The sequence below is a fragment of the Stenotrophomonas sp. DR822 genome (assembly GCF_019793815.1).
GTDB lineage: Bacteria > Pseudomonadota > Gammaproteobacteria > Xanthomonadales > Xanthomonadaceae > Stenotrophomonas > Stenotrophomonas indicatrix.
Window position 1 is genome coordinate 227124 of sequence record NZ_CP081826.1, and the last position, 56741, is coordinate 283864.

The following is a 56741-nucleotide window of genomic DNA, read 5'->3' on the forward strand; positions in this document are numbered from 1 at the left end:
ATCCGCCGGGGCTTCGGTGCGCAGCGAGCGGCGCACCTGCAGTTCGCTGCGCAGCTCGGACCACTCGCGGCGCACGTCGTCCAGCATCGGCACCTGCGGGTAGTGCAGCAGCGATCGCGACCCGGTGTCGAGGTCGCGCACCAGGGCACGCAATCCCTCCAAAGGCGAGGACTCAGCTGCCATTGCCGTTCTTCTCGCCCGGCGCAGCAGCCTTGGGCTTGGGAATCGGCGCGATCTCCACACGGCGGTTGCGCGCGCGGCCATCTTCGCTGGCATTGGAGCTGACCGGCTGCTCGCTGCCGAACGCCGCGGCGAACACCGCATCGGCCGGTACGCCGTCGGCGATCAGGGTACGGGTCACCGTCAGCGACCGCTGTGCGGACAGCTCCCAGTTGTCGGCGAAGCGGCGGTTGCCTTCCCGCACCGGTGCGTCATCGGTGAAACCGCTGACCATCAGGATCTCTTCGCGCGTGCCGAGATAGGCCGCCAGCGGCGCGGCCAGGCTGCGCAGCAGTTCCTGGCCTTCCGGCTGCAGCTGGTCCGAGTTCAGCGCGAACAGCACGCTGCCGCTGATGCCGATGCGGCCATTCACCAGCGTCACCCGGCCGGCGGCGAGCGGGCCGGCCAGCGCCTGCTCCAGCGTCTGCAGGCGCTTGGCTTCGGCCTGGCGCTGCTTGACCTCCTGGTCCAGGCGCTGCGACAGCTCCAGCTGCACGGCGACCACGCCGACCAGGATCAGCACGAACGCGCCCAGCAGCACTGACATCAGATCGCCGAATGCCGCCCAGATCGGGGCGTGTGAGCCGCCGTCGACCTCCAGCTCGTCGCTCATGCGCTGCCGACCTTGCCGCGGCGCGCGGCCAGCTGCTGCAGTTCTTCCATCACCTGCTTCTGCGACAGCAGGCTGAGGTCGACCACCTCGCGCGCCTGCGCCACGTAATACGCCAACTGCTCATCGCTGCGCGCCAGCGAGGCGTCCAGCGCACCGCCAATCTGCTCCAGGCGCCCGGAGAGCTCTGCCGAAGCGGTGCCGAACTGCGCGACGGCAGAACCGAAGGTGCCGGCCAGCTGGCCCACTTCACCGGCACTGCCATTGAGCAACGTGGCGATGCCATCGAGCTTGCCGGTCTCGGCCGCGATATGGTCGCTGAAACGGTTACCGACGCGTTCCAGCAGTTCGGCCGAGCCTCCGACCAGTGCATCCACAGCGGTGCGCTGCTCGTGCGAGGCGTGGTTGATCGCGTCCAGCAGGGTCTGCACGGTGGCCAGCAGGTGGCCGCGTTCTTCCAGCATCTTGTTGTCGCGCACCAGGCTTTCGGACAGGGTGCTGCGCAGTTCGTTGATGACCTCGGCGGCGGCCTTCGGTGCCGCGGCCGCAGTCTGCAGCAGGGTGGACACTTCGGCCAGCGTGGCGCTGGCCTGGGCACGGCCGTTCTCGCCGATCTGCTGCGCGGTCTGTGCCAACGTGTCGCAGACCTGCTGCTGCTGTTCGGCAAGGCGCTGGCCATTGGCCTGCAGGCGCTCGGCCAGATCGGCCGAAACGCTCTGCAACGCATCGCTCCAGCGCTGCAGGCGCTGTTCATCGCCTGCCAGCAGCTGGGCCTGCAACGCCGCGTGCGCCTGCTGCAGCTCGGTACTTACCGCGTCCCAACGCAGCTGGCGCTGCTGTTCGCGTGCATCCAGGCCCGCCAGCAGTTCGGCATGCGCCGTGGCGGTGGCGGCCTGTGCGGCCTGCCAATCCTGCAAGCGCTGTTGCTCGTGTTCCTGCAGCAGCGACTGGCCGGCGGCGTGGCGTTCATCCAGTGCCTGCAGCAGCGCCTGCGCACGATCATCCAGGTGGCTGCTGGCATGCTGCAGCGCCTGCTGCTGGCGCTCGACAAGTTCACTGTTCAATGCATGCTGCTGTTCGGCAGCAGCGCGCCAGGCCTCGGCGTTGCTGCTGGCATCGGCCTGCAGGCGCTCGCCGATGCGTGCCACCAGGGCTTCGCCCTGCGTGCTCTGGCCTTCGCTGAAGGACTGCAGATGCTGGCGCAGTTCGGCAACCAGCGCCTGCTGCGCGCCGGTCTGCTCGGCCACTACCTTGGCCCAGCTCGCTTCGGTCGCCACGCGGCTGCGCTCGAAGCCCTCGGCCAGACCATTCAACTGCTGCTGCACTGCCTGTTCGACGCGCGAATGCAGCGCCTGGCCGTGGCTGGCCAGACCGGCCAAGGTGGTTTCGGCCATCGGTTGCAGCGCGCCACCAATGGCCGCGGCACTGGCTTCTGCACCTTCGCGCAACGACTGCTGCAGCGAGGTGGCCAGGCGTTCCTGCAACGCCTGGCTCTGCGTCAGGAACTCAGCCTGACCGGCCAGCAGGCGCTCATTGGCGGCCGCGCTGTGCTGTTCGAAGGTGCTGGTCATCGCCTGCAGGCGATCGATCAGCGTAGGCAGCGCCGCAGACTGCGACTGCAGCAGGCGCAGCGACTCGGCACGCTGCCAGGCTTGCGAATACGGATGCAGGTCAGTGGCGATGGCGCGGTCCAGCTGCTGCACCACCTGCAGGCGGTCGCGGCGCAGCAGTGCCGACAGCAGGCCCAGCATGGCCGAGCTGGCCACGCCGGCGATGGACGTGCCGAAGGCCACCGCCAGGCCCTGCACCGGCGAGGCCAGCGAGCCGCGGATGGCTGCCATGTCAGTAGCGCTCTGCAGCGCCAGGCCGGTGCCGCGCAGGGTGTCCATCATGCCCAGCAGCGTGCCGAGCATGCCCAGCAGCACCAGCAGGCCTACCAGATAGGGCGTCAGCACCGGCGAGGGCAGGGCGGTGCGTTCGCCTTCCACGCGCAGGCGCACGGCATTGCGCAGGCCCAGCGGCACACGCTCCAGCCACGGTGCCAGGCTTTCCTTGGCCAGCGAAAGGTCAGCCAGTGCGGCGCGCAGGCCATTGCTGGCCTGCCGGTAGCGGTACAGCTCCACGCCACCGGCGATGTAGCAGGCTGCGATGATCGCTGCCACGGCTGCACCCAGCGGGTGCACCGAGACATAGCCGACGCCGATCCAGCACACGGCCAGCAGGCCAGCAAGGAAGACAAGGACGTGGAAAACAGTTCTGGACATGGTGTTCCGGTCAGTGTGAGCGCAGGGCGGCAAGCAGCCCCTGGATCGGGTGGAAGCGCAGTTGCAGCTCGGCGAGCAGCAGCGTGCGCATGTCGTGGCGGAAGGACGCGCGCCAGCCGGGCTGGCCGTGCACGCGTTCGAATCGGGCACCCAGCACCGCCGGGGCGGTGGCAAGCAGGCTGTGTTCGCGCGGGCTCAAGGTCTGTTCCATCACCGCATCGACCTCGGCCAGCCGCGCCAGCTCCGGTGACGCCTGCACCAGCTGGTCGCGCAGGCGGCCGCGCAGGCGGCCGGTAGCGGTCTGGATGGCCTGCTGCAGCACCCGGTAGCGCTGCCGCAACGAAGCGAAGTTCGGCGCGGCGGCGGCCTCGGCCAGGTCCAGCAGACGCTCGGCCTCGGCATCCTCGCTCAGCGAGGCCAACAGGCTCGCTTCGGCCTGGGCGCAATCGGCCAGCAGGTCATCCAGCGCTTCGGCGGCCTCGGCCGGTTCAGCCAGGCGGCCATCCAGCGCCCCGGCAAGGGCCACGGCACGGCTCCAGTCCACCCACTGGCCGAGGCGATCGGTCAGGGCGGGACTGGAGGCCGGCATCGCGCCGTCGCTGAGACGGGCGAGCAGACGGAGGAAGTCCGGTCCATCCACGACCGGCTGCGCTGCGTTCGCCATCAAGAGAGTGGGGGCCAAAAACCGTTGATTTTACAACCAGATGAGGCCGACCGTATGAAGGCGGGGGCGAGGGGCAGCACCGATCGGGCCACAAGGCTTAAAATGGTCGGCTGTACCACCGCACCCCGACTTCTGGAGCTTGAGATGACCGTTGCGCAGTTCTACCCGATCGGCACCCCCGGACAGCCCTGGGGCGATGCCGAACGCGCGCAGTGGCGGGCCCGCCAGCAGCGGCAGCGCAGCTACCACGAAGACGTGGTGACCGCGCTGGAACGGCTGGACGAGCGCTTCGACGTGGTGCAGTACGGCCAGTTGGACTACGCCCCGGACCACTACCCGCTGTTTGCGGTGGTGAACCACGACTGGAACCCGGCCCTGCCGACCGCGCTGGTCACCGGCGGCGTGCATGGCTACGAAACCAGCGGCGTGCATGGCGCCCTGCAGTTCCTGGAGCAGCACGCCGAGCGTTACCTGGGCCGCTTCAACCTGATCGTGGCCCCGTGCGTGAGCCCGTGGGGCTATGAGCGCATCCAGCGCTGGAACCCCAACGCCATCGATCCCAACCGCAGTTTCCGTGACGGCGGCCTGATCGAGGAAGCCGCCTCGTTGATGCGCTGGGTGGCCGAACGCAAGGCCAACATCCGGGTACATCTGGACCTGCACGAGACCACCGACAGCGATCTGCACGAGTTCGACCCGGCCCGCTGCGCCCGCGACGGCAAGCCGTTCGAGCGCGACACCATTCCCGATGGCTTCTATGTGATCGGCAACAGCGAAGACCCGCAGCACGAATTCCAGAAGGCGCTGATCGCCGCCGTGGCGCCGATCACCCACATTGCCCCGGCCGACGCCGAAGGCAATCTGGTGGGCATGCCGCTGCAGTCGCTTGGCGTGGTGTGGGGCGAGTCGCGTTCCATTGGCGCATGCGCTGGCTTCACCGATGCGCTGTATGCCACCACCACCGAGGTGTACCCGGACAGCCCGCGCACCAACCCGCAGGAATGCAACGACGCCCAGGTGGCAGCGGTGTGCGCGGGGTTGGATTTCGCCCTGGCCAACTGATCGGGTGTCGCATTGCGGCGCCGAGCCTTTGCTCGGCCGCTGCGGTGCGCAGCCGGGCCAGTCAGTTCCTTCTGCCCGCCGACGACGGCTGTTGGGCGCGTCGACCAAGCCGGGCGCCGACGGCAGCCGGCCATCGCGCACAGGTGCCGTCTTCGCCACGAGCATGGCTTCACGGCCCGCGAGCGATGCAATCGCGATGATGTTCTCTCCAGCGAAGCTGCGTGAGACACCATCGGGAATGCTCCAGAATCTGCTTCACCTTGCACCTCTGATCACCGCTGCCATGACCTGCGTAACGGCGCTGATCTGGGTGGTCTATCTGAGCGTGTTCCTGCGCAGCTACCGCCGCCAGCAACGGCCATCCATTCTGATCACCTCCGGTGCGGGCAAGCATCTGGATGCGCACTGTTTTGTGACCAACCTTGGGTTGGAGCCGGTGTATCTGCTGGATGTGGTCATCGATCTGATCGAGCCTGGCGGCAAGGTCGTCCGCGCAGTCATTCCCGAGCGCACTGAACATTGGAACAACGCTGTCCCCGGAGAGGAGGAGGACATCCGGCGCGCCACCAACGTGGGGCCCCTCAGCAGCGGCGGAGAACGCGACCTGGGTCGCTTCCGCACGCTCATCGACCGTGCCGGCACTGAGAACCCGGACATCAAGGCGGATATCGCCTTCACCAGCCTGGAGGTGACCGTGGTCATCGTGACCGCCAGCCAGGCTGAGCTCTGTGGCGCCTCGCGCTGCTACCGCATCGACCACGCTGTGGAAGGCGCGCCCTGTCTCATGGCCAAGACCATCAAGGCCAAGCAGCTGCAGGGGTGGTTGGCACGCAGGACCCTGACGCGTCTGTTGAGTGCCCAGCTCAGGGCCAGCGGCGAAAGCTGAAGCGCCGCCCGTCCACCTGGAGGCCCGATCGCGGCAACTCTCCGCCGTTCAGTGCATCACGATCCCGTGAACATCCTCGCGACGCGGCACGCACCTTGTTGAACCGTTCACTGCCCCAGCGCCAGGCGATGCATCCGGTCATCGGCTTGCGGCGTATGTCCTCATGCACGCAACGCTGTTGCCCTGCTGCTACCGATGCCCTGCATTCCCGCATGGCTGCAAGGCGGTGCAGTGACGGCAGCGAACGTTGCGCACTTCCCAGCCCGGTTGGGCTATCAACGAGGACACGAACATGCTTACCCAGATCCAGCGCCTGACCCTTGCCGCCACCGTCGCGGTTGCCTGCGCAACTGCTCCGGCCGCCTTTGCCGCCGACAACCCGATGGTCGGTGGCGTGCCGATGTACGCGAACAAGACCATTGTTGAAAACGCCTCCACCGCCCAGAACCTGAGCACCCTGGTGACTGCGGTGAAGGCGGCCGGGCTCGTTGACACGCTCAGCGGCAAGGGCCCGTTCACCGTATTTGCTCCCGACAACCAGGCCTTCGCCAAGCTGCCCGCAGGCACCGTGGAAACGCTGCTGAAGCCTGAGAACAAGGCCAAGCTGACCCAGGTCCTGACCTATCACGTGGTGCCGGGCACCTACACTTCCACCCAGCTGACCGCCGCAGCGCGCAGCCACGGCGGCAGCAGCACGCTGAAAACTGTGCAGGGTGAAGCGCTGACGGTGAAGCTGCAGGATGGCAAAGTCTGGGTGGTCGACGCCAAAGGCGGCAAGTCTGCAGTAACCACCGCCGACGTGAGGCAGTCCAACGGCGTGGTGCATGTGGTCGATTCGGTGCTGATGCCGAAGTAAGCCCAGGGCCACAGCATCGATGGCAGTGCGGGAGCGGCTGGTTTCACAGGCCAGCCGCTCACGATGCCGGCGCGGCATCGGCGTTGTGCCCGCCTGGATCCACCCGTGGCGGGGTTGCGCGGCGGTCCGGCCACGATACGTGTCAGCAGCGGACCGAGAGATGCGCTGACACGGTCGTTGCTCAACAGCTGCTTGAATGAACCTGCTTGGTGGATATTTGGTGGCACAGCAACGCGCGTCCGTTGCAGTTCTGTACGCCTGGGTGCCGGTGATGGCGAACTACCACTTCAGATAGTGCATCAGCGACGGCGATGGCGAAATGTCCTTCGGCGCAGGCGGCTTCGATGCAGGTGGCACGGCGGGTTGGGTCAGGTTGCAGGTGTTCCTGTGCCGATACATCGCCAGGATCGGCCGTATCGCAGCGATGCGATAGAACGGCAGGCATTCCTGTGGGTAGGCCGGTCCCATGTCATCGAACCAGACCGCAATGCGGCCGTCGCGGGTGCGTGCATTGGGCACATAGGTGTGGCCAGCCACGGTGTCTATCGTGACCTCCAGCCTGGCGACCTTCATGCTGGATGTCAGCATTCCCATCTCCGAACCGGCGCGCAGTTCGGAGGTCGCCTGCACGCTAAAGGTATGCTGCCCCGGTGGCAGGTGGTAGCTGGGCGTGCGCAATCCGTTCACCGACGTACCATCGATGGTGAAGACATTCAGCGCCAACTCGCGTTCGGGGTAGATTCCCTGCCCGGAGATGACCACCTGTTGTTCGGCCGGAAGCCGCGCGCCCCCCAACATTGCCGGATTCTTCAACGTGCAGCCGGTGGCACCGAAGACCATGATGGCTGCGGCCACGCACAGAGGAACGGTACGGCCTTGCTTGGCGTACATCATTCAAGTGATCCCTGGTTGTGCCCAGCGCTCCCCGCCAGGTCCGCGCCACTCTACCGCAGGCAATGGAAATGCGGCAGTGTTCTATGGCGCGACCAGCGTGGTCGATTCCGGGGCGGCAGCCGGTCCCGCCCAGCCCCCACCCAGTGCCAGGAACAGATCCACCTGGCGATCCCCCAGCTGCGCGCGCGATGCTGCCAGCGCAGACTCTGCATCGGCCAGCGCAGCCTCGGCAGACAGCACGTCGATGAAGTCGATCCTGCCGAACCGGTACAACTGCCCGGCCTGGTCGCTCGCATGTGCCGCGTCGTCGCGGGCGAGGGCAAGGCTGTGCTCGCGATCGATCTCCTGCGCGTAGGCCGACAGCACGGTTTCGGTCTGCCGCAGCGCGTCCAGCACCACGCCATCGAACGAGGCCAACGTGGCATCGGCGTTGGCGCCGGCCGCATCGATCCGCGCCCGGGTTGCGCGGCGGTTCGGCCAGCGCCACGACAGCAGCGGCCCGAAGGACGCGCCGACGCTGTCGCTGCTCAGCAGCTGCTTGAATGAACCTGCCGTGCCGGCGGACGCGCCGATGCTCACCTGTGGGTACAGGGCTGCCGTTTCCACGCCGATCATCGCGGTGGCGGCCGCCAGGCTGCGCTCGGCCGCGCGGACATCCGGGCGGCGCTGGATCAGCTGGCCACCATCGCCGACCGGAACCGGTTGCTGCAGGCGCGGCGGTTGTTGGCAGTTGGCGACGTCCTGCGGATAGTCGGCTGGTACGCGTCCCATCAGCGCCGCCAGCGCGAACAGGGCGGCCTGCCGTTCGGCAACCAGATGCGGCACCGCCGCCGCACTGCGGTTGGCCGCCGCGCTTGCCCGGCTGACGTCGAACTCGGTTCCGCGTCCGCCGGCCGCCAAGCGGGTGGTGGCGTCCAACGTAGCGCGCTGCGTAGCGAGCACCCGCTGCGTCGCCGCCAGGGTGAGGTTGGTCGAACAGATGCCGACATAAGCGCGGGTGACGGCGGCGGCGACCACCACCCGCACCTGGTCACGTGCCGCAGCGACGGCCTCTGCATCGGCGCTGGCTGCTTCGATACCTCGGCGGATGCCACCCGCCAGGTCCAAGGGGTAGGACAGATGGATGCCGAGCGCATATACCTGCGGTGGCGAGGTGGGCGAGGTGTATCCCCCGGCATGGTCCAGCGTGGCCGATGCATCTGCGTCGGTGCTTGCCGAGCCCTCGGCCCGGTACTGCAGCACCATCGCCGTGGCGCGGCGCAGGTTGGCATCAGCCGCGCGCAGATCGGTGTTGGCTCGCAGTGCTTCGCTGACGTAGGCATCAAGCCGTGGATCGTCATACAGCTGCCACCAGCGGTCCGGCAGCTCGGCCTGTGCGTAGGCCGCTTGGTGGCTCGATACGAATGCGCGGCGGGCTGCCGGCGCGGCGGCAACCGCGTTGGCCGGCAGCGTGTAGTCCGGGCCGGACACGCAGCCGGCCAGCGACAGCGCACAGGCGAGCACACCCACGCGTGATGCGGTGCCGATCACTTGCAGGCTCCCTGCGTGCGCGGAGTGATGGTCACGCTGGCGGTCCTGCCGACGATCAGGCGCGTATCCGGTGCCACGTCGTCCAAGCGGATACGCACCGGGATCCGCTGCGCCAGCCGCACCCAGGTATATGTTGACGCAACCGATGGCAGCAGGTTGTGGGTGCTCGCGCGCTGATCGTCGGCAATGCCGGCGGCGATGCTCTCCACATGCCCATGCACGTCGCGGTCATCGCCCATCAGGCGGGCGACAGCGGCATCGCCTTCATTGATGCAGTTGAGCTTGGTTTCTTCGAAATAGCCTTCGACCCGGAGGCTGGCGCTGTCGATCAGTGCCAGCGCCTGGGCACCCGGCTGCAGGAAATCGCCCGGGTGCAGGTCCAGGTTGGTGACGATGCCATCGGCGCTGGCGCGCACTTCCGTGCGCTGCACGTTCAGCAGCGCCACCCGCCGCTCCGCTCGGGCCTGTGCAAGGCCGGCCACTTCGGTATCGACCTTGGCGGCATTGCGTTCCCGCGTTTCCGAAGCCACCAGGTTGCCCAGCGCGATGTCCCGCTTCGATTCACGGCGGGCAAGGGCAAGCGTGGCCTGCGCGCTGTTCACTGCGGCATCGGCCTTGTCCAGCGCGGCGGCGTAGCGTGGCTGGTCCAGCACCAGCAACAGCTGCCCGGCTTTCACCCGCTGGTTATCCTGCACCAGCACCTGGGTGACCAGCCCGCCCATGTCCGACGCCACGCGGATCACGTCCGCGCGCACGCGGCCGTCGCGCGTCCACGGCTGCGCTTCGTAGCGGTTCCACAGGGACAGCGCCGCGATGACGGCAACGACGAACAGGCTGAGCGTTGCGCTCCAGCGGCCAATGACACTCAACAGGTGCTTCATTTCAGTTTCTCAAGCAGGGGCGCGAGCTGGATCAGCAGCTCCACCAGGATCACGAACAGCGAAAGGCCCACCAGCGGGCGATAGGCGAACAGCCGGTACAGGCCGAGGCTTGCCAGCAGCCGCGAGGCCATCATCGACAGCGCCAGCGCGATGAGTGCCACCGCCAGCAGGCCGGGAACGAAGACGCCGTCAATGGAGATATCGGAGAACATCGACTCAGTCCCCATGTACGATCAACGGAGCGATCAGGTCGCGGCGCAGGCCGCAGAGCAGCGGAAGAACACGTTCGGATGCGCCGTTGTTGCCAGCGATGATCACCTCGCGTGTGCGCTCGAGTGATTCCAGCAGCGGCGTATCCACTGTGCGGCATGTGGAGGTACGGGTACGGAAGTGGGCGGACGCGCTGTGCAGCAACTGGGCCAGGCAGTCGTGGCTGCGGCGATCATTCAACGCCCCGCCAATTACGCGAAGTTCGGCCACGGCACTGGCCGCGCGCATGTCCGCAAACAGCGTCCGCAACGTGGGGGCTGCATCCGGATGGCCGCGCAGGCGAGGGGCAAGCAGCGCAAGCCGATCCACCATGCGGCTTGTCCAGTCGCTGGCATTTCGCACCTGCCCGGCGGCGCGGCGTGCGATGTCCCGCCGGATGACATCCTGCAGGCGCGCGCGGCTGCGATTGCTGTCCAGCGTCTGCAACAGCGACATGCTGCACAGCGCCGCCGCCGTGCCCACGAACAGCGCTACGCTGCTGTTGAGCGCGCCCGCGATGTGGGTGGCATTGGTGGCGCCCAACCCGGCGATGAGGGGGAAGGTGAGCGCTACCCCCAATGCGCCCATGATGAACGGCGGGCGGGCGAGGAACGAGCCGCACACCAGCAGTGCCGGCGCCAGTGCCACGGCCAGGCCGACGAAATCGGACAGGCCCGGAAAGATAACCAGCGCGTAGAACAGCCCGATGACCACGCCGATGGTCGACCCGATCAGATAGCGCATGACATGCCCGGCAGGTGCCTCGGTGGTCCCGAACAACACGCAGGCGGTGCCGATGATGGAGACGGCGGTTGCACCATCCGACCACGCGGTAATGATCCACAACGCGCAGGCCAGTACGATGCCGACGAAGGCGCCCAAGGCGCTGCGCAGGGCGACCCGGTGGTCACGATGCAGCACATGACCGCTCGCCTTCCTGGCAAGGTGCACGGGCACATGCCGGCGCCAGTCCGGGCGGGCAGCGTGCAGCTGCGCTTCCAGCAGCCGGCAGTCGTGATGCGCAGCATCGAGTTCGGCCTGACGTGCGCAGAGATCTGCACGCATCAATTCCTGCCATGTGGTGTGCGCCGTGCCAGCGGGCTGCGCGCGCAGCTGGGCCAGTGATTCGTCCACGGCGCTGGACAGCATCAGCACATCGAGCATCCGGTCATGCAGTGCGCGCAGGATCTGCACCTGGGCGACGCCGTGCACACTGTCGAACGGCAGGTGGATGGACAGCGTGTGCAGGTCGAGGAGATCTGCGGCTACCTTGGAGCGATCCGCAGCCAGTACCGTTTCGTTTGCGCCAACGCGCATGTCCCGCGTCCAGTGCTCCGCATCGGCGAGGACCGATGCCACGCGCGCGTGCACACGCGGTGAGACCCGGCGTGGCCACAGCAGGCCATGGACCAGCGTCGCCGCAAGAATGCCGATGGAGATTTCCTGCACGCGGGTGATGGCGATGGTGAAGACGTCATCGGGCACCATCACCGCCGGGAAACCAATCAGGCTGGTGGTATACCCGGCCAGCAGGAAGGCGTACGCACGCGGTGTGCGGTCGAGCATGGCCAAATACAGGCACAGGCCCATCCAGGCGGCCAGTACCACGCTCAACACCAGCGGCGCGTTCGCGAACCGCGGCACCAGCAGCACCGTAGCAACCGCACCGCCGACCGTTCCCAGCAGCCGGAACAGGCCACGGCTGAGTGTCGCGCCGGACATCGGCTGCGACACCAGGTAGACAGTGCCGATCACCCAGAACGGGCGGGTCAGGCCGATGCGCAGCGAGACATACAGCCCGAGGATCGCGGCGAGCAGGCATTTGAGCGAGAACAGCACCGCTTCGCGGTCGACCTTCAATGCGGGCGACGTCAACAGCGCGATGGGGCGCGAAAGCCAAGGGCGGGTAGGGGCGGGGATGTGCATGGCGCCATCGTATTCAGCGAGCCCCGCCGCCGAATTTCGCTAGAATGTCAGTCTATCGCTGAATCCGGTCATCGAGAATGACTCGCATTTCACTGCCTGGCTTTGATCTGGACCCGGACGCGACGGATCGGCCGGCAGTGGCCAGCCGCCTGCAGGTGGCCGACCACGATGCCGAGATTCCAGTGCATGACCACCGCAAGGGACAGCTGATCCTGGCACTTCATGGCGCGGTGACCTGCGAGGTGGCCAATGCGTTGTGGATCGTGCCGCCACAGTGCGGCGTGTGGATTCCGGGCAGCATGCCGCACAGCAACCGGGCCACCGCCAACGCCCGCCTGTGCTATCTGTTCGTCGAGCCAGGCGTTGTCGACCTGCCACTGCACTGCGTGACGCTGTCGATCTCGCCGATGGTGCGCGAGATGATCCTGCACCTGGCCGATGCACCGCAGGACTACCCGCGCGGCGGGCACACCGATCGCCTGGCGCGAGTGTTGCTGGACGAACTGGTGCAGATGCCGGCCGAGCGGTTGTACCTGCCGGTGAGTGACCACCCCAAGATCCGTGCGCTGGCTGCGGCGCTGTCAGCCAATCCGGCCGATCGCAGCACCATCAGCGAGTGGGCCAAACGCCTGGCGTTGGGCGAGCGCACGTTGACGCGGTTGATTGATCGGGAAACCGGTCTGTCGTTCGGGCGCTGGCGGCAGCAGCTGCATCTGCTGGTTGCCATTCGCGAGCTTGCAGGCGGCGCGGCGGTGCAGCGGGTTTCTGAAACCCTGGGCTATGAATCGGTGACGGCGTTCATCACGATGTTCAAGAAAGCGCTGGGGCAATCGCCCACGCGGTATTTTGCGGCGCGGTTGCGGGATCAGGATTCAGCTGCGCGTGGTGGTTGATGGTGACTGGCTGACGTTGATTTGCTGAAAGGGCGCATCAGCTCTCTGCGGAACTGCGTTTGTCACGTATCGAATAGATCACCGAAAAGATCTTCCAGCCCCACTCGGTGTGGATCAGCTGGACCCAAGGGCGGCCACCGTTATCGATAATCGTGACCTGAATCTCAGGGTTTGACTTGATTATGTAATCGGCTTCCGCGATAACTGCCCCGTGCGGCATTGCCGCATTCCGGAACAGGGACGATCCGAAGCAGGGCGCGACAGGGCGGTGAACCGCCTGTGCGCCTTCGTCCCTCCCGGCGCGGTATTCGCCCAGGAAGGAGAACACGGATGTTCGGACGGAAAATGAAGCTGGCGTGTGTGGCGCTGACGATGGCCGCGCTTGGCTGCGCAGCCCCCCTTGCCGCGCAGGCGCAGGAGAGCAAGACAACCTGGCGCATCTCCCGAGGAGGGAGAAGATTGTGAAGCCCTGCTACGGACTGACACGGATACCTGCAATGGAATCACCGGGGGGCGTGGCGCAAGAGCTGGTGCGGTCTGTCATGCGTCGGCGACGCAGAGATATGCTGCGTGTCTTAGCGGAAGCCCTATTCCGCCATTGAATACATGGAACAATTGACAATGAATACGTATGACCATCTCGTCTGTGTTGATGAAGATGCAAAGGAATTGGTTGTTTTTCGGGTGGGGGCAGATGGGAAGAGGACCTTGTTCACTAGGGTGGCGCTTCCGCAGGTTGAGGGATGGTCTGCCGAGTTGCAGGATCTTGCGAAAGCGCTCGGCGAGAACCTGCTGATCGACTCTCCGGTGATCCGGCGGATTCTTAATGTGCGAGACATGAAACAGGGAGCTCCTCAGCCCTCCAGGAAGGTCCGTGGCATAGCATGAGAGCGTTTGATCTGCGGAGATTGAAAAAGGACGCGAAGAAAAGCGGCATGCGGGTCGTTGGAAATTTCTTGATTGCCTCGTATACGCGAGATGTGATCTCTGGGTTTGCGATAGACCCTGCACCGTCTGCTATCTACTTATGGACCTTCGTACTTCCGACCTATGATAATTTGCCGTTCCTGCACATGTCTCTAGGCCAGAGGGTTGCAGTTGCGAAAGGAGATGAACGTTTCTTCTGTGGCATGCATACTGAGTACGTCGAAAATCTTGAGAGGGTGAGAACGGCGGCAGACCTTTTGATCTATGTTGACGGCCTTGACTTCAGGAACGACTACTCCGAATGGATAAAGTACATATCCGCCATTCGGCTTGGCGATTTATTGGCGGCGGATGCCACGCTGGAGAATCTCCTGGCTTTGCCAATGTCCAGTGCGGTCCAACGTAGATTGGATGCGATTATCTCCGTCCTGAAGAATGGTGGTGAATCGGGCGCGCAGCATCTTCTGGAGACGTGGTCTGTTCAGACGGCTCGATTGGTCGGCGGCAGCTCCTGGGGCAGCGGACGGTAGCGAATCGCCTCGCTGCGCGCAGCCCTAACGCAGCAGGGAATACCACGCTCTGGCAGCAGATCGTTTACCTGCAGTGATACCAGCCGCATGAATGCGGTGAAGCAGGGCAACGCCACATTGGAGAGCTACGCCTACAACCATCGCGGCGAACGCGTGCTGCGCAAGCCGGCCGGTGGTGCGGCTCAGATCACGTTGTACGACGAAGCAGGACAATGGCTGGGCAACTACTCGGCCACGGGCCAGGTGCAGCAGCAGGCCATCTGGCTGGACAACCATCCGGTGGCGTTGATCAACGCGCCGAGCACCGGCGTACCGGAACTGGCCTATGTCCAACCGGACCATTTAGGCACGCCGCGCGTGGTGATCGACCCCGTGCACGATGTTGCGATCTGGGAGTGAAGTAACAAGAGCGAAGTGTTCGGTGATCAGATTCCTAGTGCTGATCCGGATGGCGATGGCGTGGCGTTCGACTTGGCGCTGCGCTTCCCCGGGCAGCAGTCGACGGATGGGAGTGGGCTGTTCTATAACTACCAGCGCGAGTATGACCCCGCAGTGGGGCGGTATTCGCGGAGTGATCCGATTGGTCTGAGTGGCGGGATCAACAGCTATCTCTATTCATCTGCTATGCCTGCAGGCCGGACGGATCCGCTTGGACTGAAAGACTATTCAGCATGTGAGACAAACGAGGAACTGACGTACGCAAGGCGCAGCGCCCTCAATCCACTTGGAGTCACGATGGTTTTTTTGAATAGCACCACCATTCTTGACTATAGGGCAAAGAATGATGGTCGAACCGGAAAGGATCGAGATACCTTTTTGGTGGACGGAAATAGGTTGAGTGCAGAGAGCTTAGGAAACTACGTTGCGGGATATGGTGCCGCCTACCTTTGGGGCCCAGTTGGCTGGGGGGTGACGAGTCTCGCGGGTATGGTGTATGACATCGAAGACGTGTTCCAGGGGCGACCATACAACTGGGATATGGATAGCAGAGCCGATATCGACGCCGGTGCAATCAGAGCGATGCATGAGATGTTGGGGAACCGGCCTACGGGCTGCGGCTGCGGGGGATAGGACAATGATCTGGACGCTGGTTACTTTCTACGCAGTTCTCTCGGCACTTACGTATTTCGCAATGGTCGGCAGAAATCCTACCAGACGGCTGTTCTCCTCGATCGGAATCGTTGTTGTTCAGATAGCTGCACTTGTGTGGATTCAGATCATTGCCAGAGCGCTGGGTTCGCAGGCAAATCATGGGTCTTTTTCTCGGGGAGTCGGTGAGCTCTACCTCGCCATACGGCCCATCCTCTTGTTCAACGTGGCAGTGTGCATCGCGCTTGTTCTGATCTTTCTGGTTGCTCTATCCGGAAAGAGGGCGGCAGGCGAGTGAGCGAGGGGCAATGCTGTTGTTGAGACGGAGTAACACGCGAGACAAAGGGGGGGCTGCAGTACCGGTGGGCTTTTTCCCGTTCGCTGGTGAGCCTGGAGGCGCAAGGGGGCATTCCAAACGGTTCGCGTTTACCGTTCCACCTGCAATCGCCCCACAGCCTGCGCACTCAACGCCAGGCACGCCAGCATCAGCCCCTCCATCACCCGGTCGCCCACGTAGTCCTCGGGCTCGCCGTTCTGCCGGGTCCGTTCCGCTGCCAGCAGCACCTCCTGCACCACCCGCAAGCCGGCCAATGCGCAATCGGCATCGGCAAGCGCCATGCAGCGCCCGGGCAGTTGGTGTCGCTCCGGCCAGGGCTGCCCGTCGGCGGCGGCGCCTTTGCCGATGCGCTTCAGGTTGGCAATCAGGGTGTTCGTACCCGCAGTGGGCACAGCCTCTGCCAGGTCATCGGCGTTGGCCGGGTCACTGTAGGCGTGCAGATGGGGCAGGTCAGATCCGTTCATGGCATGGCTCCGTGCAAGGCAATCGGTAGCCGCCACACAGAGGTGGCGGACGGTACGTGGTTCGAATCCCGGAGCTCTACGCATACACCGGCGGGCATCAAGCCCCCACGCACCGCCCGCCATAGCCGGCAGACGGATTGCCAGCCGGCGCCACGCAAGGTGACGCCGGCTGGCAAGCGTAAACAACGCATAGAGCATCACGGGGATTCGAAGCCCGGCCACCCGTTTTCGGTGGCACGCCATCTGAGCCCGCGTCGCTGTGCAATGCCAATCAGAGAAGTTGCAAATAACTCACGATTGGAGACGCTTTCGGCATTGAACCACGCTGTTAAGTACCGGCAGCGCTGGCTGCCGCCTTGGTCCACCGCGAACAGGCAATCTGCGACAGGTGTCGTGGTTGGGTGAAGGAGTGGGAGGCGGCAGGCGGTTCGAAAACGACAGGGTTGAAGGCCGTACCCTTCAGCGCCACCGCAGTCGAGCGCCGGGTTGACGCTTCCAGCGCTCCGGCGCACTCTGAGGGCTCGGGTCGACAACCTGTTCAGGCGCCCAGCGGCATGGTGGGCTCAGGAGTGAAACAGCCATGAGCCAACTCACCGACGGGTTCGGACGCCGCTTCCCGTATCTGCGTCTGTCATTGACCGAGGCCTGCAACTTCCGTTGCAGTTATTGCCTGCCCGATGGCTACCAGGCCGACGGCCGCCCGCGCTTCCTGGCGGTGGACGAGATCGCGCGCCTGGTGCGCGCCTTTGCCATGCTGGGGATGAGCAAGATCCGCCTGACCGGTGGCGAGCCCAGCCTTCGCAAGGACCTGGACGAGATCATCGCCACGGTGGCGGCCGTGCCGGGCATCCGCAAGGTGGCCATTACCACCAATGGCACGCTGCTGCCGCGGCGCCTGCCGGGCTGGCACCGGGCCGGCCTGACCGCGCTGAACGTGAGCATGGACAGCCTGCAGCGCGAGCGCTTCAGGACCATCACCGGCCATGACCGCCTGCCGGACATCCAGCAGGGGCTGGAAATGGCGCAGGCACTGGGCCTGCCGGCCATCAAGCTCAATGCGGTGCTGCTGCGCGGCCTGAACGACGACGAGCTGCCGCAGTGGATGGCGTTCCTGCGCGACCGTCCCTTCAGCGTGCGCTTCATTGAACTGATGCGCACCGGCGACAACGAAGCCTATTTCCAGCGCCACCATCTGCGCGCCGACGTGGTGATCGAGCAGCTGCTGGCCGCTGGCTGGCACGAGCGCCCGCGCGCGGACGATGCCGGCCCCGCGCGCGAGTTCAGCCACCCGCAGCATCGCGGCACGGTGGGCATCATCGCCCCGTACTCGCGTGATTTCTGCAAGGGCTGCAACCGCCTGCGGGTGACCGCCAAGGGTGACCTGCGGCTGTGCCTGTTCGGCGAATTCGGCGTGCCGCTGCGCCCGCTGTTGCAGAGCGACGACGACCAGGACGCGCTGCTGGCACGCATCACCACACAGCTTGGCCTGAAAGCGGCCGGGCACGGATTGCACCAGGGCCAGACCGGATTGATTCCGCACCTGGCTTCGATTGGAGGATGAGGAACACGATGCCGGGTGATCTGAAGGCGGCCTTCCACATGGCCGATGTGCGCGACAAACGTATTACCCGCCGCCGCGCGGTGGCGGTGGGCGAGCTGCATGCCGGCCCGGTGGCCTACCCGCTGATTGTCGAGCGCCGGTTGCCCAAGGGCGATGCGCTGGTGATGGCCGAGATTGCTGGGCTGCAGGGCGCCAAGATGGCCTCGATGCTGATGCCGCTGTGCCACCCGTTGCCGCTGGAACTGGTGCAGGTGTACTGCGCGCCGGTGCCGGAGCGGCAGGCGATACGTGTGTGGTGCGAGTGCGCCAGCGAGGCCCGCACCGGTGTGGAGATGGAGGCGCTTGCCGGCGTCAACGCGGCACTGCTGACCCTGTACGACCTGAGCAAGCCGGTGGAGCCGGCGCTGCGCATCGAGGGCATCCGCCTGTTGTTCAAGGAGGGCGGCAAGCGCGGCCTGTGGCTGCACCCTGAAGGCATGGACGAGGGTGAGCGCGAGCGCTTCAGGCCACGCCCGCCGAAGCGCCTGAACGGTGCGGCCTGCGCGGTGATCACCCTGAGCGATCGCGCCAGCGAGGGTAGCTATGCCGATGAGTCCGGCCCGAAGCTGGTGAGCGGGCTGCAGGCGCTCGGTGGCGAGGTGGTGGCTGTCGAGGTGTTGCCCGATGGTGTCGAACCGCTTGCGGGTCGCCTGCGTGCGCTGGCGGGCGAGGGCGTGCGCCTGTGCCTGTGTACCGGCGGGACCGGGCTTGGCCCGCGTGACCTGACCCCGGAGGCGCTGCGTTCGTTGAGTGCGCGACCGGTGCACGGCTTGGCGCAGATGGTGCGCGCGTTGAGTGCGCAGCACACGCCGATGGCCTGGCTCAGCCGGGCCGAGGTGGTGCAGCTGGATGACATGCTGGTGTTTGCGCTGCCGGGCAGCCCGCGTGCGGCCGCGCAATGCCTGGACATTCTGGCGCCGGTGCTGGGCCACGCGCTGGCGATGGTCGATGGCGGTGGCCACGCATGATTGCCTACAGCGAAGCGCTGCAGCACCTGATGGAAGCGGCTGCACCGCTGCCGGCCGAGCGGCTGGCATTGCATGAGGCTGCGGGTCGCATCCTGGCCACTGACATCATCAGTGGGCAGTCGTTGCCGCCGTTCGACAATTCGGCGATGGACGGCTTCGCGCTGTTCGCCGATGGCGCCCCGCTGGAAAGCGATACCGAATTTGTGGTGCAGGGCTGGCAGGCGGCGGGCGACGCCGGTACCGAGGGCGGCGACGGTGCATGGGAAATCATGACTGGCGCGCGCATGCCGGTTGGGCTGGATACGGTGGTGCCGATCGAGAACGTGGAGATCCTTGCCAGCGAGCAGGGTCGCCCGACCCGCATTGCGTTGAAGAGCGGGGTGAAACCTGGCCAGCACGTGCGCCTGCGCGGACAGGACGTGGAAGAAGGCGAGCGCGTGCTGCAGGCCGGGCAGGCCTTGGACATCAATGCACGCACTCTGCTGCACGCCATCGGCGTGGCCGAGGTGGCGGTGGTGGCACGGCCGAAGGTCGCGGTCATTGCCACTGGCAAGGAACTGGTGACCGAAGCGGCGCAGGCGCTGGACTCCGGACAGATCCGTGACAGCAACCGGCCCTACCTAATCGGCCGCCTGCAGGCCGCCGGTGCCGAGGTGGTGTGGCAGGGCACGGTAGGCGATGACGTGGCTGCCTTCGATGCGGTGCTGGACGACGCGCTGTCTGCGGGTGCGAAGGTGCTGATCAGCACCGGCGCGGTGTCGGCCGGCCGCTACGACTTCATTCCCGATGCGCTGCGCGCCCGCGGCGCCCGCATCGTGTTCCACAAGGTGGCGATCCGCCCGGGCAAGCCGCTGCTGTTTGCAGTACTGCCCGATGGCGCGCTGTATTTTGGCCTGCCGGGCAATCCGGTGTCGGCGGCGGTGGGGCAGCGTTTCTTCGTTGAACCGGTGTTGCGTCGCCTGCTGGGCCTGGCCGCAGAGCCGCTGCTGCAGCTTCCGTTGCAGGCCGACGTGCGCAAGCCACCGGGCCTGCGCTTCCACGCGCGTGCGCGGGTGGACGTGGACGCGCAGGGGCGCTTGAGCGCGCGCGTGCTGTCCGGGCAGGAGTCGTTCCGTTTGAAATCCATGCTGCAGGCCAACGCCTGGGTGGTGCTGGAGGGCGAGGGTGACCTCGTCGCGGCCGGCACGCTGGTGCGCGTGCAGGGCTGGGGCCACCAGGACCCGCTGCAGCTGGCAACCCAGGAGTCATGATGAAGCAGGTGAATCTGCAGTTGTTCGGTGCGTTTTCCGATCTGGATGCCAGCCGCGAGATCGCGCTGGAGGTGGCCGGTGGCACGGTGGCCGATCTGCGCCAGGCGCTGCGTGAGCTGTTGCCAGTGCGCTTTCCCGGTTTCCGCGCCGGGTTGCTGGACTATTCTGCCTTTGCCGACCAGCAGCGCGTGCTGCGTGACCACGAGGCGCTGCCTGCCGATGGCAAGGTGGCGATTCTGCCGCCGGTGAGCGGGGGCTGAGCCATGAGCAGCAACGTGACCGCAAAGGTGGTGGACCGTGCGCAGCACGCCATCGACCCGGCCGAAGGCATCGCGGCGGTGTCCGCCCCGGCATTCGGCGGCATCGATGTGTTCATCGGCAAGGTGCGCGACTTCAATGTGGGGCGGCCGGTGACCGGCATCACCTATGACCTGTTCGAACCGCTGGTGCTGAACGAGATCCAGCGCGTGGCGGTGGAGATCGAGGCGACGTTCGGGCCGAGGCTGAAGCTGTATGTGGCGCATGCCAAGGGCCGCCTGGGCATTGGCGATGTGGCGGTGGTGGTGGCTGCGGGCAGCCCGCACCGTGATGAAGCGTTCCGCGCGTGCCGGCAGTTGATCGAGGCGGTGAAACACCAGTGCCCGATCTGGAAGCAGGAACATTACGAGGACGGCGACAGCGAGTGGAGCGAAGGCTGCACGCTGTGCCACGCCGATGGTGAACCCGCGCATGATCACCTGTGACGCCAGTAGATCCACGCCATGCGTGGATGGCGCCATCCCCTCGCGCCCGGCAGGAGCAGCCACGCACGGCGTGGTCGGGTTTCCCGCGTGAAAACGCCCATTGCCGGCATCGTGCTGGCCGGCGGCCTGTCCAGCCGGATGGGCCGCGACAAGGCGATGCTGCCCTGGCAGGGGCGCACCCTGTTGGAGCACATGCGCGGCATCTTGCGGCTGGCCGGGGCAGACCGGGTCTGGGTGAGTGGACGCTATCCGGCGTTCGGCGGCGTGCCGGACCAGATCACGCGCTGCGGGCCACTGGGTGGCCTGTACAGCGTGGCGATGCAGATGCCTGACGGCCCGGCCTGGGTGGTGCCGGTGGATACACCCCGGTTGACCCCGGAGCTATTGCAGCAGCTGCGTGAGCGCCATCGCGGCGCTTGCACGATCTTTGACGGGCATCCGCTTCCGATGCTGTTTAATGTAGGCAATGAAAGCCGCACGATCCTCGAAACCATGATCCACGACCCCCTCGGCCCGCGCTCCCTGCAGGCCCTGCAACACCGGCTGGACGCGCAGGCACTGCGCCTGGCCCATGCCGATGAAGGCGTCCTGGTCAACTGCAATACCCCCACCCAATGGGAGGACGTTGCCTCATGAAGGTGCAGTTGCAGGACCAGACAATGCGCTTGCGCCTGGACGAGGCCGAGCTGGCCACGCTGCTGGCCGGTGAAACGGTGGAGAACCTGACCCGATTCGGTGGCAGCGGCGGTTGGGGCACGGCCGTTTCGTTGCACGGCGGCGAAAGCGCTGTGCTGCTCGACAGCGGCACCGATTGCCGCCTGGTATTGCCCCGGTCTTCCGTGGAGGACCTGGCTGGGCGCCTGCCATGCCGCGATGGCCTGGCCTTTGCGCTGTATCTGGACGACGGCACCACGCTGCAACTGCAGTTCGATGTGGATGTGCGCGACAGCGTGCGCCAGCGCGGCGCAGGCCGGCGCGGCACGTCACCAGCGGCGTGACCCGTGCAGTGCACGGAAGGCGATGGGGCCGTGCCGTATGATGGAGGCTTCCGTTCGAGCGTTGCCGTGATGTCTTCGATTCCGTCCCCTCAGCCGCGCCCCGGCCGGGCCACGCCGAATCCTGCCGCCGCCGATGATGGCGACGCGCTGCATTTCTGCAGCACCTGTGCCTTCTCCGATGCCTGCATGTCGCAGGGCTATGACAAGACGGCGCTGGGCGAACTGCATGTGCTGGTCGACCACGTCGGGCCGTTCCATGCGGGGGAATACATCTTCCGTGCGGGTGAGGCCTTCGATTCCATCGCCGCTGTGCGCGCAGGCATGGTCAAGACCTTCGTCGACGACAGCCAGGGCAACGAGCAGGTGCTGGGCTTTGCTCTGCCGGGCGAGGTGATCGGGCTCAATGCGATTCACGGTTCGCGCTTCCCCTGCAATGCGGTGGCACTGGATACGGTGCACCTGTGCCGCATTTCGTTCCCCAAGCTGAGCCTGCTGGCCACCCGCATGCCGGGGCTGCAGGCCAAGCTGTTCAGCCTGCTCAGCGCGGAGATCGGCAAGGTCGCCACGCTGGCGGCCAACCACCGCACCGAGGAGCGGATGGCGGCGTTCCTGCTGGATATGTCGGCGCGTTATGCGCGGCGTGGTTTTTCCGCGACCCGCTTCAACCTGACGATGGCCCGCACCGAGATCGCCAACTACCTGCGGATGGCGCCGGAGACGGTCAGCCGGGTGCTGCGGCGGCTGAGCGATGAGGGTGTCATCGCAGTCAACCAACGTGAGATGCTGCTGCTGCAACCCGAGCGGCTGGCGGCGCTGGCCGTGGCCAGGGATTCCGAACCGGATTGAACACGGCCAAGGAGCCGATATGAAGACGCTGGGCGTGTTGTTGCTGGGGATGGTGGCTGCGCTGCCAGCGTGGTCGGCCGAACTTACGGTGTCGGCGGCATCCAGCCTTACCGAAAGCTTCCGCGAGCTGGGCGCAGCCTATGAGAAGGCGAACCCGGGCAGCAGGGTCGACTTCAACTTTGCCGCTTCCGGCGTACTGCTGCAGCAGATCGCGCGCGGCGCACCGGTGGATGTGTTCGCTTCGGCCGATGAGGCAACGATGGACCAGGCTGCGCAGCAGAAGCTGCTGGCGGCTGGTACGCGTGAGGTCTTCGCGGTGAACGCGTTGTGGGTGGTCGTGCCACCGCAGGCGAAGGCGCCGCCGCGCGCACTGGCCGATCTGGCGGGTGCCGGCGTGCAGCGCATTGCACTGGGCAACCCGGACAGCGTACCGGTGGGCCGCTACGCGCAGGGCGCGCTGCAGGCTGCCAAGCTGTGGCCGGCCGTGCAGGGCAAGGTGATCAGTACGCAGAACGTGCGGCAGTCGCTGGATTACGTGGCGCGGGGCGAGGTGGATGCGGGGTTTGTCTACGCCACCGACGCGCAGGCCATGCCTGATCGCGTGCGGCGCGCGTTCCAGGTTCCGGTTGCTGGACGCATCGCCTATCCGCTGGCGGTGGTGCAGGCCAGCACGCAGCCGGTGGAAGCCAGGCGCTTCGCGGCGTTCGTGCGCTCGGCGCAGGGCCAGGCGATCCTGCACAAGCACGGGTTTGGCAAGCCCTGACGGATGGACCTGGACTGGAGCGCACTGGGATTGTCGTTGAAGGTGGCCGGCTGGGCCACGGCGATCAATCTTGTTGCCGGCGTGGCACTTGGCGCGCTGCTGGCGCGACGGCGCTTTCCCGGTCGGGAACTGCTGGATTCGATACTGACCCTGCCGATGGTGCTGCCGCCGACGGTGCTGGGCTATTACCTGCTGGTGTTGATCGGGCGCAATGGCCCGATCGGCGCCTGGTTGCAGTCGTGGTTCGGCATCAACCTGGTATTTACCTGGCAGGCGGCGGTGATCGCTGCTGCGGTGGCGTCGTTTCCGCTGGTGTTCAAGCCAGCACGCGCTGCATTCGAGGAAGTGGATGGCCAGTTGGAGCAGGCCGCGCGCACGCTGGGCGTGTCCGAAGCGGCGGTGTTCTTCCGCATCACCCTGCCGCTGGCATGGCGCGGGATTCTGGCGGGCCTGCTGCTGGCGTTCGCACGGGCGATGGGTGAGTTCGGCGCCACGCTGATGGTGGCCGGCAGCATTCCGGGCCGCACGCAGACCTTGTCGATCGCCATCTATGAAGCGGTGCAGGCTGGGCAGGATGGCAAGGCCAATGCGCTGGTGATCCTGACGTCGGTGGTGTGCATCGTGATCCTGCTGCTGGCCGCGCGGCTGGTGGGTGGGCGCCGTCGGGAGCTGCGCGATGTGGCTTGACCTGCAGGTGCGGCGGCGATTGCAGGCGTCCGGCCAGACGTTCGAGCTGGACGTTGCACTGCAGTGCACGCAGCGGCAGGTGGTGCTGTTCGGGCCTTCCGGTGCCGGCAAGAGCCTGACGCTGAAAGCGGTGGCCGGTCTGCTGCGCCCGGAGCATGGGCATGTGCGCCTGCACGGGCAGACACTGTTCGATGCGGGAGCGGGGGTCGATCTGCCACCGCAGCGTCGTCGACTGGGTTACGTGTTCCAGGACTACGCGCTGTTTCCGCACCTGAGCGTGCGCCAGAACGTGGCGTTCGGGCTGCAGCGGGGCTGGTTGAATCCACCGCGCGTCACCCGTATCGAGGCAGTGGAGCAGTGGCTGCAGGCATTCCGGATCGAGCACGTGGCGGATCTGCTGCCGTCGCAGGTATCGGGCGGACAGCGCCAGCGCACGGCGTTGGCGCGTGCACTGGTGACCCGGCCGCAGGCGTTGCTGCTGGACGAACCGTTCGCAGCGCTCGACCACGACCTGCGCCAGCACCTGCGCCAGGAACTGGAAACCGTGCTGGATGAAACCGGTATTCCGCTGCTGCTTATCAGCCACGATCCGCAGGATGTGGCGGTGTTCGGCCAGCAGGTAGCGCGGGTGGTGGACGGGCGCGTCGTCGGCCGATGACGCGCGGCGGTCATGCCGGGCCATGCCCGGCGGACACCGGCACGCTGTGCATCCACGTGGGTAGTGCCGGCCGCTGGCCGGCAGCGTCGTAGCGCCAACAGCAACCGGCCAGCGGCCGGCTCTACCCGAAGGACGGTTCAATACAGCTCGCAGTGGGTTCGGCCCTCTCCGCGCAGGGCATCCCAATGACCCTCACCGCCGATCGCGTCGATGGCTTCGCGCACCGCACATTCCAGGTGGCTCTTGTTGCCACACAGGTAGATGTGGCCGCTACGGGCCAGCACATCCCGCACCTGCGTGGCCTGCTGCTGCAGCACATGCTGCACGTAGACCTTCTGCGCAGCATCGCGCGAGAACGCCGCGTGCAGACCAGTCAGTACGCCACGCGCCTGCCAGTCCTGCAGCTGCTCGCGGTACAGGAAGTCATGCTCGCGGTGCTTCTCGCCGAACACCAGATGGACCTCCCGCGCGTCGCCGGTGGCCTGCAGTTCCTGCATCAGGCCCATCAGCGGCGCGATGCCGGTACCGGTGCCGACCAGCAGCAGGGGCGCGTCGCCGCCTTCGGGCAGGTGGAAGCCCGGATTGGAGCGGCAGTACACACGCGCCGTGTCGCCGCCGTGCAGCAGGCTGCCAGTGGCGGTGCCGAAGCGTTCGCGGCCACGCAGGGTGTAGCGCACTTCGCGTACACACAGGCTCAGCTGGTCATCGCGCGGATGCGAGGCAATCGAGTAGGCGCGCGGCAGGCAGGGTGAGAGCAGCTCGCCCAATCGCGCCAGCGGAACCGACTGCGGGGTGGCGTGGTCCTGCAGCACGTCCAGCAGGTCCAGGCCATGCAGGTAGGCGTCCAGTTCCCGTTTCTGGCTGATCTTCAGCAGGCTTTTCAGTGCGTCGCTACCCCCCAGCCTGGCAAGTTCGCGCAGTACACCCTTGCTGAGCAGGCGCAGTTCGCGGTCGCGCAGCGCGTCAGCGGCGCTGGAATCGGCATACCAGCTGGCCAGGGCCTGCAGCAACGCAGGATCGTTTTCCGGAACCAGATGCAGGGTATCGCCGGCCCGGTAGGCCATGCCGCTGCCCGCGATGTCCAGCTGCAGGTGCCAGGCGGCCGGGGTGCTGTGATTCAGTCGGCGCCGTTCGACAATGCGGGCGGCGAACGCGTTGTCTTCGCCGTAGGCCGTCACCTGCAGGCGCAGGTCCCGGCCCGCGGTCGCATCACCGCCCAGTACCTGGCCCAGCACCGGCCGCCACTGCTGGAAGAACTGTTCGTAGCCGAGGTCGGCGTCGACACGGTGCAGCAGCGGCTGCGCCTGACGATCGCTCAACGCTGCATCCAGCGCCTTGGTGAAACCGCAGAAGCTGGGGTAGCCGGTATCCCCCAGGCCGAACACCGCGTAGCGCAGTCCAGGGAGGGCAGGGACCTGGCGCAGCGACTCGAAGAAGCGCTCGCCATTGGCCGGTGGCTCGCCGTCGCCGAACGAGCTGGAGATGGCCAGCAGCACATCGCCGTGGCCGAGGCCGGCCACATCGATGTCATTGAACGGCAGGACCTGCGGTCCATGCGGCTGCAGTTCCGGGTCCGCACCCAGGCGTTGGGCCAGGGCGCGGGCGTTGCCCGACTCGGAGGCGAAACCCACCAGCAGCCGGCTGATGGGCCTGCGTGTGGGAATGGCGTTCACGCAGCCTCGTAGAAGTCGTCGAACTTTTCCTTGCTGAACTCGACCAGGTCGTAGTTCTGCATCAGGTCGTTCACCACGCGGCGGATGCTGATGTACGAGGTGATGTTGCCATCGGCGTCGAACAGTGGCTGCACGGTGGTGTCGACCACGTAGAGCACGCCGCCCTTGCCAAGGTTGGGGACGATGCCGGTCCACGTCTTGCCGGCCTTGATGGTGTCCCACATGTCCTTGTAGACGGCCTTGGGTACGTCCGGATGGCGGACGATGCTGTGCGGCTGGCCGATCAGTTCCTCGCGCGCGAACCCGGTGAGCGTGCAGAACAGGTCGTTGGCATAGGTGATGTTGCCCTGCAGGTCGGTGGTGGAGATCACCATCACGTTCTGCATGGCGTTGAGCAGCTGGGCGTTGTCGGGGGTGTAGCTCATCGCAGGTCCTTTGGATGCCGGTGACGCCGGCGTATTGGGTTCCTGCATAGAGATACGCGCCCGTGGCGTGGGGCGGATTGATATAGGTCAAGCGTGCGCCCGGAGGGGGCTGCGACCGGCTGTCGCAGGGAGGGGCGGCGCTAGTGGGCGATGGCGGGGAATCCGATGGCGTGGTGGCAGTGCCGTAGCAGTGCGCGCCCTTCTTCGTCATCGCGTTGGATACGATCCCCGCTGAAGAATGCCTGCAACGACTGGCCCATCGCGTTGCCGGCATTTCCAGAGCGCCGTGCTGCCGCCGGCAGCAGGCTGTCAGCGCGGGGATCATGGCGGCCGGGTAGCTGCTCGCGCCGAAGCTCACCTTCAATCGCCAGCAGCGCGCATGCCCCGGCGAGGTAGGCCTCCGGTTCCCGGTGCGCTCCCCATCGGCGCTGGCCTGCCATCGTGGTGGCGATATGGTGGAACTCGTGTGCGGTGGTGGAGACTACGCGCGCACGCAGTGCAGCAGCGTCGTCGCCGGCGGGAAACCAGAACGCCACCACCAGTTCTGGTCGGACTGGCCTGGCAGATTGTTGCCAGATGCCGCCGCCGTCGCTGACGATCGTGACCTGGTAGCGGACCGGTGTATCGTTCAGGCCTGCGGCATGGAGCGGTTGTCTCGCGGCGTGCGCGGCGGCAGTGCATAGAATCACTGCCTGGTCAGTGGATAGGCTGGGCTCGACCCAGCGCACCATCACGTCGATTGTTTCCCGTTGGCAAGTGTGCGAGTGCGTCGTCTGCTCGGAACTCTCCTGGCCGCGCAGTACCGATGCGGTGCCAACGCTCAGCTGCGAGGGCGCTCCGCCCAGGCGCGTGGCAAACCCTCCGTCCGCGCCGACACTATCGCGCGGGGGAATATCGAGGGTATTGCACGCACTGGCGCAGAGCAGCAGCGCTGCTGCGCCCGTGGCGTGCCGCAACCAGGATTCCATCTACAGGAGATCACCCTTCCAAGGCGGTGGATGCATCCTTGCAGACGCCCCGGCGCACGCACAATCAGACGTGTTGCATAGGGAAGCCGACGGTCGGCGCCGGTTGTCCTCTGGCGCTCACCCCATCACATACCGCAGCACAGCCGCCGATACCACGCCGATCAGCACCGTCGGCAGCATCGACAGCCGTGTGGCCGCAAGCAACGTGATCGCCAGTGCAGCCAGGTCGGCCGGCTTGTCGGCCACGAAGTCCGGAGCGATCACCGAGATCAGCACGCAGCCCGGGGCGGCTTCCATCACCGTCACCGCGCGCTTGCTCAGGGTGCGGTTGCGCAGCGCGAGGAAACCGATGATGCGGGTGAGATAGGTGGCGGCGGCCATCAGGATGATGGTCAGCACCGAGGTCCAGTGGATCAGGCCGTTGAAGATCATGCGGCGTCCTCGGCCAGCAGCCACGCAGCGGCCAGACCGGCCAGCGCGCCGCTGGCGACGTACCAGGCGCCGGGCACCAGCAGGTAGGTGCCCGCTGCCACCACCAGGCTGACCAGCCATGGCCGGGCGGCGCGCATGCCTTGCCACATGCCACGCAGCAACACCAGGAACACGGCGGGGAAGGCCATGTCGAAGCCATAGGCGTGGATGTCACCGAGCAGTGGGCCGACGATCGCGCCCAGCGCGGTGCACAGTACCCACACGGTGTACAGGCCGGCCGACACGCCGAGGTAGTAGGACAGGCTGAAGCCCAGTGCGCGACGGCGCGCATCGGCCACGCCCAGTGCCCAGCTTTCATCGCACATGAAGAACAGCGCCGGCAGCACGCGACGGCGCGGCAGGTGCTGCAGCAACGGCGCCAGGCTGGCACCCATCAACAGGTGGCGGCTGTTGACCAGCGCGGTGATCGCTACGATCAGCGCGATGTGTGGCGGCGAAGTCCACAGTTCGACCGCGGCGAATTCAGACCCACCGGCAAAGTTGAGGCCGGTCATCAGCGGCACTTCCAGCGCCGACAGGCCCTTCTGGGCGGCTTGGGCACCGAGCACCAGGGCGAAAGGAATGAAGCCGATCATCACCGGCACGGCGGCGCGCAGGCCGCGCAGGAATTCGGCGCGCGGTGCGGTGTCGCACGCGGGATCAGGCAGGGGCAGGGTGGTTCGTGCGTCCATGGATCAACAACGGGTGGGGGTGGCCCATGCTAACGGTCCGATCACGAAATCGGGTTGCGTTGATGCCATTGAGTCGACGGAATGTGGAATATCATGCGGTCATAGGCCTGATGGGTGAAATTTCATGCAGTACCAGCTCGACAACCTGGATCGCCGCATCCTCGACGCCCTGCAGCGCGATGGTCGCCTGCAGAACCTGGAGCTTTCGCGACAGGTGGGGCTGTCGCCGTCCGCCTGCCTGCGCCGGGTCCGCCTGCTGGAAGAGGGCGGCTACATCGATCGCTACGTGGCCCTGCTCAACGCGGCCAGGATCGGGCGTGGGTTCACGGTGTTCGTCCGCGTATGGCTGCGCGGCCAGGATGAAGACACCACCAACCACTTCATCAACAGCATCAAGTCCTTCCCGGAAGTGCTTGAATGCCATCTGATGGCGGGCGACTGCGACTTCCTGCTGCGGGTGGCCGTGGCCGACCTTGATGCGTACCGGCAGTTCCAGATACAGCACCTCAACCGGATCGCCGGGGTGCAGAACACCAAGACCGAAATCCCCATGCAGCGGATCAAGCAGACCACTGAACTGCCGGTCTGAACGGCCCGGCGCGTCCCCTGCGCGCCGCCGTCATCGCAATGACACGTGACGCCGCTACGGTTTGACCCGCTTGCCGGCCGTGCGCAGGTCGACCCGCCTGGTCGCACCGCGCTGCGCCGCTGCAGCTGATGTCGCTGCCGAGGGTCATGTGTTCTACGTCAGGGGGCTGAATGGACAGCATGCGATCAGACGTTGGAGGGTGGCGGCCGCCGCCGGGTTGCTGTTCGCCTTCGCTGCCGCCGCACAGGACGACATCCGCGCCTATGACATTCCCGCGCAGCCGCTGGAACAGGCGGTCGAGCGCTTCAGCGTCGTCAGCGGCTGGTCGGTGATGTATCCCGGCGACCTCGGCACGGGACGCAGCAGCCATCCGCTGCAGGCCAGCCTGCCGCCACTGCAGGCGCTGCAGGTGGTGCTGCAGGATACCGGTGTCGAGGCCGAGCTGATCGGCGCGCAGCGCGTGGTCCTGCGCCGCGCCGCACGCGCCGCTGCCGAGGCCTCTGCGACCGGTGTGGCCAGCGACGTTGGGCTGCGTCGCCGTTTCGGCGACCTGCAGCAACGGCTGCGCACTGCGTTCTGTGGCGACCCTGACCTTGCGCCTGGCGCCTATGCGGCGACGCTGCGCTTCCGCATTGCCAACGACGGCCAGGTGCAGGAACCCGAGCTGCTTGCCGGCAGCGGCAGCACCCGCCGCGATGCGCGTCTTCTGAAGACGATGCAGGCGCTGCGACTGGACGCCGATGCTGCCGCGCTGCCGCAGCCGGTGACCCTGCAGATCCGTCCTTCCAGCGCGGGCCACGACTGTGGCCGGCGCCCGCCCCAACCATGACGTCAAGGAATCGAACATGAGCAACAGCACGGCTGGGGCGGTGGACCTGATGGACCATCTGCTGGGCGCGTACGACGAACTGAAGCGCCGCCTGGTGCGCAAGCTGGGCTCGGAAGAGCTGGCCGGCGACGCGCTGCAGGACACCTGGATGCGCCTGAGCACGCGTCGCGATCGCCTGGACCCGGTACAGAACCCCGCCGCGTACCTGCTGCGCATGGCGATGAACACCGTGATCGACCGACAGCGCGCCGACCATCGCCTGCTGAGCCTGGAAGAAGTGGATACGTTGATGGACATGGCCGATCCCGGCCCGGGGCCGGCACAGGCGGCCGAGCAGGAGATGGCGCTGGAAGACATGGTCGGCCTGCTGCAGCGGATGCCCGAGCGCCGCCGCCGGATACTGCTGGCGATCCGCGTGGACGGCCTGCAGCAGCGCGATGTGGCCGAGCACCTGGGCGTGTCGTTGCGGCTGGTGCAGCGTGAGCTGAAAGCCGCACAGGATTACCTGGCCGAACGCAGCGGGCAGGGACGGCAGGTGCGGTTCTGAGGCACGGCATCCGTCTACACTTTGACGCCGAGCAGAACCCCGCAGCGTGCGGGGACGGCAAGAGCCCTCATGGACGCTGACGATCAACCGCACCGCCCGCTCGACGCCGTGGAGCGCCAGGCCCACGCGTGGGTGGTACGGTTGACCTCGGGCGAAGCCACTGCGGCCGATGCCAGGAAATTCCGCCAATGGTGCGAGGCCGATCCCGGCCATCGGCACGCCTTTGCGCGCGCGAAACGGCAATGGGAACAGGTACGCCTGGCCGGTGAGCAGCTGCCTGCCGCTGCGCGCCAGCCGCAGCCTGCAACCCCGGCACAACGCTGGAGCCGGCGCGCATTCCTGGGTGCGGCCGTGGCGGCACCTGCGAGCCTGGCCGTGGTGGCTGCGCTGCACCCGCCACTGGGCCTGTGGCCTTCGGTGACGGCGATGACCGCCGATTTCCATACCGGTACCGGCGAGCGGCTGCAGATTGCGCCGACGCCGCACCTGAAGATCGAACTGGATACGCAGAGCAGCCTGCGCCGGCGCAGTGATGCCCAGGGTGAAGGCTTCGAGCTGGTGCAGGGACAGGCGGCGATCGAGGCCGCTGCGGGAGCGCGCCTGGCGCTGTTCGCCGGGCCGGGTTGCCTGGTGGCCGACGAGGGCGCAGCACGCCTGGATGTGCGCAACACCGACGGCCAGGTGCGCGTGACCTGCCTGCACGGCAGCGTGCGCATCGAGCATCCGCAAGGTCGCCTGCAGCTGCAGGCCGGCCAGCAGACGGGGTATGACGAGCGCCTCAGTGGTGTGGTGGCCGAAGCCGTGACGGCCGAAGTCAGCGCCTGGACCGAAGGCATGCTGGTATTCCGCCGCGCGCCACTGCGTGAGGTGGTGGCCGAGATCAACCGCTACCGGCGCGGCAAGGTGCTGCTGGGCGAATCCGCATTGGCGCGGGCGCCGGTCAGTGGTCGCTTCCGCATTGATGATCCGGATGCCGCACTGGAGCAGCTCGGGCAGACGCTGTCACTCGGCCTGCGTCGCTTTCCCGGTGGAATTGCCGTCTTGGGGTAAGACCCTGGCTGCGCGCGACGCGCACGCCCGATGCATGCATGGAGAAGCCAAGGATGCGCAACGAGACCATCGGTGTGTTGGATCTGCGCCGCAATCTGTCGGCGCTGCTGGAAACCACCCAGCGGCGGCCGCTGATGGTGCACCGCTATGGCGCGCCGTGGGTATGCGTGGTGTCCGACCCGCAGTGGCGGCAGCAGGCGGTGCTGCTGGAGTTCGAGCCACAGGACCATCCGTTGGCGATGCTGCTGCGGTTGCAGCGGCAGGCGCTGCCACTTTCGGAATCGGGAATGTTGCCTGCCGCTGCACTGGCACGTGCCTTGTTGCTGATGGCCATGCACGGCATCGAGGGTCTGGCGGCACTTCACGATCACGTGCGCTACCACCGGTTGTGGCACTGGTTCGTGGCCGCCAGCGATGCACAGATGGAGGGATGGCAGCTGCCACTGCTGCAGGCGACGACGGCGGCGCTGCTGGATGACGCGGACGCAATGCATGCGCTGGCGGCATTCGCGCAGCGCAGCGACGTTGTCGTGCTGGCCCGGCGGTGTGGCGGAGAGGCGCGGCGCCTGGACCTGCAAGCCTGCAGGCGGATGACGTTGCGGTGACATTCCCGCGATGCTGCCACGCACTGCTCAACATCGCATTCGTGCTGTCGCTTCGGCTGCCTTGCTGACGTCTTCTGCAGAGTACGACGCTCCCGCGTCGCGGAGCGCAGGCGACGCCGATGAACGACAGTCGCAGGATCAGCATGCTGGAGCTGGACCGCCACCTGAGCCAGTCGTTGGAGCAGGCACGGCATGCGCCAGTGAATGTGCAGCGCTATGGGCAGCCGTGGGTGTGGATGCTGTCCAGCGATGCCTGGGCCGATGCGGCAAGGTGGTCAGCGCTGGATGTCAGCGGCCATCCGTTGATGCTGCTGCGGCAGGCGCTGGACGCATGCCTGCAACCGTGGCCTGAAGCGGCCCTGGCCACGCTTGCGCAGGAGAGCGCGGAGGTGCGCATGGTGCAGCGTGCGGTGCTGCTGATCGCACTGTGCGCCCCTGGCAGCGTGCAGCGCCTGCACGACGATCTGCGCTATCACCAGGTGTACCGGCAATTCATCGGCTTCGATCATGGCATGGCCTGGTCGCCCCTGCAGTGCATGCGCCTGCTGCAGGCGTGTGCCGCGCCACTGCTGCAGCACTGCGTGGAGGAAACGCTTGCGCGCGTTCCGTCGTCGCTGCTGGACGCTGCCTGCGTGGCGAATGCGCGCGGTGTGGGTGATCGGCTGCAGGAACGGCCGATTTCCGCAGGATGTTTATCGTACTGACACATGCGCCGCTGACCATGGGGCGGCGGTCTCTTCCAGGGTGATGAGGGCGGAACAATGGCAACGCAGATGGGTGGTCGCAGGGCTCGGCAGCAGGGCTTCAGCCTGATCGAGATCATGGTGGTGGTGGTCATCATCGGCATTCTGGCTGCACTGATCGTGCCCCGGCTGATGGATCGCCCTGACCAGGCCCGCGTGGTGGCGGCACGCCAGGACATCGCCGCACTGATGCAGGCCATGAAGCTGTACCGGCTGGACAATGGGCGTTACCCCAGTGCCGGGCAGGGGCTGCAGGCGCTGCTGAAACCGCCGCAGGGCAGCGGCGCGATGCCGGTCACGCCTTACCTCGACCGCCTGCCGGATGACCCGTGGGGGCACCCTTACCAGTACCAGAATCCCGGCACGCACGGCGATATCGATGTGTTCTCGCTGGGGGCCGACAGCAAGCCCGGCGGTGAGGCTGGCAACGCGGACATCGGTTCCTGGCAGTTGTGAGGCCGGACAATGGCACGCCGGAACATTCCAGGTACGATTGCCCGCCAGCAGGGCATGGCGGTGATCGTGGCGATGCTGGTGGTGGCACTGGTGGCGGTGATCGCCACTGCGCTGCTGACCCGGCAGGCCGTACAGCTGCGTGCGGTACGCAGCGACCAGCTGCGCATGCAGGTACGCATGGCGGTGGACGCCACGCTGGAGCGCGCGGCGCAGCAGCTGCGTGACGACGCGCGCGAGCAGTTGACTACCGTTGGCAGTGGACGCTGGGCGCGGCCGGTGCAGCTGCAGGCGCCACTGCCGGTGCACCTGCAGCTGGTGGACGCGCAGTCGAGGTTCAACCTGCGCACGCTGCTGGCTGACGGCCAGCCTGCCGCAGAGGCACTGCGTGCGTTCACCTCGCTGTGTGTGGGGCAGGGGCTGCCCCGCGCGGCCTGTGCCAGCGCCGCAACGCAGGTCCAGTCGCGCCTGCGCGATGGCGATCGGCAGGCGCGTGCACCGTTGCCACGTGAGTCGCTGATCGAGCAGGTGCTGGCAGGCGCCGATCCGGTGGCGATACAGGCACTGGCGCGGCGTACGGTGGTGCTGCCAGCGCAGACCCTGGTCAACGCCAATACAGGTGATATCGCCGTACTGCAGGCGGTTGCACCGGGGGTGGATGCCGGGCGCCTGCAGGCGCTGCTGGGCGAGCGCGATCGTGGCCACTGGCTGCTCAACCGCGGTGACATCGCCAACCGGCTGCAGCTGAGCAACGAACAGATGGCGCTGATGCCGCTGGGTATCCACAGCGAGTGGTTCCTGGCGGTAGGGCAGGTACAGGCAGACGGCGCATCGGTGGATTTCCGCGCATTGATCTGGCGCGAGTACCGTGACGACAGCGTGCGTGTGCAACGGGTATGGACAAGGATCGGTGCATGAGCCTGCAGCTGAGAGTGCGCCTGCCGGCGCTGGAACGATTGGATGGGGACAGCGCGGTTGAGTGGGCGCAGCTGCACAAGGACCGCGTGCTGGCCACGGGCAGCGACCCTCTGTCGACGCTGGGCCAGCGCTTTCCGCAGGCGAGGGTGCATGCGAGCCTTGACCCGCAGGACCTGATCCTGCTTGAGCTGCAGCTGCCGCCGCTGCCCGGGCGACGCCTGCAGGCGGCCCTGCAGGGTGAAGTGGAAGCGATGCTGCTGGATGATCTGCAGGAGGTGGCGCTGGGCCATGGCACCCAGGCGGCCGATGGCACGGTGGCGGTGGCGTGGCTTGGCCTGCAGGCGATTGCGCGCGTACAGCAGCAGCTGCAGGAGTGCGGGCTGCAGTTGCAGGCGCTGCACCCAACGCCCTTGCTGCTGCCGTGGGCGGTCGGGCAGGCCACCCTGCAGCTGTGTGGTGAGCAGGTACTGGTCCGCTGTGGCCGTGATCGTGGCTTCGTGCAGTGGTGCGGTGGGCGTGACCTGGCCTCTGTGATGCAGGTGCTGGCCGTGCGCTTGCAGCAGGCCGGGGTGCAGGCAGTGCAGTGGATCGATGCCGTGCCGCCCGCTTGGGCCGAGCGTCTGCCGGCCAGCGTGCTGACGCAGGCGGTGCAGTGCAGCGGTCCGCTGCCTGGCTGGTCACTGCCGTTGCCGGCCTCGGGTGCAGGTGCGCCACGCCTGGCCATCGGTCTTGCGCTGGCGGCGGCAGTGCTGGCTGCGCTGGGCCTGCAACTGCAGGTGTCGCGCTGGCACAGCGAGGGTGAAGCCCTGCAGCATGACATGGCGCGGCAGTTCAGCACGCACTTCCCCGAGATCGACGATGTGGTCGATCCGGTGGTGCAGGCGCGGCGGGCACTGGCGGTGCCGGCAATGCCACGGGCACTTCCCGCCGTGCAGCAGCAGGTTGCCAGCGTGCTGCAGGCCATCCCCGAGTTGGCTGGCCAGGTTCGCAGCCTGCGCTATCAACCGGGCCAGATGGAATTGGAACTGGACGCTGACGCGCAGGTGTTGGCCGAGGACGCGCAACGGCTGGAGCGCTGGCAGCAGGCGATGCAGGCACAAGGGTTGCAGCTTGCGCACGAAGCCGGTGGCCGCTTGCGGATCAGCAGCGGGACTGCGCCGTGACCACACCGGAACTACGGCCGGCGGGCGTCATGCGCGGGCTGACGCAGCGTTGGCAGCGGCTGGCGGCGCGCGAGCGCGCGATGCTGCTGTTGATGGCTGCGGCGATAGCGGCGGCCGCACTGTGGCTGGGCTGGCTGCAGCCGCTGCTTAAGCAGCGCAGCCATTGGCAGGCTGAGCTTCCACGGCTGCAGGCGCAGGCGGCAGCACTTGCACCGCTGCTGCGCGCCCGTGAACAACAGCGGCAGGCGCAAGGCGGGCGGCCGACACTTGCCGGGCTGCGCCAACAGATCACCGCTGCCGGCCTGGCCGGCAGCCTGCATATCGAAACGCGCGACGGGCGCTGGCACCTGCAGGTACGCAGTGTGCCCGCCGATGCGCTCTGGAACTGGCTGCTGCCTCTGCTGGCCGATCCGGCCATCGAACTGCAGCAACTGCAACTGCAACGCACAGGGGACGCGAACATGCCGGCGGCACGGATTTCCGGAAACATCGTGATGGCCGCCCATGGCGGTGGCCATCCATGAAGGCGATGCGCAGCCTGGGCTGCAGCGCGGCATTGGCACTGGTGGTGGGCCTGGCCCATCTTCCGGCGCCGGTGCAGGCGCAGGACGCCAATGGCGAACCGGTGCAGCTGAACCTGGTGGACACCGACATCGGTGGGGTGCTGCGCATGGCGGCACGCTTCACCGGCCGCCAGTTCCTGGTCGACCCCCGGGTGAGCGGCAAGATGACCGTGGTCTCCGATGGGCCGGTCAGCCGCGTGCAGGCTTACCAGCTGCTGCTGGGTGCATTGCGCATGCGCGGTTTTGCCGTGGTCGAAGGCGGGGGCGTCAGCCGGGTGGTGCCGCAGGCCGATGCCAAGCTGCTGGGCGGCCGCGTTGGCGCCGGTGGCGCAGGCGGTGAGATAGCCACGCGCACGTTTGCCCTGCGCTACGAGAGTGCCGCGGCACTGGTGGCGGTGCTGCGGCCGATGATCACCGCGGACAATCCGATCACCGCCAACCCCGGCAACAACACGCTGGTCATCACCGACTACGCCGACAATCTCGAGCGCATCGCGCGGGTCATCGCCAGCGTGGATACACCGGCCGGCATGGACACCGACGTGGTGAAGCTGCAGCAGGGCATTGCCGTGGACGTGGCGGCGATGGTCGCACCGCTGCTGGACGCGCAGGGCGCGGAGCCGGCGCAGAAGGTGGTGGTGATGGCCGACCCGCGCAGCAACAGCGTGCTGCTGCGTTCCAGCAGCCCGGGCCGCACACGCCTGGCGCGGCAGCTGGTGGAGAAGCTGGACAAGGCCCAGGACGAGTCCGGCAACCTGCACGTGGTGTACCTGCGCAACGCCCAGGCCACCCAGCTGGCCGGCGTGCTGCGGGGCGTGGTGGCAGGGCAGAGCGATGCGCCGGCAATGGGCAGCAGCGACGGCATCACTGCATTGCCGGGCGAAACCAGCCGCAATGCCAGCACACCGGCGCAGCCTGCGCAGGGCAAGAGCAAAGGCAATGCGCTGGAATCGCCGCGGCTTGATCCCGGCCGTCGCGAACCGATCGATGCCGGCAGCACCGGCTTCAGCCAGAACGGCATTTCGGTGCAGGCCGACATCGCCACCAACACCTTGCTGATCTCTGCCCCGGAGCCGGTGTACCGCAACCTGCGGCGGGTGATCGACCAGCTGGACCAGCGTCGGGCGCAGGTGCTGGTGGAGAGCCTGATCGTGGAGGTCAACCAGACCGATGCCGCCGAACTGGGCGTGCAATGGATGCTGGGCAACGGTCGCACCTTCGGTGGCACCCACTTCGGCGGCACCACCGGCGGCAGTGGGCTGAACACCACCGCGCGCACCACGCTCGACGTGCTGCCGAAAGACGGGCTGAACATCGGCGTGATCGACGGCACGATCAACCTGCCCGGCGTCGGCCAGATCCTCAACATGAAGGCGCTGGCCAACGCACTGCAGAGCAAAGGCGGCGCCAACATCCTCTCCACGCCAAACCTGATGACGCTGGACAACGAGGCGGCCAGCATCATGGTCGGGCAGACCGTGCCCTTCGTCAGTGGCCGCTATGTGACCGATGGCGGCGGTGGCAGCAACAACCCGTTCCAGACCATCGAACGCGAGGACGTGGGCCTGAAGCTGCGGGTGCGCCCGCAGATTTCCGAGGGCGGCACGGTGAAGCTGGACATCTACCAGGAAGTCAGCAGCATCGATGCGCAGAGCTCGGGCAGCGCCGGCATCATCACCAACAAGCGGGCGCTGGATACCAGCGTGCTGCTTGATGACGGCCAGATCATGGTACTGGGCGGTCTGCTGGAAGACAGCGTCAGCCATGGCCGCGATGCTGTTCCGGGGCTGGGAAAGATCCCGGTGCTGGGCGCGCTGTTCCGCAGCGATACGCGCAAGCGGGCCAAGACCAACCTGATGGTGTTCCTGCGCCCGCACGTGGTGCGCGACCCGGCCGCCGGGCAGCGCCTGACGCGCGACCGCTACGACTACATGCGCAATGCACAGGCGGCCGCGCAGCCGGTACAGAGCTGGGCGTTGCCGGCGCTGCCGGCACCGCAGCTTCCGCCGCAGGACCTGTCGGTGCTGGGCCAGGGCAATGCACGCGATGGCCAGGGCCAGCCGCCGCAGAACGGCAGCCTTGCGGCGTTGTATCCAGCCAGCGAGAGCACTGTGCAGGTGGTGCAGTTCGCGCAGGGGCTGGATGCAGCACGTGCCACGCAGGCCGTGGCACAGGTGCGCGCGCTTGGCCTGCAGGCCTATGCCGAAACCACGCCGGGCGAAACCGGACAGCGACTGCGGGTGCGGGTGGCACGCGACCCGGCCACGCTCGACCCGGCGCTGCAGCAGCTGCGCGGGCTGGGCTACACCCCGGAACTGGTCATCGGCCCATGAGCATGGCCACGCCGCCGCCAGCGCTGCCGTATGCCTGGGTGCGCAGCCACGGGGTGATGCTGGCCGAAGCAGGCGGCGCGCCGGTCCTGCTGGGAACTGCCGAGACCGCCGCCTGGGCGGTGGCCGAACTGCGGCGCCGGCACGGGCCGCTGCCGTTCCAGGTGCTGGATGCGGCGGCCTGGCAGCAGCGGTTGGGCGAGCAGTATCGTGACGGTGGCGATGCCGCTGCGGTGGTGGGCGCGGCCGAAAGTGAAGTCGATCTCGACCGGCTGATGCAGGACATGCCCGAGGTGACCGATCTGCTGGATGCACAGGACGACGCGCCGGTGATCCGCATGATCAACGCCCTGCTTGCACAGGCCGCGCGTGACGGTGCAAGCGATCTGCACATCGAACCTTTCGAAACCCATTCGGTGGTGCGCTACCGCGTCGATGGCACCCTGCGTGACATGGTGCAGCCACGACGTGCGTTGCACGCGGCGCTGGTCTCGCGCATCAAGATCATGGCCCACCTGGATATCGCCGAGAAGCGCCTGCCGCAGGATGGGCGCATTGCGATCCGAGTGGGGGGCCGGCCGCTGGATATCCGCGTCTCCACCGTGCCCACCGGGCACGGCGAACGAGCGGTGCTGCGCCTGCTGGAAAAGGATGCCGGGCGGCTGCAGCTGCAACGCCTCGGCATGGCCGACGATACGCTGGCCACCTTCACCGGGTTGATCCGGCAGCCGCATGGCATCGTGCTGGTGACTGGGCCCACCGGCAGTGGCAAGACCACATCGCTGTATGCGGCACTGGGGCAGCTCGACAGCAGCACCAGCAACATCCTCACGGTGGAAGACCCGGTGGAGTACGACTTTGCCGGTATCGGCCAGATCCAGGTCAACGCGCGCATCGGCATGAGTTTCGGCACCGCATTGCGCGCGATCCTGCGCCAGGATCCGGACACCATCATGATCGGCGAGATCCGTGACCTGGAAACGGCGCAGATCGCGGTGCAGTCGTCGCTGACCGGTCACGGCGTGCTGGCATCGCTGCATACCAACGATGCGATTTCGGCGGTGACCCGACTGGCGGACATGGGCGTGGAACCTTTCCTGCTGGCCTCATCGTTGCGTGGCGTGCTGGCGCAGCGGCTGGTTCGCAGGCTGTGCCTGCAGTGCCGGCGTGCCGAAGTGGATGCCGAGGGCCGCACCGTGTGGCGGGCCGTAGGCTGCCCCGCCTGTGCGAACAGCGGCTACCGCGGGCGCACCGGTATCCACGAACTGTTCGTGGTGGATGAGCGCGTGCGGGCACTGATCCATGAAGGGCAGGGCGAACCTGCGCTGCGCGAGGCCGCGCGGCGCGCCGGCATGCGCACCCTGCGCCAGGACGGGCAGCGCTGGGTCGACAGCGGGGTGACTACGCTGGAGGAGATCCTGCGCGTGACCGGCGACGACTGAGGCGCGCATGGCACTGTTCGACTACCAGGCCGCCAACGCGCAGGGGCGCATCGAGAAGGGACAGCTGGACGCCGACAACGCGCGCGGCGTGCGCCAGCAACTGCGCGGGCGTGGGCTGACACCGGTACAGGTATCAGCCGCACGCAGTGCTGGCAGTGGCTGGGGCACGCGCAGGCTGTCGGCCAGCGAACTGGCCTGGGCCACGCGGCAACTTGCCAGCCTGCTGGCCGCCAGCCTGCCGCTGGAAAGCGCATTGAGCGCCGTGATCGAGCAGGCCGAACGCCCGCACGTTGCGCAGGCACTCACTGCGGTGCGTGCCGATGTACGCGCCGGCCAACGGTTGACCGTGGCGCTGGCGGCGCGGCCGCGCGACTTTCCCGCGATCTATCGTGCCCTGGTGGGTGCGGGCGAAGATTCCGGCGATCTGGCGCGGGTGATGGAGCGCCTGGCCGACTACATCGAAGAACGCAATGCACTGCAGGCCAAGGTGCTGACGGCCTTCATCTACCCGGCGGCGATCAGCCTGGTGTCGGTGGCGATCGTGATCTTCCTGCTCAGCTACGTGGTACCCCAGGTGGTGACAGCGTTCGTGCAGGCGCGGCAGACGTTGCCGATGCTGACCCAGGTGATGCTGGCGGCCAGTGCTTTCGTGCGCGCGTGGGGCGTATGGACGGGGATCGGTATCGGCGCGCTGGTGGTCGGCTGGCGGCTGGCCCTGCGGCGGCCGGAGCTGCGCCTGCGCTGGGACAGCCTGCTGCTGCGCGTACCGATGGTGGGCCGTTTCGTGCTGGGCGTGAACAGTGCACGCTTCGCATCGACGTTGGCGATCCTGCTTGATGCCGGCGTGCCCTTGCTGCGCGCCCTGGACGCCGCACGACAGACACTGGGCAATGCGCTGCTGGCGCGCTGTGCCGATGATGTGGCCGCACGCGTGCGCGAAGGTACTTCGCTTGGCGCTGCACTGAAGGTGCAGAAAGTGTATCCGCCGATCCTGGTGCATCTGGTGGCCAGCGGCGAGAAGACCGGTTCATTGGCGCCGTTGCTCGACCGCGCTGCACAGACCATCTCGCGCGAAATCGAACGCCGCGCGATGGCACTCACTGCATTGCTGGAGCCCACGATGATCCTGGTGATGGGGGGCGTGGTGCTGACCATCGTGCTGGCCGTGCTGATGCCGATCATGGAAATGAACCAGCTGGTGCAGTGATGCGCGAAGCGCATCACGGGTAGCGACGGTCCATGCCCGGCGAGCGCGCAGCGCGGCAGGCTTTCGATTCTCCACACAATCCTCCACACCTTTTCTCGATCTTCCACAGGTTTCTTAAGCGGCCTGTCATCGGCGACGGCCAGCATGTCCCTGTCGCCGCAGAGTGGGCTGGGAGGCCCTCGGCGGCAGCAGGCGTGTAGTGACCGTTCCTCCCTTGGTGTTTCACCTTCGCAGTAAACCCTTCAGGAGAAGATCATGACCAAGTACAAGACCCTGGCCGCGCTGGTTGCTGCCGCGCTGCTCGCCACTGCCGGTGCCGCTTCGGCGCAGACCGTTACCGGTGGTGGCGCTTCGCTGCCGGCCGACCTCTACAAGGGCCAGGCCGACAGCATCCTGCCGAGCAACTTCAGCTACGCCGTGACCGGTTCGGGCACCGGCAAGAAGGCCTTCCTGGAAAACAACTCGGCGCTGTTCGCGACCACCGGCACCGTGCACTTTGCCGGCAGTGACTCGGTGTTGAGCTCGACCGAACTGAGCACCTACACCACCAACTACAACCAGACCAGCAATGCCAACCGCTATGGCAACCTGATCCAGGTGCCGTCGGTGGCTACCTCGGTGACCATTCCGTTCAACAAGGCCGGCGCGGCGGTTGACCTGAGCGTGGCGCAGATCTGCGGTGTGTTCTCCGGTGCGATCACTGACTGGTCGACCATCGATGCCAACCGTAGTGGCCCGATCCAGGTGGTCTACCGTCCGGAAAGCAGCGGCACCAGCGAAATGTTCACCCGCTTCCTGACCGCCGCCTGTGCACCGGAAGTGGCGGCCACCTCGAACCTGGTCGATGGCAAGTTCGCCATCAAGTCGACCTTTGCCGATCTGTACAAGCGTGATGCCAACAACAACCTGCCGGCTTTCCTTGTGGCCGCCCCGGCCACCGGTGGCAGCTCGCTGTACAGCGCCGTGTACGCGCAGGCCGGCCGCATCGGCTATGTGGGTCCGGACGTGATCCCGAGCCTGACCGATGCCACCAAGGTTGCAAAGGTCAAGGGCTTCTCGCCGGACCAGGTGAGCGTGCAGGCCACCCTGGAAACCGTCGCGCCGCCGACCGGCACCGCGGCCGAGAACCCGGCCAACTGGGTGCCGGTGTTCGGCAATCCCTCGGCTGGCTATCCGATCGCCGGCTACACCAACCTGGTCATCGGCCAGTGCTACAAGGATTCGACCGTCGCCAACAGCCTGCGTGGCTTCCTGATGCGCCACTACGCCACTGACTACACCGCCACCCCGGCGCTGGTGGCCCATGCCAAGGCGATTACTGACCACGGCTTCATCCCGCTGACCAAGGCTTGGCGCGATGCGATCCGCAACCGCTTCGTGCTCGCCGGCAACGCCGCCGGCCTGAACAACCCGAGCACCTGCGCTGGCATCGGCCGTCCGCTGTAATCGCGCCCGTTGCTTGCAATCTGTGTTGACCGACGCCGGCCCCTTGGGCCGGCGTCACTTTTTCGGCGAACGTGCGGGTCGGTGCAGCGCATTGCTGTCGGCTTCATGTCACGGGAACCGTCTATCAGTGGCAGGGCACGCGTTGCGCGTGCCTCCCGCTCGCTGCCGCAGCTGCGGCCCACCAGGTTGAAGAGGTTCCGATGTCGCTCCCGCACACGTCCGCTGTTCATTCGGCTGCGCCGATGCGCCGCAAGCACCCGATGGCCTGGGCCATCGCGGTGGCATTGGGAACCCTGGCTGCCCCCGCCAGCCATGCGCAGCAGGCATTCAGCCCGGGCTGGTTCGCCGACCGCGGCGAGGCGCAGGGTGCGGCCGCACAGAGCGGGCGCATGCCCAATGGCGTGCCCATCCAGTTCCAGTTGCCCGCGCAGCAGCAGGACGCGGCGCGGCAGAAGCTGCAGCAGTCGATCGACAACCTGGGTACTGCGGCGCAGGCGATCGCCCTGCAGCAACGCATGCAGGAACAGGCCCGGCAGTCGCGTCGCGAGGCCGGCTTCGTGGTGGCCGATGGATTGGGCAAGGATGGACTAAAGGTCGACGAGAACCCCCTGACGCGCGGCTGGGTGAATGCGCGCGAGGCGATCCAGTCGCAGGGCAGCGATGGCCGCGTACAGGTCAGCATCGAGCAGACGGCTGACCAGGCGATCCTGAACTGGGAAACCTTCAACATCGGTGGAAACACCACCCTGAACTTCCTGCAGAACCCCGACTGGGCGGTGTTGAACCGGGTCAACGATCCCAGCGCGCGGCCCAGCCAGATCCTGGGCCAGCTGAAGGCCAACGGCACGGTGTTCGTTGCCAACCGCAACGGCGTGGTGTTCGGCAACAACAGCCAGGTCAACGTCCGCAACCTGGTTGCTGCTGCCGCACGCATCAGCGACGCGCAGTTCCGTGACAACGGCCTGTACAGCGCCGACACGAACACCTCGGCCCTCACCGATGCAGTGGGCAAGGTCATGGTTGAGCGCGGCGCGCGCATCACCACGCATGAACCAACCAGCGCAACGCGTGGCGGCGGCTATGTGTTGCTGGCCGGCCACAGTGTGGAGAATGCTGGCCAGATCGAGACGCGCAAGGGCCAGGTCCAGCTGGCGGCCGGCGACAGCTTCGTGATCCGCCGTGGCGTGGGTACTGCGGCCAATACCGCTTCGACCACACGCGGCAACGAAATCGCGCCGCGCCTGGTCAACGACAGCAGTGCCGGCAGCGTCCGCAATACTGGCCTGCTGCTGGCCCGCGAGGGCGACATCACCCTGGCCGGACGCAGCGTCGAGCAGGCCGGTGTGGCCGTGGCCAGCACCACGCTGGGCCAACGCGGTACCGTGCACCTGCTGGCCTCGGCCAGTGACACCCGGGCCAAGGTCACCTTGGCCGAAGGCTCGACCACAGCGGTGCTGATCGAAGACGATGGCAAGGCCCGCGCACTGGATACCCAGCGCGATGCACTGCTGAAGGAGTCGGCCGAACAGGATGCGCTTCGTGCAGCGTCGCGGACGACGACCTTCGACAATCTGTCCCTGCACGGCGATCGGCGCGACCAGTCGCGGGTGGAGATCGTTTCCGGGGGCGACATCCATTTCCAGGGCAGCTCGCTGACGGTAGCTACCGGCGGCCAGGTGATCGCCGATGCCGGTCGCCGCAGCCAGCTGGACAACGGCGCGCGTGTGGATGTCTCCGGCGCGGTAGGTGTGCATGTGGCGATGGAAAGCAACAACGTACAGGTGAAGGTGCAGGGCAATGAACTGCGCGATTCGCCCGACAACCGCGACAGCGGCAAGCTGACCAGCAGCGAAGTATGGATCGACCGTCGGCAGCTGATCCACGTGCCGGCGGGCACCGGCGGCCACGAAGGCGATCGCTGGTATGCCGCCGGGGGCCTGCTGGAGGTGGGCGGCTATCTGGACAACCAGGGCCACTCCATCAGCGAATGGGCTGCGCAGGGCGGCACCGTGTTGCTGGGCGGCAGCGAGGTGGTCGCGGCCGCAGGCTCGCGGGTCAATCTGGCAGGCGGTAGCCTGGATGTGCAGAGTGGGGCGATACAGCAGAGCTGGTTGCGCGGCATCGATGGGCAGGTATATCGGCTGGACGACGCGCCGGCGGAGATGCTGTTCGATGGTCTGTACAAGGGCTACGAGGTGAAGCAGGAGCGCTGGGGTGTCACCGAGGCGTTCCGCAATCCCATCGTTTTCGCCGCGCAGCGGACTGACAACGGTTATACCGTCGGCCGCGACGCCGGGCGCCTTGTAGTGTCCGCACCGACCGCGGTGCTGGACGGCCAGGTGGAGACCACCACCTTCCAGGGCGCGCAGCAGGGGCGACGGCCGGATGCTGCGTTGGAAGGCTATGCGCAGGCGCAGACGGCAGTGGCGCGCAACGCCGGGCTGTATCTGGGGCGCTATGACGCCCAGGGTCGCAACGGCGTGTTCGACTCGGACGTGCGTGTTCGCGGCGCAACGACAGCGACAGCGGGTTTGTCGCTGCAGTCGCCGATCGCCAGTGAGCGGCGCAACACGGTCTGGCTGGATGCCGGACTGGTCAACGCGCAGCAGTGGGGCTCCATGGACCTCGCCAGCGCAGGCAGCGTCGCGGTCGACGCACCGCTGGCGCTGCAGGCGGGCGGCGCGCTCAACCTGATCGGCAGCACGGTGAACGTGGCCGGTGACATCCGCATCGTCGGTGGCCAGCTGCAGGCGGGCAACCTGCTGGACGTGCTCGGGCGGCCGACAGCGCTGCTGCGCGATGGCCGCGCCAGCGTCGCCATCGCCGACGATACCCGCATCGATCTTGCCGGTGGCTGGAGCAATGCGGCGTTCGGTGCCGGGCAGGACAGTGGCCGTGCGTGGACCGACGGTGGCAGCCTGCGCCTGCAGAGCAGCCATGACGTCACTGTGGGCAGCCGGGTGGCCATCGATGTCGACGCCGGTGCTGCGCTGGACATGCAGGGCAAGGGCCGCATCGGCAAGGGCGGAGGCGTGAGCCTGCAGGCCAACACTGCCGAGGTGGCTACCGACGGCAGTGGTCGCGTGCAATTGGGTGAAGGCAGCCATATCAGCGGACGTGGCGAGGGCGGCGGCACGTTCGCGCTGGGTACCGGAGGCAAGGCGGTCGTCGGCGCAGCGGAGCAGGACGTGACGGTGCTGCAGCTTGACACCGCCTTGTTCGGCAGTGGTTTCGCGCAGTACGACATCAACGCGCACCAGGGCCTGGAGGTCGCCGACGGTACCCAGCTGGTCGCGCGCATGCCGGGCCTGCGCCTGGCTGAAGACGCACGCACGGCGCGGGATCGTGCCTCCGCGCTGCAGCCGTGGTTGGCACCGTTGTATGCCGCCGATCCGCAGAGTGGGCGCATCCGGCAGCGCAGCGGGGCCAGTATCACCCTGCGCTCGGACCGCAACAGCGTGGGCGGCGACCTTCGGGTGGGCCGCGATGCACGGGTCGCCGTCGATCCGGGCCAGGCGATCACCCTGCTCGGTGCGGGCAACATCGACGTGGAGGGGACGCTGCAGGCCCGAGGCGGCCGCATCAGCATCGACGATGTGCGCCCGGATACGGCGCTGTACGCCGGCCAGCGCAGCGAGCGCACCTGGCGGATCGATGACGGTGCGGTACTGGACGCCAGCGCCGATTCGGTGTCGATGGTCGACGGCGCTGGCCGCCTGCGCGGCCAGGTGCGGACGGGTGGGCGCATCGAGATCGGTGGCGCCCTCGACTGGGAGACGTCGGCTTTCGTCGACAACCGGCCGCCGGAAGCCTTCATCGTGGTCGAGCGGGGCGCGCGCCTGGACGCACGCGGCGCTTCGGCCGAGCTGGACATCGACGGCCAGGGCCGTACCCGGGTCGACAGCGACGGGGGGCAGATAGTGCTGCGTTCGGCCAATGCGCTGTACCTGCAAGGGGCGATGGATGCGGCGGCCGGTGGCAGTGGGGCGCGTGGTGGAACGCTGGGCCTCGCCTTCGGCGGCAGCGTGCATGCACGCGGAGCAACCGAGGAGGTGCTGCGCGAACGGGCGATCACGCTCAGCCAGCAGACTGCGGCCGAGACGTCGCTGCCAGCGCGGCTGGACTATGGGCACGCCGCACTGTCGGTGCAGCAGATCCAGGCCGGCGAATTCGACAATCTGTCGGTCTTCGGCGACATCCGCACGCTTGGCAATGTCGACCTGCGCATGGCCGGGTCCCTGCGCATCCATGGGCAGGGGCAGTCCAGCCTGGGCGTGGCCGCAGGCGCGAGCACCTCCAGCGCGATATCGCTGTCGGCCCCGTATGTGCGCCTTGCGCAGGCGCGCTGGCAGCAGCTGTCGGGCGAGAGCCTGCAGTTCCCCCAGGGTGCGGTGTCAGATACCGCGGGCGATCATGCGCTGGCGGTCAACGGCGATCTCATCGATCTTCGCGATGTCACCTGGCTGCCCAGTTTCGACCATCTCTCGTTGAACAGCCGCAGCGATGTGCGCCTTCTTTCCAGCATCGCCAGCAACGCGGCGGTCAGTTCGCTGCTGGCACCGGGCTCGATCGACCTGACCGCCGCGCGCCTGTATCCGACGTTCGGGGCGGTGGGCCGGGTGGTGGCGGGTGCATCGGCGCAGACCGTGGACACCGTCGACTACTGGGCGAACCCGGATGCGGTGCTGCGCATCCAGGGCAACGGCACAGCATCGGGTGTCCCTGCATCGGCGTTCGGTTCGCTGCGGCTGGTGGCCGCTACCGTGCAGCAGGGCGGTGCGGTGTGGGCGCCGATGGGAACACTGCAGCTGGGTGGTCTGGCCGTGGGCGGTACTGCCGGCGGGCGGGTGGAACTGCTGCCCGGCAGCATCACCTCCACCAGCGGTGCCGGCCTGGCGCTGCCCTATGGCGGTACCGCCGATGGCGTCAACTGGCGCATCGGCAGCCGCAGCGTGGATTCCTTGACCGCTGGTGGCATCAGCTCGATGGGCGTCACCCTGAAAGCCAACCAGGTGAACGTGAGCCCGGACGCGCTGCTGGACATGTCCGGTGGCGGCGACCTGACCGGTGCAGCCTTCATCTCCGGGCGGGGCGGTTCGGTGGACGTACTGCGCACCGCGTTGGCCGATGCCAATCCCCGCTATGCGTTCAGTGCCTCGGGCAACCCGGTGTATGCCATCGTGCCCGGCTATACGGGCGCGTTTGCGCCCACCAGCACCGACGGCTTCGCCGCGCCCGGCATCGGTCAGCAGATCACCGTGCCGGCGGGTGTTCCCGGGTTGCCGGCGGGCACCTACACCCTGCTGCCGGCCAACTTCGCTCTGCAGCCCGGTGCGTTCCGTGTCGAGCTTGGCGCGACCGGTGCGTCCGGCGTCTCCCGGCCGCTTCAGACCGGCACCGGCACCTGGCGCGTGTCCGGCCACCAGCGTGGCGATCTGGGCGGTGTGGAATCGCCGCTTCTGACCGACCTGCTGTTGACACCGGCGGCGGCGGTGCGGCGGCATTCGGGTTACAACGAAACCAGCTACAACGCCTTCGTGCAGGCAACGGCCGACCGCCGCGGCGAATCGCGCGGCTGGCAGACCATCGATGCGCTGGGCCTGACCCTGGCGCTGGGCGAGGGCGCCGGACGCCAGGGCGCGGCGGCAATCGACTTCGCCGGTACCGCGCGCTTTGCCGCCGCCAACGACAAGGGACGTGGCGGCACCCTGGTTGCTTCGATGGCCAACCCGGCCATCGGCACGCTGGAGATCATCGGTGCGGAGGGCGTGGCGCAGGCGCGCGATCGTGGCGTGACCTTCACCGACCAGGCACTCAATGCGTTCCAGCCCGCGCGCATGGTGATCGGTGGTCAGATCAACCAGGCGGCGTCGCAGGTGGCGGTGACCGGCCAGGCCCGCAGCGTGGCGATCCGTTCCGGGGCCACGCTGCAGGCGCCGGAAGTCCTGGTGGCAGCAGCCTCCGGTGGCAGTGGCATTCTGGTCGAAGCCGGGGCGACCGTGGACACATTGCCCTACGCACGCGCCGGCGGCGACGCCGTCGACACGCTGCCCTACCAGGTCACGGGCGGCCTGCTGGCGGTGTCCAACCAGCGCCTGAACCTGATCACCGGTTCCACAGGCGTTGCCGCCGGCCCGGTGGCGATCGATATCGGCGGCTGCCAGGACGCGTGCGAGGGACAAGCGCGCCTGGTGTCCGACGGCAGCATCGCCGTCGCCACCGACGGCACCCTGCAACTGCGCGATTCGGCCAGCTACGGCACGCGCCAGCTGGGCGTCAGCATGGCTGCATTGAACCTGGGCAGCGCCGAAGCCATCGCACAGGCGGCAGCAGCGGGTGCACTGCCTGCCGGCATGACCATGAACCAGAGGGTGCTGCAGCAACTGCTGCGTGGCAACGTGGCTACCGGCGCACCTGCGCTGGACACGCTGAGCCTGGTGGCGCGCGATTCGGTGAATGTATTCGGCAGCGTCGACCTGGATGCGCGCGACAGCGCCACCGGCGTTGGCAGCCTGCGCACGCTGGTGCTGGGTGCGCAGGCGATCCACGGCTATGGGAACGCCAGCGACCGTGCGCGCATCCTGGTGGATACGCTGGTGTGGGATGGTGCGCTGGCGGCCACGCAGGCCCCGGGCAGCAACGCGGCCGTGCCGCCGGCAGAGCCGATGGTGGATCGCTTGGGCGAGGGCCAGCTGGATATCCTCACGCGCACCCTGACGCTGGGGCGTGCGCCGTACAGCAGGCCCAGCTCCGAGGTCGCGGCCAACCGTCGGGTACTTGGCTTCAGCGCGTTGAACCTCGGGGCTTCGGAACAGATGGTGTTCTCGGCGAAGGGAACACTGGATGTGTACCAGCAGCGCGGCGAGTACCTGGCAGACAAGGGCTGGCAGTACAGCGGCGGCAGCGTGGCCATCAGCACGCCCCTGCTGACCGCCGACGCCGGCGCACAGCTGGCCCTGCGCACCGGCGGCAGCTTCGCCCTGCATGGAGGCAACGGCAAGGCCGGTGGTGATGCGCTGGGCAGCGAACTCAGCATCGACGCCGATCGCATCCTGCTGGATAGCACGGTTGCGCTGGCCTCTGGCCGCCTGTCGGCCAGTGCACGCCAGGGCATCGGCGTGGGTGCGCATGCGGCGCTGGATCTGGCGGGTCGCAAGGTCAGCCTGTTCGACGTGGACAAATACAGCTGGGGCGGCGACGTGCTCCTGTCCAGTGACAGTGGCGAGGTGACCACCGATGCCGCCTCGCGCATCGATGTGTCGGCGCGCAACAACCGCGGTGGACGATTGACGGTCAATGCCCTGGCCGGTCGCGCGGATCTGGCCGGACATGTGGACGGCGCGGCCAGCGGCCGCTACGACGCCGGTGGCACCGTGGTGCCCTACGACGCGGGCGAACTGGTGGTGCGTGCACGCCAGCTGCTGGATTTCGCAGGTTTGAACCAGCGGCTGAACAGCGGCGGCGTGACCGGCGCGCGCACCTTCCAGATCGGCGAGGGTGACCTGCAGATCGGCGACGAGGTGAAGGCGCGACGGGTCGACATCAGCGTGGACAAGGGTCGCCTGACCGTGGCCGGGCGCATCGACGCCAGCGGCGAGCAGGTCGGCAGCATCCGCCTGTACGCCCGTGATGCGCTGCAGGTGAACGGCACGCTCGACGCGCATGGCAGCGGCCTGCGTGTGGACAGCTACGGCAAGATCATCGACAGCGCCAACCGAGCGACGGTCGAACTGGGCAGCGCGGCGGGCCAGGTCAGCATCGGCGCTGGCGCCGCGATCGACCTGCGTGCCGGCAGCGGCGTCGCCGTGGGCAGCCAGCGCGGGCAGAACGATGGCGTTGCGCGCGGCACGCTGAAAATCGATGTGCCGCGGATCGGCGCCGATGACGCGGCCATTGCCGTTGCCAACGGTGTGCGCATCACCGGTGCGGCCGACATCCAGGTCAACGGCGTGCGCCGCTATGACGATGCACCGCTGGCCTCCAGCGTGGATGTGCACGGCAACCGGGCGCAGGTCGTGACCCAGCAGTGGCTGGACCAGATCGTCGATCCGGACAACCGTACGTGGATGGACGGGGCGCTGGCCAATGCCGATCTGCAGCAGCGCACCACAGCGCTTGGCAGCCACCGGCTACGTCCGGGCGTGCAGGTGGTGGCGCGCCGTAGTGCGGACAACCCCGGTGGCGACCTGACCGTTTCCGGTGACATCGACCTGTCCGGCTACCGCTACGGTCCCGATGCCGACCGTCTCGACCCTGCACGACGCGGGTTTGGCGAATCGGCCTCGCTGGTGCTTCGGGCCGAAGGCAACCTCAACATCCATGGCAGCATCAACGATGGCTTCGCGCCACCGCCCGCCAACCCGGATGAAGCCGGCTGGGAACTGATCGAGGGTCGTAGCAGTGGTGCCGCCAACACGTCGTTCGGTGGTGGCCTGGTGGTGCCGGTGGACGGCGTACAGCTGCAGCCGGGTACCGAATTCCCGGCGGGCGCCACGCTGAACTATGCGGTACCGGTGGAATCGGCTGTGCTGCCGGCCGGTACCGTGCTGCCCGCAGCGATGACACTCGCCGACAGCTTGCGACTGCCTGCCGGCACCGTGCTCGGTGCGGCGGTGACCACCGCTGATGGGCAGACCTTCGCCGCCGGCACCCTGCTTGACCAGCCGTTGCAGCTGGAGGCGGGCGCGCGCCTGGGTGGCGGCTTCCGTCTGCGCAGCAGCGTGCAGATGGCTGCACAGGATTGGCCCGCCGGTGCTGTGCTGCCGATCGCGTTGCGTCTGGCGCGGGCGGTGGACCTGAAAGTGGGCGCATACATTCCCTCCATGACCAAGGTGGAGCTGGCCACCGATGCGCCGGTGAAGCTGCGACCTGCCGATGCCAATGGCAACCAGGGCCGCAACTGGGCGCTGGCGCCGATGCTGGCGGAAGGCACGACGTCGTGGGACCTGACCGCTGTGGCCGGCGCGGACAGCGACGCTGCCGATCCGCGCACGCGTCGCTGGGGCAGTGACGGCAGCGTGGTGCTGGCCGATACCCATCAGGGATCGGTGGGCACGGTGAAGACCGAGATCATTTTCGTGGGCGACCGCGTGCTGACCGAGCAGGCCTCGCTGGACTGGATGGGGGATACCTCCTATGCCGGCCGCCCGATCGCCGAACTGGCCGACATCTTCGGTTACACCGAAGACGAGTTCTGTGCACTGGCAGACGGTTACTGCGGCCCCGCGCCGCGGCAGGTGGCCGCACAGGGCTCGCTGGATTTCTGGGGCGATGAATCCTACGTCGGCACGTCGGCCAAGGACTTCGCGGCGATCTTCGGCATGACCGAAGACGAGTTCTGCGGATCGGCACCCACCTATTGCTTCGGCGGAGGCACGCAGACCGAGGTGACCACCTACGGCAAGCGCCCCGGCACACCCGCGTGGAGCGTGCTGCGCACCGGCAGGGGAGATCTGGAACTGCTGGCGGCCGGCGACGTGGTGATGAAATCAGGATTCGGCGTCTACACCGCAGGGACACCCACCTCGCTCGGCAACGGTCGTGATGCGGACTTCAATTCGCCGCGTGCGCCGGCGCCCTGGAACAGCGCTCTGCTCGGCAAGGGCGTGGTGCCAGGCAGCTACGATGCTGCACTGGCGGGCTACCAGGCGTGGTATCCGGACCATGGTGGCAACCTGCGCGTGGAGGCCGGGCGAGACATCGTCGGCGATGTGTGGACCGCGCGCGCCGAGTCGGGCAGCACCGACCGGGACATGGCCCTGCATGGCAGTGCCGCAGTGGGCAGCTGGCTCTGGCGGCAAGGCACGGGCAGCACCACCGGGGTGGCGCCGGTACCGACCAGCTGGTGGGTGAACTTCGGCACCTACACCAACGTCTCGGCCACCGTAGACAGCACGCCGCGGATGGTGGGGTTCACCGGCTTCGGTACGCTCGGTGGCGGCAATCTGACGCTTGACGCCGACCGCAATGCCGGTGTGCGCGAGGCGATGGGCGATGCTCTGGGGTTCATGACCGCACCGCACTCGGGCGCGATCGTTGCCGCGGTCGGTTCCACCGGACGGGTCAGTGATGGCCAGCTGTACCTGACCGGCGGTGGCGATCTGCGCTTGCGCACCGGGGGTGTGCTGAATCCCGAGCTGACGGCCACGTTCTCCAGCCTCAACACCGCCAGGGCAGCGCAGGACCTCGATCTCAACGGCACTTTCACCAACCTGCGGGGCAGCCTGCTGCTGGAGGCCGGTCGCATCGGTGGCATGGGCGTGACGCTGGAGAACTACGGCACACTCGGCCGCCAGCGTGCGGCCGACCTGTTCGCCGCCGACAGCGCACGTGCGATGGGCGGTCCGGTGCTGGTGCTGGGCGATGCCACGGCATCGCTGCAGGCGCGCGGTGACGTAGTGCTGGGTGGTGTTGGCGATGCTGGCCGGGTAGCGGTGGCGAACTACAGCGGTGTGACCCAGGACAACGGCAGCCGCGCCGCCGGCACCACGTGGTTCTCGCTGTGGACCGCATCCACCGCCGTGGACCTTTTCAGCGCCGGAGGCGATCTTTCGCCAGGCGTGGCCGGACCCCTGAATCTGAGCGGCAGCAACCTCGGCGCCGAGCAGGTGCAGCTGCAAGCCGGCGGGCGCGATCTGCTGCAGTACTGGCTCTATCCTTCGCGGTTCAGCGCGGTTGCCGCACAGGGCAACATCACCTTCGACCGCCTGAGCATGCAGGACAACACCCAGGACGTACTGCTGCTGGCACCCTCGGCCAGTGGCCGCCTGGATGTACTGGCCGGCGGCGGCATCTTCGCCCAGCCGGGTGCCACCCAGATCGCGCGTTCGGCCGCGGATACACGTATGCCGGGACCGTTCGATCCGGCCTTCATGGCCCAGGTGGGCGATGGCAACGGCAACCTCACGCGGCCGCACCACAATCTGTCGGTGGATGGCCATTCGGCGACGCCGGAGGCGGCATTGCCGCTGTTCGCGTTCGGTCCCAATACACCGTTGTCGAATCTGCCGGGTGCACTATCGCCCAGCCGCTTCTATGCCGTGGGCGGCGACATCATCGGCCTGCAATCGGGTGCGCAGCGTACCTTGGATCGCTCCGGCAGCCAGCGCACGCAGTTTGCTCTGTTCGAGGCGGCTGGTGCGGTGCAGATGCGCGCCGGGCGCGACATCCTGGGTGTTTCGCTGACCGCCCTGAACAGTACAGCCACCGATATTTCGGTGGTGGACGCAGGGCGCGACATCGTACACCTGGATGCCGTGGTGGCCGGTCCCGGCAATCTGGAGGTCAGTGCGGGTCGTCAGCTGCGGCAGGAGGACGTGGGCGGCATCGTCAGCCTGGGCGGCATCGTGCAGGGTGATGCCCGCCCAGGTGCAAGCATTGCGATGACGGCGGGCAGCCAGCACATCGATTTTGATGCATTGCGCACGCGCTACCTCGACCCGGCCAACCTCGCCGATCCAGCGCAGTCGCTGGCGGCGCAGCCGGGCAAGGCGATCAAGATCCATGACAAGGAACTGAAGCAGTGGTTGCAGCAGCGCTTCGGTATCTCCAGCGAAGGCTCGGATGCACTGGCCGTGTTCGACGCATTGCCGAAGGAGCAGCAGCGCATCTTCCTGCGCCAGGTCTACTACGCTGAACTGCGCGAAGGTGGTCGTGAGTACACCAATGCAGAAGGGCCGCGTTTCGGTTCCTATCTGCGCGGGCGCGAAGCGATCGCCACGCTGATGCCGGACAAGGATGCCAATGGCGCAACGATCAACCGTACTGGCGATATCGTGATGTATGGCGGCTCCGGTGTGCGCACCGAAGCGGGTGGCAACATCGAGCTGATGGCGCCAGGCGGGCAGATCGTGGTGGGCGTGCAGGGCGTGGTGCCTCCGGCCAGCGCGGGCCTGGTCACCCAGGGCCAGGGCGACATCCGTCTGTTCAGTCAGGACAGCGTGCTGCTGGGCCTGTCGCGGGTGATGACCACCTTTGGTGGTGACATCCTGGCGTGGTCCGAGCAGGGCGACATCAACGCCGGCCGTGGCTCGCAGACCACGCTGCTGTACACCCCGCCGCGTCGGGTCTACGACACGTGGGGCAACGTCATCCTGTCGCCGCAGGCACCGGCCAGCGGCGCCGGCATCGCAACGTTGAACCCGATCGCCGAAGTGGCGCCAGGCGATGTCGACCTGATCGCGCCGCTGGGCACCATTGATGCAGGCGAGGCAGGTATCCGCGTGTCGGGCAACATCAACCTGGCGGCGTTGCAGGTGCTCAACGCCGCCAACATCCAGGTGCAGGGCGACAGCAAGGGCCTGCCGGTGCTGGCCTCGGTGAACGTCAACGCGCTTGCTTCGGCAAGCGCTGCGGCCAACAGCGCCAGCCAGGCCGCACAGGACGTGATGCGCAAGAGCCAGGACGATGCGCGGCGCAACCAGCCGTCGGTGATCAGCGTGCAGATTCTCGGCTTCGGCAGTGCCAGCAGCAGCATCGACCCGCCAGCACGCGGAAACACAGCCGCCGCCAGCGGCTACGACGTCAACAGCGCCTTCCAGTTCCCGCAGGCGCGCGTAGACGCGGGCAAGCAGCCGACCCAGTAGACCCACGCCACGCGTGGATGGAGGAACGGTGCGGACCAAGGTCCGCACCCACCACGCGCAGAACACAGGATCGGGCCAGCTGCCAGGGAGCGGTGGCGGCACCCGCCAGGACGGCACCGAGGGCAGGGAACAGCCATCAGCGGTGAGGAACACCGACACGGCGCCGCCGGGCGCGGGACAGCGCCCGGCGGCAGGAGGGCGGTAAAGCCACGCCATGCGTGGATGCCTCTCAGTAGATCCACGCCACGCGTGGATGTCGTCCAGTAGATCCACGCCATGCGTGGATGTCGTCCGGTAGATCCACGCCATGCGTGGATGCCGTCCAGTAGATCCACGCCATGCGTGGATGGCAGGGTCAGCTTCAGTGCCGACCAACGGTCGGCACCCACCAGAGCAGCCTTGGCAGCAGAAGCAGGCCCGGCAGTAGATCCACGCCATGCGTGGATGCGCGTCAGAGCGCCAACACCCGCCGATAACTCAACGGCCCGCGTCCATCACGCAACCCCAACCGCAACTCCAGACCGGTAGCCGGCAGTACCTCGCCCTGGCTGGGCAGCATCGCCCAACCCACCCCGGGCTGCCACACCCGCACCTCGAAGCGCTGCACATCACGTGCCACCAGCAACCCGCGCGTCGGCTCGGGCGCAGGCAGTGGATAGTGATCGGACGGCGCACCGCTGGCACGCCACAACATGCTGCCCTGCCGCCACCAGCGAACGCGCTGCCACTGCAGCCCATCACTGCCGACGCTGCGGGTGATCTCCAGCGTGAAGCCACCATCGGGGTGGCGCTCACTGGTCAACGACGGCGGCAGCAGCCGCGCGGGTTGATCGGCCGGACGCACCGCGCCGTTCATCAGCGCATCGTCAGCGCGCATCTCGATATCGCGCTGGAACTGCTGCAACACCCGCATCGCCGTGCTGGTCTCGGCATCGGCCTGGCGCAGGCGCTGGTCCGTATTGGCCACGCTGTCCAGGGCGCGCCAGCAGATCACCGCCAGCACGCCCATGATGGTGATGGCGATCATCACCTCGATCAGGGTGAAACCGCCCGCCGCGCGTTTCATGGCGCCGCCGTCCACGGCAACTGCAGGCGCGTCAGCGATTGCTTCGGCGCATCTTCGGCCACCACGCTCAACTCCAGCTGCGGTTGCCCGTCGGTGCCACTGCCCAGGTGCTGCTGCACCAGGAAGCGGGTGCGCCCCTGCAGGCACAGCAGGCGCGCATCGCCGGGTGGCTGTGCGGACAGA

General features: G+C 67.2%; 50 protein-coding genes and 2 pseudogenes (2 of these 52 cut by a window edge). 34 read left to right on the plus strand and 18 right to left on the minus strand.

Features of this window, described 5'->3' with window-relative positions:
- The 4 genes in view from K5K93_RS01110 to K5K93_RS01125 are tightly spaced (at most 10 nt apart) and all read right to left on the minus strand, a layout consistent with a single transcriptional unit that may run on beyond the window.
- A protein-coding gene (locus K5K93_RS01110) for a DUF2894 domain-containing protein (protein ID WP_222389248.1) crosses the window boundary here: on the minus strand, positions 1-183 show its 5' portion. The gene continues 195 nt to the left of window position 1, outside the view; 183 of the gene's 378 nt are visible here — the first part of the coding sequence; the start codon lies at positions 181-183; its stop codon lies off the left edge, out of view.
- Positions 173-832, minus strand: coding sequence for an OmpA family protein (locus tag K5K93_RS01115; RefSeq protein WP_093818517.1), 660 nt, complete (start codon positions 830-832; stop codon positions 173-175). The genes K5K93_RS01110 and K5K93_RS01115 overlap by 11 nt, the downstream gene beginning before the upstream one ends.
- Complete coding sequence (locus K5K93_RS01120; RefSeq protein ID WP_222389254.1) at positions 829-3093, minus strand: DUF802 domain-containing protein; 2265 nt, start codon at positions 3091-3093, stop codon at positions 829-831. The genes K5K93_RS01115 and K5K93_RS01120 overlap by 4 nt, the downstream gene beginning before the upstream one ends.
- Before the next feature lie 10 nt (positions 3094-3103).
- Complete coding sequence (locus K5K93_RS01125) at positions 3104-3757, minus strand: DUF3348 family protein (RefSeq protein ID WP_032975341.1); 654 nt, start codon at positions 3755-3757, stop codon at positions 3104-3106.
- A gap of 144 nt (positions 3758-3901) precedes the next feature.
- Here K5K93_RS01125 and K5K93_RS01130 point away from each other — a divergent pair, with 144 nt between their 5' ends.
- From K5K93_RS01130 to K5K93_RS01140, 3 genes are all read left to right on the plus strand, one after another.
- Complete coding sequence (locus K5K93_RS01130; protein WP_025874316.1) at positions 3902-4819, plus strand: M14 family metallocarboxypeptidase; 918 nt, start codon at positions 3902-3904, stop codon at positions 4817-4819.
- A gap of 91 nt (positions 4820-4910) precedes the next feature.
- Entirely contained in the window at positions 4911-5705 is a 795-nt protein-coding gene (locus tag K5K93_RS01135) for a hypothetical protein (protein ID WP_222389257.1), read from the plus strand.
- Between the two features lie 292 nt (positions 5706-5997).
- Positions 5998-6561 carry a fasciclin domain-containing protein gene (locus K5K93_RS01140; protein WP_222389259.1) on the plus strand — a complete coding sequence of 188 codons (564 nt, stop codon included), beginning with the start codon at positions 5998-6000 and terminating at the stop codon, positions 6559-6561.
- A gap of 279 nt (positions 6562-6840) precedes the next feature.
- On the opposite strand, the gene K5K93_RS01145 is transcribed toward K5K93_RS01140, so the two are convergent.
- The 5 genes from K5K93_RS01145 to K5K93_RS01165 form a co-directional block, all read right to left on the minus strand.
- Positions 6841-7452, minus strand: a complete 612-nt coding sequence (locus tag K5K93_RS01145; protein WP_222389262.1) for a hypothetical protein — start codon at positions 7450-7452, stop codon at positions 6841-6843.
- A gap of 84 nt (positions 7453-7536) precedes the next feature.
- Positions 7537-8985 (minus strand): efflux transporter outer membrane subunit, encoded by a 1449-nt coding sequence (locus K5K93_RS01150; protein WP_261311898.1) that lies wholly within the window; start codon positions 8983-8985, stop codon positions 7537-7539.
- Positions 8982-9866, minus strand: a complete 885-nt coding sequence (locus K5K93_RS01155; protein ID WP_222389265.1) for a biotin/lipoyl-binding protein — start codon at positions 9864-9866, stop codon at positions 8982-8984. Before K5K93_RS01155 ends, K5K93_RS01150 begins: the two co-directional genes overlap by 4 nt.
- Positions 9863-10078, minus strand: coding sequence for a DUF1656 domain-containing protein (locus tag K5K93_RS01160; protein WP_222389267.1), 216 nt, complete (start codon positions 10076-10078; stop codon positions 9863-9865). The genes K5K93_RS01155 and K5K93_RS01160 overlap by 4 nt, the downstream gene beginning before the upstream one ends.
- 4 nt (positions 10079-10082) lie before the next feature.
- A complete protein-coding gene (locus K5K93_RS01165; protein WP_222389271.1) occupies positions 10083-12041 on the minus strand; it encodes an FUSC family protein in 1959 nt (652 codons plus the stop codon).
- Between the two features lie 77 nt (positions 12042-12118).
- On the opposite strand from K5K93_RS01165, the gene K5K93_RS01170 reads away from it, so the two are divergent.
- Positions 12119-12934, plus strand: a complete 816-nt coding sequence (locus K5K93_RS01170) for a helix-turn-helix transcriptional regulator (protein WP_032974530.1) — start codon at positions 12119-12121, stop codon at positions 12932-12934.
- Positions 12935-12971: 37 nt separating this feature from the next.
- Here K5K93_RS01170 and K5K93_RS01175 read toward each other — a convergent pair.
- A pseudogene (locus tag K5K93_RS01175) lies at positions 12972-13055 on the minus strand (nuclear transport factor 2 family protein); the annotation flags it as partial.
- A gap of 500 nt (positions 13056-13555) precedes the next feature.
- Here K5K93_RS01175 and K5K93_RS01180 point away from each other — a divergent pair.
- From K5K93_RS01180 to K5K93_RS01195, 4 genes and pseudogenes are all read left to right on the plus strand, one after another.
- Positions 13556-13822, plus strand: coding sequence for a hypothetical protein (locus K5K93_RS01180; RefSeq protein WP_240332248.1), 267 nt, complete (start codon positions 13556-13558; stop codon positions 13820-13822).
- Positions 13819-14391, plus strand: a complete 573-nt coding sequence (locus tag K5K93_RS01185; protein WP_222389273.1) for a hypothetical protein — start codon at positions 13819-13821, stop codon at positions 14389-14391. The genes K5K93_RS01180 and K5K93_RS01185 overlap by 4 nt, the downstream gene beginning before the upstream one ends.
- Positions 14392-14405: 14 nt before the next feature.
- Positions 14406-15051, plus strand: a pseudogene (locus K5K93_RS01190) (RHS repeat-associated core domain-containing protein); the annotation flags it as partial.
- 415 nt (positions 15052-15466) lie between these two features.
- Positions 15467-15778 (plus strand): hypothetical protein, encoded by a 312-nt coding sequence (locus K5K93_RS01195; protein ID WP_222389276.1) that lies wholly within the window; start codon positions 15467-15469, stop codon positions 15776-15778.
- 128 nt (positions 15779-15906) lie between these two features.
- On the opposite strand, the gene K5K93_RS01200 is transcribed toward K5K93_RS01195, so the two are convergent.
- On the minus strand, positions 15907-16281 hold the full coding sequence (locus K5K93_RS01200) for a hypothetical protein (protein WP_222389278.1): 375 nt from the start codon (positions 16279-16281) through the stop codon (positions 15907-15909).
- A 580-nt stretch (positions 16282-16861) separates the two neighbouring features.
- On the opposite strand from K5K93_RS01200, the gene moaA reads away from it, so the two are divergent.
- From moaA to K5K93_RS01255, 11 genes are all read left to right on the plus strand, one after another.
- Positions 16862-17842 (plus strand): GTP 3',8-cyclase MoaA, encoded by a 981-nt coding sequence (gene moaA, locus K5K93_RS01205; RefSeq protein WP_222389279.1) that lies wholly within the window; start codon positions 16862-16864, stop codon positions 17840-17842.
- A gap of 8 nt (positions 17843-17850) precedes the next feature.
- Positions 17851-18849 (plus strand): bifunctional molybdenum cofactor biosynthesis protein MoaC/MoaB, encoded by a 999-nt coding sequence (moaCB, locus tag K5K93_RS01210; RefSeq protein WP_222390918.1) that lies wholly within the window; start codon positions 17851-17853, stop codon positions 18847-18849.
- Positions 18846-20099, plus strand: a complete 1254-nt coding sequence (glp, locus tag K5K93_RS01215) for a gephyrin-like molybdotransferase Glp (RefSeq protein ID WP_222389280.1) — start codon at positions 18846-18848, stop codon at positions 20097-20099. Before moaCB ends, glp begins: the two co-directional genes overlap by 4 nt.
- Complete coding sequence (locus K5K93_RS01220) at positions 20099-20359, plus strand: MoaD/ThiS family protein (protein ID WP_049463966.1); 261 nt, start codon at positions 20099-20101, stop codon at positions 20357-20359. The genes glp and K5K93_RS01220 overlap by 1 nt, the downstream gene beginning before the upstream one ends.
- 3 nt (positions 20360-20362) lie before the next feature.
- Complete coding sequence (locus K5K93_RS01225) at positions 20363-20842, plus strand: molybdenum cofactor biosynthesis protein MoaE (protein ID WP_222389281.1); 480 nt, start codon at positions 20363-20365, stop codon at positions 20840-20842.
- A gap of 138 nt (positions 20843-20980) precedes the next feature.
- Complete coding sequence (locus K5K93_RS01230) at positions 20981-21478, plus strand: molybdenum cofactor guanylyltransferase (RefSeq protein ID WP_261311985.1); 498 nt, start codon at positions 20981-20983, stop codon at positions 21476-21478.
- Positions 21475-21840 carry a hypothetical protein gene (locus tag K5K93_RS01235; protein ID WP_093818503.1) on the plus strand — a complete coding sequence of 122 codons (366 nt, stop codon included), beginning with the start codon at positions 21475-21477 and terminating at the stop codon, positions 21838-21840. The genes K5K93_RS01230 and K5K93_RS01235 overlap by 4 nt, the downstream gene beginning before the upstream one ends.
- A gap of 69 nt (positions 21841-21909) precedes the next feature.
- On the plus strand, positions 21910-22686 hold the full coding sequence (locus K5K93_RS01240) for a helix-turn-helix domain-containing protein (protein WP_093818502.1): 777 nt from the start codon (positions 21910-21912) through the stop codon (positions 22684-22686).
- Positions 22687-22705: 19 nt separating this feature from the next.
- Positions 22706-23449: a molybdate ABC transporter substrate-binding protein gene (modA, locus tag K5K93_RS01245; RefSeq protein WP_222389283.1), complete on the plus strand. Its 744-nt coding sequence runs from the start codon at positions 22706-22708 to the stop codon at positions 23447-23449.
- 3 nt (positions 23450-23452) lie between these two features.
- Entirely contained in the window at positions 23453-24136 is a 684-nt protein-coding gene (gene modB, locus K5K93_RS01250; RefSeq protein ID WP_025874355.1) for a molybdate ABC transporter permease subunit, read from the plus strand.
- A complete protein-coding gene (locus tag K5K93_RS01255; protein WP_222389284.1) occupies positions 24126-24794 on the plus strand; it encodes an ATP-binding cassette domain-containing protein in 669 nt (222 codons plus the stop codon). The genes modB and K5K93_RS01255 overlap by 11 nt, the downstream gene beginning before the upstream one ends.
- A gap of 137 nt (positions 24795-24931) precedes the next feature.
- Here the strand turns inward: K5K93_RS01255 and K5K93_RS01260 are convergent, their stop codons facing one another.
- The 5 genes from K5K93_RS01260 to K5K93_RS01280 all read right to left on the minus strand — a co-directional run bounded on the left by K5K93_RS01260 (position 24932) and on the right by K5K93_RS01280 (position 29023).
- Entirely contained in the window at positions 24932-26467 is a 1536-nt protein-coding gene (locus K5K93_RS01260) for a sulfite reductase flavoprotein subunit alpha (protein WP_222389287.1), read from the minus strand.
- The gene (locus tag K5K93_RS01265) at positions 26464-26892 is read right to left on the minus strand and encodes a PAS sensor domain-containing protein (protein ID WP_005409905.1); all 429 of its coding nucleotides are present in this window, start codon (positions 26890-26892) and stop codon (positions 26464-26466) included. Before K5K93_RS01265 ends, K5K93_RS01260 begins: the two co-directional genes overlap by 4 nt.
- A gap of 140 nt (positions 26893-27032) precedes the next feature.
- Complete coding sequence (locus K5K93_RS01270; RefSeq protein WP_222389294.1) at positions 27033-27860, minus strand: hypothetical protein; 828 nt, start codon at positions 27858-27860, stop codon at positions 27033-27035.
- A gap of 117 nt (positions 27861-27977) precedes the next feature.
- On the minus strand, positions 27978-28292 hold the full coding sequence (locus K5K93_RS01275; RefSeq protein ID WP_222389296.1) for an AzlD family protein: 315 nt from the start codon (positions 28290-28292) through the stop codon (positions 27978-27980).
- Positions 28289-29023: an AzlC family ABC transporter permease gene (locus K5K93_RS01280; RefSeq protein WP_033831262.1), complete on the minus strand. Its 735-nt coding sequence runs from the start codon at positions 29021-29023 to the stop codon at positions 28289-28291. Before K5K93_RS01280 ends, K5K93_RS01275 begins: the two co-directional genes overlap by 4 nt.
- Before the next feature lie 124 nt (positions 29024-29147).
- Between K5K93_RS01280 and K5K93_RS01285 the strand changes: the two genes are divergently transcribed.
- The 15 genes from K5K93_RS01285 to K5K93_RS01355 all read left to right on the plus strand — a co-directional run bounded on the left by K5K93_RS01285 (position 29148) and on the right by K5K93_RS01355 (position 55492).
- The gene (locus K5K93_RS01285) at positions 29148-29612 is read left to right on the plus strand and encodes an Lrp/AsnC family transcriptional regulator (protein WP_025874361.1); all 465 of its coding nucleotides are present in this window, start codon (positions 29148-29150) and stop codon (positions 29610-29612) included.
- Positions 29613-29760: 148 nt separating this feature from the next.
- A complete protein-coding gene (locus tag K5K93_RS01290) occupies positions 29761-30441 on the plus strand; it encodes an STN domain-containing protein (RefSeq protein WP_222390919.1) in 681 nt (226 codons plus the stop codon).
- A 16-nt stretch (positions 30442-30457) separates the two neighbouring features.
- Complete coding sequence (locus K5K93_RS01295) at positions 30458-30988, plus strand: sigma-70 family RNA polymerase sigma factor (protein ID WP_025874363.1); 531 nt, start codon at positions 30458-30460, stop codon at positions 30986-30988.
- Between the two features lie 69 nt (positions 30989-31057).
- Positions 31058-32038 (plus strand): DUF4880 domain-containing protein, encoded by a 981-nt coding sequence (locus K5K93_RS01300; protein ID WP_222389300.1) that lies wholly within the window; start codon positions 31058-31060, stop codon positions 32036-32038.
- Between the two features lie 53 nt (positions 32039-32091).
- A complete protein-coding gene (locus tag K5K93_RS01305) occupies positions 32092-32643 on the plus strand; it encodes a hypothetical protein (protein WP_222389301.1) in 552 nt (183 codons plus the stop codon).
- A gap of 119 nt (positions 32644-32762) precedes the next feature.
- Positions 32763-33347 carry a hypothetical protein gene (locus K5K93_RS01310; RefSeq protein WP_032951661.1) on the plus strand — a complete coding sequence of 195 codons (585 nt, stop codon included), beginning with the start codon at positions 32763-32765 and terminating at the stop codon, positions 33345-33347.
- A 57-nt stretch (positions 33348-33404) separates the two neighbouring features.
- On the plus strand, positions 33405-33842 hold the full coding sequence (gspG, locus tag K5K93_RS01315; protein WP_025874367.1) for a type II secretion system major pseudopilin GspG: 438 nt from the start codon (positions 33405-33407) through the stop codon (positions 33840-33842).
- 54 nt (positions 33843-33896) lie between these two features.
- On the plus strand, positions 33897-34757 hold the full coding sequence (gene gspK / locus K5K93_RS01320; protein ID WP_222390920.1) for a type II secretion system minor pseudopilin GspK: 861 nt from the start codon (positions 33897-33899) through the stop codon (positions 34755-34757).
- Entirely contained in the window at positions 34754-35920 is a 1167-nt protein-coding gene (gene gspL / locus K5K93_RS01325; RefSeq protein ID WP_222389305.1) for a type II secretion system protein GspL, read from the plus strand. Before gspK ends, gspL begins: the two co-directional genes overlap by 4 nt.
- Positions 35921-35949: 29 nt before the next feature.
- A complete protein-coding gene (gspM, locus tag K5K93_RS01330) occupies positions 35950-36444 on the plus strand; it encodes a type II secretion system protein GspM (protein ID WP_222389307.1) in 495 nt (164 codons plus the stop codon).
- Complete coding sequence (gspD, locus tag K5K93_RS01335; protein ID WP_222389310.1) at positions 36441-38816, plus strand: type II secretion system secretin GspD; 2376 nt, start codon at positions 36441-36443, stop codon at positions 38814-38816. The genes gspM and gspD overlap by 4 nt, the downstream gene beginning before the upstream one ends.
- Entirely contained in the window at positions 38813-40255 is a 1443-nt protein-coding gene (gene gspE, locus K5K93_RS01340) for a type II secretion system ATPase GspE (RefSeq protein ID WP_222389312.1), read from the plus strand. Before gspD ends, gspE begins: the two co-directional genes overlap by 4 nt.
- Before the next feature lie 7 nt (positions 40256-40262).
- Positions 40263-41462, plus strand: coding sequence for a type II secretion system inner membrane protein GspF (gene gspF, locus K5K93_RS01345; RefSeq protein WP_222389313.1), 1200 nt, complete (start codon positions 40263-40265; stop codon positions 41460-41462).
- A 255-nt stretch (positions 41463-41717) separates the two neighbouring features.
- Complete coding sequence (locus tag K5K93_RS01350) at positions 41718-42908, plus strand: substrate-binding domain-containing protein (RefSeq protein WP_222389315.1); 1191 nt, start codon at positions 41718-41720, stop codon at positions 42906-42908.
- A 200-nt stretch (positions 42909-43108) separates the two neighbouring features.
- Positions 43109-55492 (plus strand): filamentous haemagglutinin family protein, encoded by a 12384-nt coding sequence (locus K5K93_RS01355; protein ID WP_222389318.1) that lies wholly within the window; start codon positions 43109-43111, stop codon positions 55490-55492.
- A 451-nt stretch (positions 55493-55943) separates the two neighbouring features.
- Here K5K93_RS01355 and K5K93_RS01360 read toward each other — a convergent pair whose 3' ends face one another.
- Positions 55944-56558, minus strand: a complete 615-nt coding sequence (locus tag K5K93_RS01360) for a prepilin-type N-terminal cleavage/methylation domain-containing protein (protein ID WP_222389321.1) — start codon at positions 56556-56558, stop codon at positions 55944-55946.
- On the minus strand, positions 56555-56741 hold the 3' portion of the coding sequence (gene gspI, locus K5K93_RS01365; RefSeq protein WP_222389323.1) for a type II secretion system minor pseudopilin GspI. It continues 176 nt past the right edge of the window; 187 of the gene's 363 nt are visible here — the last part of the coding sequence; its start codon lies off the right edge, out of view — the gene reads right to left on this strand; the stop codon is at positions 56555-56557. The genes K5K93_RS01360 and gspI overlap by 4 nt, the downstream gene beginning before the upstream one ends.

Bases quoted from the DNA above. Each gene is read 5' to 3' on its own strand.
- K5K93_RS01195 (WP_222389276.1), top strand. From the start codon at position 15,467: ATGATCTGGACGCTGGTTACTTTCTACGCAGTTCTCTCGGCACTTACG.
- K5K93_RS01170 (WP_032974530.1), top strand. From the start codon at position 12,119: ATGACTCGCATTTCACTGCCTGGCTTTGATCTGGACCCGGACGCGACG.
- K5K93_RS01300 (WP_222389300.1), top strand. From the start codon at position 31,058: ATGGACGCTGACGATCAACCGCACCGCCCGCTCGACGCCGTGGAGCGC.
- K5K93_RS01145 (WP_222389262.1), bottom strand. From the start codon at position 7,452: ATGTACGCCAAGCAAGGCCGTACCGTTCCTCTGTGCGTGGCCGCAGCC.
- gspK (WP_222390920.1), top strand. From the start codon at position 33,897: ATGGCGGTGATCGTGGCGATGCTGGTGGTGGCACTGGTGGCGGTGATC.
- K5K93_RS01130 (WP_025874316.1), top strand. From the start codon at position 3,902: ATGACCGTTGCGCAGTTCTACCCGATCGGCACCCCCGGACAGCCCTGG.
- K5K93_RS01295 (WP_025874363.1), top strand. From the start codon at position 30,458: ATGAGCAACAGCACGGCTGGGGCGGTGGACCTGATGGACCATCTGCTG.
- gspF (WP_222389313.1), top strand. From the start codon at position 40,263: ATGGCACTGTTCGACTACCAGGCCGCCAACGCGCAGGGGCGCATCGAG.
- K5K93_RS01240 (WP_093818502.1), top strand. From the start codon at position 21,910: ATGTCTTCGATTCCGTCCCCTCAGCCGCGCCCCGGCCGGGCCACGCCG.
- K5K93_RS01285 (WP_025874361.1), top strand. From the start codon at position 29,148: ATGCAGTACCAGCTCGACAACCTGGATCGCCGCATCCTCGACGCCCTG.
- K5K93_RS01235 (WP_093818503.1), top strand. From the start codon at position 21,475: ATGAAGGTGCAGTTGCAGGACCAGACAATGCGCTTGCGCCTGGACGAG.
- K5K93_RS01270 (WP_222389294.1), bottom strand. From the start codon at position 27,860: ATGGAATCCTGGTTGCGGCACGCCACGGGCGCAGCAGCGCTGCTGCTC.
- K5K93_RS01310 (WP_032951661.1), top strand. From the start codon at position 32,763: ATGAACGACAGTCGCAGGATCAGCATGCTGGAGCTGGACCGCCACCTG.
- moaCB (WP_222390918.1), top strand. From the start codon at position 17,851: ATGCCGGGTGATCTGAAGGCGGCCTTCCACATGGCCGATGTGCGCGAC.
- K5K93_RS01230 (WP_261311985.1), top strand. From the start codon at position 20,981: ATGGGCCGCGACAAGGCGATGCTGCCCTGGCAGGGGCGCACCCTGTTG.
- gspM (WP_222389307.1), top strand. From the start codon at position 35,950: ATGCGCGGGCTGACGCAGCGTTGGCAGCGGCTGGCGGCGCGCGAGCGC.
- gspL (WP_222389305.1), top strand. From the start codon at position 34,754: ATGAGCCTGCAGCTGAGAGTGCGCCTGCCGGCGCTGGAACGATTGGAT.
- K5K93_RS01185 (WP_222389273.1), top strand. From the start codon at position 13,819: ATGAGAGCGTTTGATCTGCGGAGATTGAAAAAGGACGCGAAGAAAAGC.
- modA (WP_222389283.1), top strand. From the start codon at position 22,706: ATGAAGACGCTGGGCGTGTTGTTGCTGGGGATGGTGGCTGCGCTGCCA.
- moaA (WP_222389279.1), top strand. From the start codon at position 16,862: ATGAGCCAACTCACCGACGGGTTCGGACGCCGCTTCCCGTATCTGCGT.
- K5K93_RS01225 (WP_222389281.1), top strand. From the start codon at position 20,363: ATGAGCAGCAACGTGACCGCAAAGGTGGTGGACCGTGCGCAGCACGCC.
- K5K93_RS01350 (WP_222389315.1), top strand. From the start codon at position 41,718: ATGACCAAGTACAAGACCCTGGCCGCGCTGGTTGCTGCCGCGCTGCTC.
- K5K93_RS01280 (WP_033831262.1), bottom strand. From the start codon at position 29,023: ATGGACGCACGAACCACCCTGCCCCTGCCTGATCCCGCGTGCGACACC.
- K5K93_RS01275 (WP_222389296.1), bottom strand. From the start codon at position 28,292: ATGATCTTCAACGGCCTGATCCACTGGACCTCGGTGCTGACCATCATC.
- K5K93_RS01200 (WP_222389278.1), bottom strand. From the start codon at position 16,281: ATGAACGGATCTGACCTGCCCCATCTGCACGCCTACAGTGACCCGGCC.
- K5K93_RS01160 (WP_222389267.1), bottom strand. From the start codon at position 10,078: ATGTTCTCCGATATCTCCATTGACGGCGTCTTCGTTCCCGGCCTGCTG.
- K5K93_RS01125 (WP_032975341.1), bottom strand. From the start codon at position 3,757: ATGGCGAACGCAGCGCAGCCGGTCGTGGATGGACCGGACTTCCTCCGT.
- K5K93_RS01305 (WP_222389301.1), top strand. From the start codon at position 32,092: ATGCGCAACGAGACCATCGGTGTGTTGGATCTGCGCCGCAATCTGTCG.
- K5K93_RS01220 (WP_049463966.1), top strand. From the start codon at position 20,099: ATGAAGCAGGTGAATCTGCAGTTGTTCGGTGCGTTTTCCGATCTGGAT.
- glp (WP_222389280.1), top strand. From the start codon at position 18,846: ATGATTGCCTACAGCGAAGCGCTGCAGCACCTGATGGAAGCGGCTGCA.
- gspG (WP_025874367.1), top strand. From the start codon at position 33,405: ATGGCAACGCAGATGGGTGGTCGCAGGGCTCGGCAGCAGGGCTTCAGC.
- K5K93_RS01355 (WP_222389318.1), top strand. From the start codon at position 43,109: ATGTCGCTCCCGCACACGTCCGCTGTTCATTCGGCTGCGCCGATGCGC.
- K5K93_RS01120 (WP_222389254.1), bottom strand. From the start codon at position 3,093: ATGTCCAGAACTGTTTTCCACGTCCTTGTCTTCCTTGCTGGCCTGCTG.
- modB (WP_025874355.1), top strand. From the start codon at position 23,453: ATGGACCTGGACTGGAGCGCACTGGGATTGTCGTTGAAGGTGGCCGGC.
- K5K93_RS01360 (WP_222389321.1), bottom strand. From the start codon at position 56,558: ATGAAACGCGCGGCGGGCGGTTTCACCCTGATCGAGGTGATGATCGCC.
- K5K93_RS01255 (WP_222389284.1), top strand. From the start codon at position 24,126: ATGTGGCTTGACCTGCAGGTGCGGCGGCGATTGCAGGCGTCCGGCCAG.
- K5K93_RS01155 (WP_222389265.1), bottom strand. From the start codon at position 9,866: ATGAAGCACCTGTTGAGTGTCATTGGCCGCTGGAGCGCAACGCTCAGC.
- K5K93_RS01180 (WP_240332248.1), top strand. From the start codon at position 13,556: ATGAATACGTATGACCATCTCGTCTGTGTTGATGAAGATGCAAAGGAA.
- K5K93_RS01115 (WP_093818517.1), bottom strand. From the start codon at position 832: ATGAGCGACGAGCTGGAGGTCGACGGCGGCTCACACGCCCCGATCTGG.
- K5K93_RS01265 (WP_005409905.1), bottom strand. From the start codon at position 26,892: ATGAGCTACACCCCCGACAACGCCCAGCTGCTCAACGCCATGCAGAAC.
- K5K93_RS01165 (WP_222389271.1), bottom strand. From the start codon at position 12,041: ATGCACATCCCCGCCCCTACCCGCCCTTGGCTTTCGCGCCCCATCGCG.
- gspE (WP_222389312.1), top strand. From the start codon at position 38,813: ATGAGCATGGCCACGCCGCCGCCAGCGCTGCCGTATGCCTGGGTGCGC.
- K5K93_RS01140 (WP_222389259.1), top strand. From the start codon at position 5,998: ATGCTTACCCAGATCCAGCGCCTGACCCTTGCCGCCACCGTCGCGGTT.
- gspD (WP_222389310.1), top strand. From the start codon at position 36,441: ATGAAGGCGATGCGCAGCCTGGGCTGCAGCGCGGCATTGGCACTGGTG.